The sequence below is a fragment of the Pedobacter sp. GR22-6 genome (assembly GCF_037402555.1).
Classification (GTDB): Bacteria; Bacteroidota; Bacteroidia; order Sphingobacteriales; family Sphingobacteriaceae; genus Pedobacter.
This window is the reverse complement of record NZ_JBBEUC010000001.1, coordinates 288357-346027: the sequence shown is the minus strand read 5'-3', so window position 1 is coordinate 346027 and position 57671 is coordinate 288357. Positions and strand designations below refer to the sequence as shown.

The following is a 57671-nucleotide window of genomic DNA, read 5'->3' as shown; positions in this document are numbered from 1 at the left end:
CCATACCCTTGGTGTGGAACATTTGCTCAATTTCATTGACCCAAACTGTCTTGCTGCCATCTGCATGCTCCTCCATCTTATAATCAACAGGGTCAAAAGTGCTAGGTCGGTGGTGCTGCGGCCAATTGAACTCTATACCTCCGGAAATCCAGGGCCCCGTGAGTCCCACCAGCGCGGGCTTTATTACCTGATTATAATAGATAAAATGTCTCTCTTTCATCTTATCATAGGCCATCTGGATCCTTCCGCCCAATTCGGGCAGGATCATGATCTTCAGGTATTCGTTTTCCAGAAAAAGTGCACGGTAAGTTTTATCCTGCTTTTCGTCGTAAATTTTTTCAATGACAGGATTTGGATAAACCACCCCACTACTGCCCTGGTAAATCCGCTTTTCAAAAAACATCGGATTCTTATCTGGGCGACCTACTGCATAGGTCGGTATATTCACTTGTTCTTCCCAAACATTTACGTATGCTGTATTCATAGTATGATTTTTATTATTTCGAGCAGTTTGCTATTAGTGTCTGATTAAATTATCTTCCAATTCTTCCAAGGTCTGCCCCTTGGTCTCTTTTACCTTTTTCATCACAAATAAGAAGCCCAGGAAACAGATTCCTGCATATAAGTAGAAGGGTCCATAAGCACCCAGCTTTTTAGCGAGGATAGGAAATGTAAAAACGAGGATGAAATAGGCTCCCCAAAGTGAAACAATAGCCACCGAAGAGGCCACTCCCCTGATCTTATTGGGGAAAATCTCAGAAATCAGCACCCAGGTTACAGGCGCCAGAGAGATGGCATACATGCTGATCGCCAACAGGACAAATATAGATACCATGCCCGCAGGATATTGATTTTGGAGCATAAACGCCAGGATGATGTAAACTATCGACAAACCCAAGGATCCAATCAGCATCAATGGTCTGCGGCCGAGCTTATCCACCTGCCACATGGCCAGTAGGGTGAAAACCAAATTGACAATACCGATAGCTACCGTCTCAAACAACTGCCTGTCCAGGTTGGCACCTACCGACTCGAATATGGTCGATGTATAATTGAATACCACATTGATTCCGCAAAACTGTTGGAACACTGCCAATGTAATGCCCACAGCCACAGCCGGTCTCACGCTTTTCTCAAATACCGCTTTATAAGACTGCGGCTTGTTACCCGCAAGGGATTTACGGATAGCATCCACTGTAGTTTCCGCAAATTCTGCTGAGCCAATTTTGTTCAATACAGCTTTTGCTTTCTCCTCCTGTCCGTCTTTAAGCAGCCATCTCGGACTTTCAGGAAGCCAGAGCACACCGATTAAAAAGATCACAGAAGGAACCGTGCCTAATCCAAACATCCAGCGCCAGGCATCGGGACCATTGTCTGCCAGAAAATAATTGACCAGGTTGGTCACCAGGATCCCGATCACAACAGTTAACTGATTGATCGCGACATTACGTCCCCTCACTTTTGCCGGTGATACTTCTGCAATGTACATGGGACATAACATAGAGGCCATTCCCACTCCGATTCCTGCTGCAAAACGCATCACTACAAAAGAGGTCAGCCCATTAGAAAAGGCAATACCTACAGAAGATAAAGCAAAGATCAGCGCAGCCAGCAGCAAGCCGGGCTTTCTGCCGTATTTATCCGCCAGTTTTCCTGCCAGCAGGCAGCCTACAATGCAGCCAAGTGCCAGGGAACCGGTGAGAAAGCCTTCCCACCAGGCGTCAAGCATGAACTGCGCTCTCAAAAAAGGTAATGCACCGGAGATGACAGCAAAGTCAAATCCAAACAGGTATCCGCCTAAAGCAGAGATGAACGAAATGCCTATGATATAGGTGCTATTGAATGTTGTGTTGTCTTCAGTCATGTGGTAATTTGGTTATTTAAAGTTGGTTTTTTAGGGCCGGTTCAACAATGGATTTATCAGTTCAAAACATGGACTATTCAATCATTACAAATCCAGGTATGCAGCAGCTCCCCCACCCTTGGCAAGGGGCAATACGATCTTACTCTCGCTGTTTACACTGATCTGTTTAAATGTATAGTTCGAAGCATGCTCATCAGCATCAGCTGCGTCAAGATAAAGCTTTAATTGATACGTCTTTCCTGCCGGAAGAAAGGAAAAATCCAGTTCCAGTGTCCTCCGCTCCCAATTGCTCATTGCACCAATATACCATCGCCCTTGATTTCGCTTTGCCATTAAAATATAGTCTCCGATCTTTGCATCCAGCACTTTCGTTTCTTCAAAAACGGTAGGCACTACAGATAAGAACTGGAGGATATCGGGATATTTCATATACTCATCAGGTGAGTCGCAGAGCATTGCGAGTGGCTGATTGAAAACCACAAACATAGCCAGCTCGTGGCACCTGGTTCCCTGGCTGGAAGGCAATCCCGGGTCTATCGGTTTAAATTTATCCTTTGATGCATTCCGCATAGAACCAGGAGTATAATCCATAGGTCCTGCCAGCATACGGATGAAGGGTATGAGCAAGTGGTGCTCAGGCCCCACGCTGTAGTCCCATTTCGAACATTCGGCACCTCTTACAGCTTCATAATTAACAATATTAGGGTAAGTTTTTTCGAGACCGGTAGGCTTGCTGCAGCCATGAAAGTTCACCATCAGTTTACGTTTCGCTGCAGCTTTAGCAATCTGCTCAAACCAACGGATAGCCAGCTGGTCGTCGCGGTCTATAAAATCTACCTTGATCCCCGCAGCACCCAAAGACTGGATGAAATCAAGTTGCCCATCCAGGTCTTTCAGCAAGGTACTCGCCACGCACCATAAAAATACCCCTACTTTTTTAGACGCTGCACGACTGATGACTGTTTGTACATCCAGTTTAGGATTCACCTTTCGCAGGTCATAATTATTAGACCATCCCGCATCAATCATCAGGTATTCCATTTGATGCTCCGCGGCAAAATCTACGTAATAGTTGTACAGCGCTGTATTTCTGTTTCCCATTCCCGAAGGGATTTCCCCCCCTGTAAGAATGGCATCATGCCACCATTCCCAACTTGCCTTACCAGGTTTGATCCATTTGATGTCCCTGATCAGCGAAGGTTCCGCAAGTTTTGTCACTAAATGATTCGTCAATAAATCTTTATCCTGATCGGTAATGATCACGATCCGCCATGGATAGCTTCTTTTTCCGCTCGTCTCCACAAGGAAAGTTGCCCTTTCCTTCACCACAGAAACAAAATTGCCCCAACTGCCCATTTCTGATTTAACTGGGTAAGCAGCCCATTGCCCGCTAAATTGTCCTTCCTTTTTCTGTATATACATTCCTGGGTAATCGCGGAGGTCCGACTCCGCAATCACCACCTTAAGCGGCTGTTGGCTATAATCAAACAATGCAGGTGTCGTTGCACGTACCCCATCTGCAATCAGGTTTTTCTGTTCAAATCTAACATATGATCCCTCCCAGGTGGTGTAGTTATCTGTTTTCTGAATAACAGCAGCAGGCTCACCAGTCAGGTTAAAATCTGCCTGCTCAGCAAGTACCCGGACATTTCCATCAAAAGTAGTGATGAACCGATACGCCACACCCTCATTGTATGCCCTGAATACCACTGCAAACGAATTTGTAAAATTGATAGTCAGTTCATTAAACCCTGAGTTGCTACGGATCTTTGTAGACTTTACAACCGCTTCCTTTCCCAGTATAGCTTTATCCAGGCTGAGGGAAATGGATGAAGGCAGTAAAACAGTTTTGTTATTGAACGACACCGAGTAGCTGATTTCTTTCGTTACTGCAATATCGACAAGCACCCTCGCATTCGGGGATTTCAACTTTAGCTGTTGATTGGCAAAGACCCCGAAGGTTCCACAGAATAATAAAGCGATAAAAAGGAGTAACTTGTTGATTTGCATTGTAAATATTGAATTTTAAAAATGGAAAGGCCTGTCTACCATAATTCCTGAGTGGTTACAGCATATTGCTCTGCAGCCACTCAGGAAAGATTTTTAATGCTGCCGATGCGGCATGAATAATTATCGAACAGTCATGGAATCTTTTTTAATCTCTTTTAAAGAAGGACAATTCTGAAAAATGTACGTAAGTTGCAGCACCCCAAGTCTCCAATACTTTAAAACGGACATATTGTACCGGAGCTAAGCCTGTAGGGAAAGTAAATTTCTCTCCGGCCCTTGCAAAAGCATAGTCCGCATCACTGTTTTGTCCCCGAGGCTGCCCGGATGGCTTCACCGAAGTAAAAGTCGCAAGCTTTGTCCAGCTGTTGTCGAAGCTCCCATTTGGATTGGGACTATTGCTTCCCCATATTTCAAACACTTTTAAATTTGCGACATTGTACAGTGCATTTTCTCTTTGCCATAATTTGAGGTTGTCGAGCTGTGCCGACTGCCCCAAATTGATCGTAAATGATTGTGGCATACCAGTTCCGCCGGTATGGTATCCCTGGTCTTGCCCAGTGATGTTGTCCCATGTGCGCGACAAGACCCATCCGTATTCATCCGGTGAATCGGTCGGCAACCTGAACTCGCGGAAAAGAGATTTATCCAACTGACTGACTTTAATGATCGTTGGGAAATCGGTAAACTGAGTGACGTTAAATACATCATATGAATTAAGTTCAGGCTGATAAGAAGACCTGTATTTAATTGCCGTACCCAGCTTATAGTCAGAGATAACCAGTGTGTTCACATCCGGCCCCAACTCTTTTGTAGCGGCCACACCAGTTGTATTGGTATAGCTCACCGTGGTAGACACATTCATCGTATCTCTTTTATTAAAATTCAACTGTAGGTTCCCGTTTGCCAGAAACTCGTATGGGTTTGACGTATTATAACTTCTGTTCAGCAAGGTTGCAGTATAAGTTGCGCCGTATACCCTTACGTTATTAACCTCCTTTTTCACAGAACTATTGCCATCACGGTCATAGGAGACTATGGTGAAGGAATATACATATTCATTGAGGTTCGGAATCACTACATTCACCTCATCTGCCGGATTGTGCGATGTAGCAGCAACTTCCTGTGTGCTGGTACCATTGTTCCAGGATACGACATATTTTGTAATGCTGGGATCGGGACTCGGATTCCAGTAAAGTTGTGTCCGAAGATTTCCTGCTCTGTAACGCGGGCTCTTGATCACACCGGGGTAAACGACCTCTTTGTTCTCCAGATAATCCTTATAATTATCGGCATATTTTTCACAGCTCATCAGGAATATGCTGCTGAAGCAGCAAGTGAGTACGATGTTCAATATATTTTTCATATTCTATCTTTTTAAATTGGCGGCAGCCCTTTACAAAGGATTACCATAAACACTGATTTCCATAGCATTCACATAGTTCAGGCCACCCCAGGTTTGTGTCACATGGAATCTTACATATTTAACCGGTGGTGCTGCCCTTGGCATGGTAAAATTCACCCCCTGTGCCACAAAAGCCATATCAGCGGCATTTGCCTGACTTGCCGGCAATCCGGAGGGCGGATTCGGAAATGTAAAATTCCCCAGGTTAGTCCAGTCTCCCACAACCGTACCTTCCGACGAAGTTTGCGGCATCTGCGCATCAGCTGGATTATCCTTATTGGTGCCCCATAAGGTAAACTGGCGGGTATTTTGGAAGCTGTAATAGTTGGAAGGCCTTTGCCAGACCACAATACGGCTCAGTTTTGCCGAAACCCCCATACCAAATGTACCTATAGAGCGGGTTACATTGGTATTGGTATGCCATCCGGTTCCGTCTATCCTTCCATCAAAAAAGTACTTAAAATCCCAACCGTACTGATCGGTAGCGGCATCGCTTGCCAGCTTGTACACGAAAAACTTGCTCTTGTCCAGTAAAGTTTCAAACAATGGGGTTACCGTTTTAAACAAGGTGTCAGAAGCATTGCCAAACCGGTCTGTGGTAAATATCCCAACCTTATGTGGTGTCGGCGGCAAGTTCCTCACAGAGATGTCTATCTTTTCAGTGTTCAGGTATACCGGCTCCTGTTCATCAAGGCGTTTGGTACTTTCGTTGTACACCAGCATGTGCATGGCCAGGGGCGCTCTGTTTGGGTTTAAGCCAGCGAAATTCGCTCCTCCAAAATCTGCTGTGATGTCTATAGCAGCATTCGCCAATATGTAATTAGGCGTTGCCGGATGAACTTTCACTGTGACCGGATCAGATTTCAAATTGGCACGGCTCACAGCGTATAAGGTCACTTCATAATCCTGTGACCGGGCAAAGCCGTCTACAAAGATGGTATCTGTATAGTAACTCGATTTTGTTTCCCTTACCCTGCTCGCATTGATCGGATAACTCGCCAGTACGTACAAGAGATTTTTTGAATCTGGAAGCCTGTAGGTGATCCTGGCAGCCCCATTCAGGTTTTCTACCTTAACGCCAGTCACTACACCTGGTTTTGTCATATCATTGGAGACAATGTCAACAGCATTTTCCATCTTTTTACAGCCAGTATAAAAGAGGGCAATAAGCACTGTTGCCAGGATTAAAAACAAAGGTGTCTTTTTATAATAAATTCTTTTCATAATGTTATGATTAATACTATGTACAATGATTCAATGCCTACCAGAAAGGAGCCTGCACCAGTTTATCGTTTATCACTACCTCAGAGTTACGGATCGGCCACAAATAATCTTTTACCCCAAAGAAAGGGATAGCCACCGTTACAGGGCGATAGTAGTTGATGGCACTGCTCTCGCCGATGCTCCATCCCTGGAGTGGCCTGCTCAACACATCCTGAATTTCTTTCCAGCGACGCAGGTCCCAACCGCTTTGCCCTTCAAAACACAATTCAATCCTTCTTTCCTGGTGAATGATCTGACGCCTTCCTTCTTTGCTATCAGGCTTAGCCGGATTTTTGGAATAGGCCTTCCAGGCAGCATCTACACCTGGTATACCGGCCCTTATACGTACCCTGTCTACCCAGCTCAGGACATCAGCTTTAGCAGCGGTCCCCTCTTCATTCAGCGCCTCCGCATACAAGAGGTATAAACCCGAAAGTCTTATAATTGGCATCCTGTAATTAGAAAAACTTGGAGAGGCCGTCCGCATTATGGAAAGATAGTTTACCAGCTTCTTAGGCCAGTACCCGGTGATGTTGGTCGCGTACTGACTCTTTGTACCTGCAGTTGAAAACGGACCCTTGGCCTGTACATAATCTGCATCTGTTTCTACGGTCTTGTCATTTCCAAACCAGATGCTGCCGTCAAAAGCTAAATCCGCATAATACCTCGGCTCACGGTTGAAGTTAGCTTTGGCGGTTTCATATCCTTGTTTGATGTAGAACCTATTTGCAGCATCACCTACCTGAGGGCTATTTCTGTTGGCATAATCAAAGATGCCGCTATTGTCTTCGCTTATCGGCACGCCATTCTTCGTGTAAAATAACTCTGTAGTACCAAGCGGTACCGACCAGTTAGAAGGGTGTGTATTGCCCGCACCAACTGCTTCAGTGGTCAGCTTGGGAAAAATAAAGCCTTGATAATCAAAAAAGTATTGCGACGCTAAGATCAACTCCGGATTCTGATCCCATCTTTCAGTAATTGCCACCTGCAGTTTCAGGACTTGTTTGACTTCATTAGAAACAGAATTATCCACTTTTTCAGTCGGTACCCTGTTGTACAACGCACCACCATTGGCTTCAAACTCGTCTATCGCTTCTTTGCAGGCTTTAGCTGCCAGAGTCCATTTACCCGGATCGGCAGTAGCAGCAAAAAGATTTCTCCCATCTTTGTTTTTAAAAGAAGCATAATCACTATTGCCGTTAAACAATGGACTGGCTGCAGTCACCAATGCCTCTGCTTTTACCGCCATGGCAATGGATTTAGTTGCCCTTCCCATTTGCTGCAGACGGTCTTCCACCACAGAAGGCAGATCAGGAATTGCTTCATTCAGCAGTTCCACGACATAAGCAAAAGATTCATCAACAGTTGAACGTGCTACTTTCGTTTCTTCGATCCCTGCATCAATAGGACGGTTTACTTTAGCCAATACAATTGGACCATACAGCCTGATCAGGTAATAATGGAAGTAGGCCTTTAAAAATTTTGTCTCTGCAATCCATTTTTTCCGTTCAGCCTCAGACAGATCATAGGGCTTATTGATGTTTTCCAGCATGATGTTGCATCTTCTGATCGCTTGGTAAATCGTTATGCCATTGTTTGCACCGTTCCAGTAATCCAGCACCGGACTCGACACATTCTGTACATTACCCCGGATCAGTTTAAAACCCGGGCCGGTAATTGTATTAAATATATTGTCGTCCAGGTTCGGATAAATGATCTCAGCAGAGGTCACAAAACCCACATTATCTACCACATTGCGGTTCAGGTTCTGATAAGTATTGTAGCAGCCAAACAGATAATTTTCAGTTTCATTCCTATTGGAAAAAGCATAGTCCAGTGTGCCCACGTTATTAGGGACTATATCCAAATATTTTTTACAGGACCCCATAATGCAAAGCATCAGCAGGCAGGTCAGTTTATAATAGAGTTTCATTCTTTCTTATTTCAGTTGATAATCGTTTCTTATAAATTCACATTCAGGCCAAAGTTGAATACCTTTTGGATTGGGTAAGAGAAGCCGTTTCCTCCCAGTTCCGGATCCCACATCTTAAACTTGCTCCAGGTAGCCAGATTCAGGCCATTAAAGTAAATGCGGCAGTTCGAAAGCCTCAACTTACTGGCAATTTTCTGTGGCAATGTATAACCGATCTCTACAGATTTCAACCTGATAAAACTGGCGTCTTTTAGCCACCATGAACTCGGTTGCAGGTTATTCGCCAAGAGTGCCGAGCTGGTTCCTAACCTTGGATAAGCGGCATATAGATTTTGATTTTCTTCAGACCAATGGCTATCCGCAAATTCCTTCAGCACCTGTGTACGGCCTTCTACATACATCACCTGACGGTCCAGAAAAGGACTCGTAGTCTTTGGATTTACAAAGAAAGATACCCTGGCCTGTCCCTGGAAAAACGCAGAGAAGTCAAACCCTTTATAACCGGTTGATAAACCAAAACCATACACCACCTCAGGTGTGGTGGGATAGCCCAGAAAAACCATATCCAAATCGTCTATTCTTCCATCACCGTTCATGTCCCGGTATTTGATATCACCCGCTCTTGGTGCTGCTCCGGTAATCGAATTGCCATACACGTCAGAAGTATTGAAAATCTGCGTCGGTGAATTGTTGACCTCCGCATCATCCACAAAAAGGCGCTCGGCAATGTAACCATAGCCGCGACTTATTGGCTGACCGATAAAATGCCTCCATGGCTCTGCATAATTGGGCTCTTCTATATAAGTATACTTGTTGGTAGAATAAGTAAAATTACCGCGCATAGAGGTCCAAAGTCCATTTTTGAAACTCTGTTTGTAATCTACAGACAAATCTATCCCCTTGGAATCCACGACTCCGAGATTGGTAAGTACTTTGGCCTCCAGGCCCTCGGTTGCAGGGATGTTTCTTTCACGAAGGATGTCATAACGGTGATTTTTATAAAACTCCGCGATCACACTAAAATTCTTAAATAAAGTAGCCTCCGTAGCAAAATTGGTCTGACGGGAAGTTTCCCAGGTAATATTGGGGTTTGGATAGCTCTGAATGGTCACACCATTCAACTGCTTTCCGTTATTAATTCCAAACTGCGCAAAATTTCCACCGTTCAGGTTTACCCTGGAAACATAAAAGAACCGGTCTGCACCAATGGCATCGTTACCTACCAAACCATGGCTCACGCGGAACTTTAAGCGGTTTACGATATCATTTTGTTTCCAGAAACCTTCGTTGGACACTACCCAGCCCGCACCAATGGTTGGGAAGAAACCATAACGGTTATTTTCTGAAAACCTTTCAGAACCGTTATAGCCAAAGTTAAATTCGGTAAAATACCGCCCTTTATACGAATAAGTTGCCCTGCCGGATAATCCAAGGTTTCTGAACGGCAATGAATTGTACAGGTTGTTACTGGCATAAAGACGTTGCTGGCCAGTACCGATGAGCGTAGAGCTCAGGGTATGATCTCCAAATGTCCTGTTGTAATCTATTGCACTTTGCAAATACACGAAAGACTCTGCCTCAGGCGTATTGGAACCATACATCAGATATTCCGTAGGTATGTTTGGCACGCCATTCAGATTCGTAGGGTTCAACCATGTTAGGGAATAGGTATTCGCTTCCCTGTTGTAGTTGTTGGCGCCGTAGAAATAAGGGTTGTAATAAAGCTGAGAAGCAAAGAACGAGCGTCTGTTGGTATTGAACATCGCCCTGAATTTGAGCCCCTCAGTAATGAATTTAAAATCCTGGTTCAACTCAAGCTGAGCAGACATACGGGATTCTGAAGAATTTTTATGCCCCTTCAGCAGTTGGGCATATGGATTTCCATTAGGATATATTACATCATTGCTGGCTGTCCCGTTTGGGCCACCTATATTTCCAAACAAGATGTGGTTCACACCTGCATTCTCCGCATTTACCGGATAATAAGCCGGGAACAACACCGGACTGGCATGAGAAGCGATCGCATACAGATCGGAGGCAAAATTGCCATCCAGGGTGATCGGTCCATTGTAATCACTGAAAGTTCCCGACAACCTGATCACGAGTTCGGTGGTCTTACTCAGGTTTACATTCACATTCGAACGCAACTGATAATTCTTAAAATTGACATTATTATCATTGTTGTTTCTCACATCGGTTTTTAATATCCCGTTGTCAATATTATAAGATCCGGCAATATAATATTTAGCAGTTTGTCCGCCCCCGCTGATGCTCAAATTGTTGCGCTGGGTAGTAGCTCTGTCTTTAAATAGCATATCTATCCAGTCTACTGCAGGAAAAACGTAGGGGTTGCTGCCTGGAGTACCTGCTATAGAGGCTTTGGTATTGTCTATTTTAGTTTGGGTAAAGGGTAAAGGTAGTGTAGGGTTACGGGTGAGTGAAGCTTCATTAAATAAGCTCATGTATTCGATTGGGTCTACCAGCTCTAAAGTTTGGGTAGATTGCGAAACTGAATATTCCGAACGGAAATTTATTTTAGCTTTTCCTTCTTTACCTTCTTTTGTATTGACCAAAATTACGCCATTGGCACCACGTGCTCCGTATAGTGCTGTAGCACTGGCATCCTTTAGGATCACAAAACTTGCAATATCATCCACATTGAGACGGGCGAGGTCATTCGGCGTCAGCTCTACGTTATCTATTAGGATCAGGGGATCTTGTTTATAGCCGAAGGTGGTCACACCACGGATAAAGAAAGATGCATTATCCTGACCTGGCTGCCCACTTCGCTGATAAGCAATAATACCAGCGGCCTGTCCTGCCAATGAAGCGGTAAGGTTACTCGCCGGGATCTTTAAATTCCCCGGGCTTATTGCCGTTACCGAGCCTACCAGGGCTTCCTTACGTTGCTTTTGTCCCATTGCAGTGATCACTACCTCTTCTCCGGTCAGGTTTTCTTCCTTTAGGACGATGTTTAAGGCCTTGTTATCAGCAGATACAGTTACACGTTGCTCCCTGAATCCCACATAGGAGATCTTCAGTACCGCTCCCGCTGTTACATCCAGCAGAAACCTGCCGTTATCATCCGTACGCGTGCCGATCTTTGTGTTTCCTTCCAGGACTACATTCACACCCGGGATCTTTGCCCCGAGCGTATCCGTTACCGTACCTGTTACAGTAACCCTGGCTGGAGTTTGTGAAAATGTCCGGTTCCATGCCATGCTCATTAAACAGACCAGGAGGAATACCGGAAGGTAATTAGTAGAAATTCTTTTCATACTTTATTTTGGTTTATAAATGGTAATGTAAACTTATCCGGATTCCAATGACTTTCAAATGGATAAATTTTTAAAAAAGATGGACAATATTACCATAGAGATCTTCCGGCAAGATTGGCTGTGTTTAATAAAATGCTTAGCTTAGTTTCTATAAATGAACACCAAATTTTCTTCCATTATGGATCAGCAAGGTACAGAACAGAAAAAGCGCGTTAAGGAGGGCTTTGTAGGACAGCGGATGATCGTGTTGCCCCCCAACATCAAGCGTAAGATCGTGACCAATACTATGATCAAAAATTTATACCTTACAGCCATCGGCCATTATCCGAAAGCCAGCAACCACGACAGGGAGCGAAAACATGGAAGCAGTCAGTACATCCTGCTCTATTGCCTGGAAGGGGGCGGCCACGTGTATTTGAATGGTATTCCTTACGAAATCTATCCCAATAGCTATTTCATTATCCCGCGAAACGTACCCCACCGGTACACCAGTACCGAAAACAATCCCTGGAGTATTTACTGGGTTCATTTTATGGGCGATATTGCCGACAGGTTATACGAGCGCTCCCTGGTCAATGACAGTCCACAGGTAATCGGTATTCCCTATGATGAAAACCGGATTCGCTTATTTGAACAACTCTACTATATTCTCGAACATAGCTTTAATGAAAAGGATATGGAGATCATCAATTTCAAGTTGCTGTATTTCATCTCCTCACTCATTTATTATAAAGAAGAGAACCCAGCCGTGTACAACACCGATTCCATCAGCAATTCTATTGCTTATATGAAGCAAAACATCAATGAGAAATTTGGCATAGAAGAATTGGCGGCCCAACAAAACATTTCTGTATCGCACTATTCCAGATCTTTCAAACAAAAGACAGGCTCCTCGCCCATCAATTATTTCAACCAGCTCAAAATCCAAAAATCCTGCCAGTACCTCTACTTTACCGATCGCAGCATCAAGGAAATCTGTACAGAACTGGGTTTCGAAGACCAATACTATTTCTCCAGGCTTTTTCGGAATGTAATTGGTAGTTCCCCCTCACAATATAAGAAGCGGCATAAAAAGTAGTAGGTTGATTATCAACGGTTGGCAAAAATGTCTTTCAGCATTGACATTAATTGTTGATATTTGTGATTTCTAAATATATAAATAAACTAAAGTTTTCTACCTGATCCATAACCGTATCAAAAACTAATGCTGAGCGGCTATGATCTAACGTTAGAAATTCTGTAATTTTGGAGCATGTATAACAAAAGTGATATCGAATTAAAAGTAGCTGAATTTTTATTACAAATAAAAGCAATAAAGTTACAACCAAACAACCCTTTTACCTGGGCCTCAGGTTGGAAATCGCCTATTTACTGTGACAACAGGGTCACACTTTCCCATCCTTCAGTTAGAACATACATCAGACAAAAACTTACCCAACTGATCCAGGAAGAATTCGGCTCTGTCGATCTGATTGCTGGAGTTGCTACAGCCGGTATCCCTCAGGGTGCATTGGTTGCTCAGGAACTCGGCCTGCCATTTGCGTATGTGAGGTCTAAAGCTAAAGAGCATGGTACAGGTAGTCTGATCGAAGGAGAAATTGTAGAAGGACAGCGTGTAGTAGTCATTGAAGATCTGATTTCCACAGGAAAAAGTAGTCTGCAGGCTGTAGATGCCCTAAGGAATGCCGGACTTTCAGTTGCTGGACTCGTAGCTATCTTCACCTATGGTTTTGACCAGGCCGAAGAAAACTTCAAAGAGGCAAAATGCCGCTATGCTACCCTATCTAACTACAATACCCTGATTGAGTACGCTGCAGAACACAGTTTCATCGCTCAAAACGACGTTGACCTGTTGACAAAATGGAGAAGAAACCCTTCAGAATGGGGTAAGGAACTGGAAAAATTAAGCTAAGATCAAATCATCATGACCATTATAGAAAGCAGTACTGAAATCAATCAGCCCGTAGAGAAAGTGTATACCTTTCTGGCGGACCTCAACAATCACCAGCAGTTGATGCCTGAAAACATCTACAACTGGTCTTCGACAGAAGATGAAGCAAGCTTCACCATCCAGAATATGGCTAAACTGGCCATCAGAATCTCCGACCGTGTTGAAAACCAGGAGTTAACTGCACTTCCTACTGAAAAACCTCCCTTTGATGTAGAATTGAAATGGAAAGTACAGGACAATGGTAAAGGCGGCACCACTGCGACACATCTCATCTCTGCCGACCTGAATATGATGATGAAAATGCTGGCTTCCGGCCCACTTCAAAAACTTGCAGATCACCAGACAACAAGACTTTCAGAAATACTGAAATAAACCTTAAATACTCATTACAAAGGGCGGTACCATCAAGGACACCGCCTTTTTTTATGCATCTACAAGCGCATTCGCTTCATTACAAAGAAAAAGCCGATGGCCGTCATCGTTAGGGCAGCGGTTGTGCCCCACCACAAGACTTCGAAACCAAAAGCCCCGGCAATTCTGGTACCCAGGAATGGAGAAAAGACATGACCTATGGAAAAAGACAAGGCATTCAATGCCATATAAGCCCCCCGCTTTTTTAAACTGGATCTTTTCAGTGTTATTGTAGCCATAAAAGGCATGGCCAAAATCTCTGCAAGACAGAGTACAAACATGGCGAAGTACAATACCGGAATACCCTTAGCCAGGTTGAGGATCAGAAAAGAAAAGGCGCAGAGCACAGTACCCGCTACAATGACTGTCCGCACGGTAAAATTGCGTTCAGCAATATGCACCATCAACATTTCCAATGAAAACACCACCACTCCACTGAACGCCAGGATAATGCCAATCTGGGTTTCAGATAACTGGTAAACTGTACGGTAATACAAAGGTAATGTACTCAACAATTGCAAAAAACAAATTGCAAACACACAGCAGAGCAGACTAAACAACACGTAAGGCAAGTCGCGATAAGGTGAGCGCCCGGCTTCGTCTGTCTGTTCTTCAGCAGGATTCTGTTTCGGCCCTGCATTACCCTTCAGGTTTCTAAAGTAAAAATAGAATAGTAAGCCTGAACCCAATGCAGCGATGGCATTACCGTAAAATAAAAAGCGATAAGAAATGGCTGCGAGAAAACCGCCAAGTGCCGGTCCGATAGAAAAGCCCAGGTTCATCGCCATCCTGTTCAGGGAGAAGGAACGAACCACATTATCAGGTTTGGAGTAGTACGCGACGGAGACCGAATTGGCAGGTCTGAACGTCTCAGAGATCAGGCTCAAGGTAAAAACACCAATTGCCAGTGGAAGCACAGCATCCAGCTGTGGCAACAAAACAAACATTGGAACGGTAAGGAAAAGACTGACGAGTTGCACTTTAAAATGGCCTGCCTTATCGCTCAGCCAGCCACCAAGGAAATTGCCGGATACAGCTCCCAGTCCGAAGCAACTCAGCACAGTACCTGTATCCTGCAGGGAAAAATGGAGGTGATTGACCATGTAAACCCCCAGAAATGGGATGACCATGGCACCACTACGGTTGATGAGCATCACGAGTGCCAACATCCATGCAGGTGTAGACAATCCGCGATAGGCCTCGAGGTATAAACGTATAAAATCTTTCAATTAGATCACTACACTGAACTGAATTTCTTCAGGTGGAGTACACTGGTGATCGTCGCAGGCGCCAAACTCCAGTTTGCCTTTCACCGCTACTTTTCCCGCTGATTTGAGTGTTACCTTTTGTTGAAAAACGACTGTTTTCTCAAAATAACCGATATTCATGTTGAACATCTTATCGAAGTGACTTACAGGTTTTGGTTCTATGGTTTTTCCGTTCAGCACAAAATCTTTAGAAGGCTGAAAGGTAAACACCGTTCTTGTTGGCCCATCAGCAGCAATATTTTGCGAATAAATGTGCCAGCCGTTATTGATGGTCGCCTTCAGGAATACAATGCCTTCCTTGGCATTAAGCCTTTTTGCAGCGTAACTCCATTTGACTGGTTTCAATATTTGCGCATTGGCAAACTGGACCAATGTACAAAAAGCGAGTAAAAGGAAAAGTTTCTTCATGGTGCTCCTATTTTTATTTGAACGTATGGATGTAAATCTAGCATTTTACACCATTTGCCGATCTAAATTCTCTGAAATAGTAAAGTAACATTTCAGATTGAAAAATCAGGTATTGGTGGTCAGGGTGCTGAGCAATTTACAATGATCACATCTAAAATCATAGAATCCCAGCCATTTTTCAGCGAGTAGCCATTCTCCATCACAGGATGGACATTTACATTGTTTATCCTTTTCCAGAGAAATATTTTTGTAATTGAACAGATAGTAGTAGTAGCTGGGTACCCCGGTCCGTTTTGTGATTCTGCTGCAAACATCAATTCCAAATTTTGAAAGCTGAGATTTCCAATCAGACATTTGCTTGATTGCCCATTCTTCTCCCACATGACAGCCCATATTCAAGCTGTCACAGGCTGCATAATCCTCAGCCCAGCACTTTATATCGGCCCTGTCACTACTGGTCAATTCTTCCAATTGGTATACAGGAACCGGGCAACCACAGTTCCCGCAATCGATCACAGCACCTTCGTTAGCATAGGCAGTAAACAAAACATAAGTATGCCTGTTTCCACATTTACAAACTTCCTTGTATGCAGGGATGTGCTGGCCAGCTACCATTGTGATCAATGGCGCATTGCACCAAGTTTCCAGATTTTTGACGCTGGCTGCCACCCATTCATCATAATATTTTGCATCCAAAGCATCTTTCTCCAAAGTAGTCTGATAAGAGATCAGTTCATTTTCACTGACATAAGGAGAAGCTATACCACCCACAACCTGACCTGTCCTCGAGAAACTGGTCATCAACATCATAAATTCATCAAACAGTTTTTCTTTGTCGTAATCGGAATTGATGGCTATTGAGATCTTTTGCTTGTACATGATCGTATTTTTTAGATATTGAATCTAAAAAATATTTTCCAGAAATCACATAGCTGCAATCGCACGGCACAGCAGTTCTATTTCTTCTTCCGTATTGTAATAATGTACCGACGCTCGGACTACTGTTGAAAGCTGATTCTTTTCCATATAGATCGGTGTGGCCTGGGCTCCGCCTACAGATACATTGATACCGGCCGCAGCCAGCTTTATCTTCAGCTCCAAACTCTCTGTTCCATCGAGGGTAAACGTGACAATACCACTTTTATGGTCACCAAAATCATGAACCCTCAGTCCGGGAATCTCAGCCAGCGCACTGCGCATTATGCCCGATAAATATTCAATTCTCGCCCAAATGCGGTCCAGACCGATGCCTAGCGCATACTCTACTGCCTTCCCCAATCCAAGTGTGAGCGCCCTGTTTTTTTCATACAGTTCAAAACGGCGTGCATCTTGTCTTATGGTATAGCCGGACAGAGATACGTTACCTGCGGAGAGAAAGTCCATTAAAACAGGCTTCAATTTATCCAGACTGCTTTTCTTTACAAATAAGAACCCCGTTCCCCTGGGCGCCCTCAAATACTTCCTGCCCGTAACGGAAAGCATATCGCATTTGATCTTCTGTACATCAAGCGGCATTTGCCCCACACTCTGGCAAGCATCTACGAGGTAAAGTATTCCTCTGCTTTCTGCAACTTTACCAATCTCTTCTATGGGTAGAATGCTTCCTCCAGAAGAGGAAACATGTGTCACCGCGATCAACTTGGTCTGAGGTGTAACGGACTGCTCGAAATCAGACATAGAAAAATTGCCATGTTCATCATTGGGAATTACTTTTACCTTTACTCCACCTAGCTGCTGCGTGTCTGCCAGACCGATCAGGTTGGTCACATACTCCATTTCACTGGTAATGATCTCATCGCCTTCCTGAAAAGACAATCCTTTAAATGCAGTACCCCAGGCCGCGCTGGCATTTTCAAACAAGGCTATTTCATCGCGTTCAGCGTTAATCAGGGTCGCAATACGATCATATACCGCATCGATCTGAGGCTGATATTTCGCTTCAGTCTCGTATCCGCCTGCCATCGCCTCCTCCCTTAAATAGTCTATCACAGTATCCACCACCACATCGGCAGGCAGGGATGAACCCGCATTGTTAAAATGTACGACCTGGGCTACCCCTCTGGTCTGACTACGTAATTCCTGAACTTCTTTATGTGCTATCATTGTATCATTTTGGTAAGACAATAATACCCATCATTTTTTTAAAAAAACACTATTCTACATACACTTTTCTACCTTCTATTCTGAATTGAAGGCCCATAGCTGCATTAATCAGATGTAGTGCCTCCGACAGCTTTTTAGTCCGGCTGAATTGTCCCGTAAGTAAACCGCCCGCGCTTCGTTTCTCATTGACATAGACGACTTCAACGTCATACCAATAGGCAATCTTATTCATCACCTCCAGAATATTTTCATTTTCAAAATAAAAATCACCCGCTTTCCATGCCAGAACGACTTTCTCATCAACCTTTAAAAGCCGTTGAAATTCTTTATTCAGCACAAACTGCTGACCGGCCTTCAGGACAAGGGCTTTATGATCTCCACTTTTCTTTGCTGCACTGGCCTGATCAATGAATTTCGGAACCGGGTTTACCTGCACACTTCCCTCCAGTAATGAAGTCACTGCCGAGGCCTGACCGCCATAATCGCTGAGGTTAAATCGTGTTCCCAGCACTTCTATTTGCTGACTCGGACTTTGCACAATAAAAGGATGTCTCTGATCTGGACTTACCTCAAAATATCCTTCTCCTGAAAATTTCACAGTCCGGGTACTGCTTCCATCAAAACTGGATGGAAAATCCAACTGCGAGCCTGCATTCAACCACACCTTCGTCCCGTCAGCCAATACCATTTGATAGGTCTGACCTTTGCCGGTACTGATCGACATCGGGAAAGCAATCATTCCAGTTGAAGCTTTGCTTTCAACAGGGAGTTCCTCCTGACGCTCCTGCTTTGCCACATCAAGACCAACCGCTGAGCCATCGCTATATTTCAAATCTTCACCAATAACAACTGCACTTTTTACCGCACTCAAAAAGATGCTGTCTCCACCTGTCAGTTTCAAGGTTGCCCCTTTGCCTCCTGCCGCCACATCATTTTTCCCGGGTATAGCTGCACTCGGCCCTGGGATGATTTCGGTCCGCATAGCGATGCCCCGATCAGCATCGAGCGTATGCCCTGATGAATAGTCCCTAAAGAACCACACGCCAAATATGACCGTTGCTACGGCCGCTGCTATCAAAATAATACGCGCCCAGGGGAATGGACCTGCTTCCACAGTTATGCCCGTGTCAATCCTCTGCTTTATTTGCAAGCCCAGCTGTGTTTTTTCTTCAGAATTCAGTAATGCAAGTACATCAGGATCCGCCATAAAAAAATCATAATAAGCATGTAGCAGGTTTTGCTCTCCATTACTGGATTCGCCATCGAGGTATCTTTGAAGCAGGTTTAGAAATTGGTTTTTGGTCATGGTTGTTATTTTTGTCTACCATTAAAGAGACCTCAACCTGAAAATCTCACATAAGGAATCAAAAAAAATATTTCGGTCACTGATGCTGACTGAGTAAGAACGCGATTGAAAGCAAAGAAGCCTTTAACATCGTTACCGCTCTCGTCAACTGGTTTTGGACAGTCCCCCTGGAAAGGTTAAGCATCTCAGCGATTTCCTGCGTTGAGTAGTCTTCATGGTAACGCATCCGGAAAATCTGTTGCTGTGCAGGAGGCATTGCATTCACAAAGCTCTCGTAATGTTTAAGAAACTCTTTCTCCAAAAGTACCGCATCTGCCTGTGGATATTGTGCCCGGGCCTCCAGGATCAGTTCATCGATGGGGATAAATCTTGATTCCTGCTTTAAAGTCCGAAACACATTGTTCCTGACTGCAGTAAAAAGGTAAGCGGGTAGATTTTCAATGGAATTGACCGCTCTATGCGACCAAAGGTGAATAAAAACATCCTGGGTGATGTCCTTTGACAACTCAGGGTCACGCAATTTTTTAAAGGATTGATTATAAACCCGTTCCCAATGTTTTTCATACAATTCATCAAAAGCAGACTTGTCCCCTTGACGCAGTTTAAAGAGCAGTTCGCGGTCAGAAAAAGTGCTTTGATTGTTCATAGAGCGACTAATATACAATTCTTGCAGTAAAATAGTAACTTGACCAGGCAACTATTGGCTGAGTTTAAAACTTAATATCAATCCAATGAAGAACCTGCTATCTTTACCCAATAAAGCAGCGAAATGTATTGGTACGAAAATGATGTCAAACAGCTTGAGAATAACCGACAGGACAATGCATACGATCTTGAGGTCATCTTTTATGGCAGCTCCTCCATTCGTTTATGGAATGATCTCCAACTGAATTTTCCGGGCAAAAAAGTGGCTAATCTTGGTTTCGGTGGCTCTACCCTTGCAGCCTGTGTTTGGTTCTTTGAAAGGATCATGACTGATTACCATCCGAAGGCGCTCGTTGTGTACGCCGGAGATAATGACCTTGGCGATGGAAGAAATCCCGAAGAGATCTTTATCTTTTTTCAGCAGTTAATGGTTAAAACAGAAATGCGCTTTGGCAGCATCCCTTGCTATTTCATCTCATTGAAACCGAGCCTCAGCCGCTGGCATATGGCCGATAAATTCATGTATACCAACAACCTGATCGAAGGTGAGATCATCAAAAAACAAAATAACTGGAAATTTATCAATGTATTTAAGCAGATGCTGGATAAATCAGGACAGCCCAACGCTGAATACTATTCCCAGGACGGCTTGCACCTAAGCGTTCAGGGTTACCGTTTATGGAAAGAAATCATCGGAAATGCAGTATTCTAATCATCATGCTCCCTTAATATCTACCTAACATCAAACCTGGATATTTCCCGCGAAATTTGATAGCGATGAACCGTGAATATCACAAGTGGTACAGCGAGCGACTGGAACGGGAGATGGAACTGCTGGTCTTTGGCCATACAGGACGGGCAGTATTATTTTTCCCCACTCGCATGGCCAGGTTTTATGACTACGAAAACTGGGGAATCGTGAATGCCTTAAAAGCAAGAATAGACAATGGTGAACTGCAGCTTTTTTGTGTAGACAGCATCGACAGGGAAAGCTTTTACAACCCGCAGGTTTTTCCCGCTGTCCGGATAGCCCGGCACCTGCAATATGAGAAGTACCTCATAGAGGAAGTCATTCCAATGATCAGACTGAAAAACAACAGTGGCTATATAGAAACTGCGGGCTGCAGCATGGGTGCTTACCATGCCGTAAACCTGGCCATGAAGTATCCCTGGTTATTCAAAAAATCCGTTGGCATTAGCGGCAGATACGACCTAACCAAGGGCCCTGGCGACTTCAAAGATCTGCTCGATGGTCATCATAATGAGACTGTATATTTCAACATGCCCGAACAGTATATCCCCAACCTGAATGACCATTTTCTGTTGAATGCGATCCGCAGTATGGAAGTCATTCTCGCCGTGGGAGAAACTGATCCCTTTCTCCCTGGAAATGAAGATTTCAGTAAAAAACTTTGGGAGAAAGGGATTGCGAATCAATTTCACATCTGGGAAAGTAATGCACACCGTCCCCATTACTGGCGAAAAATGCTTCCCATCTACCTCTGATCTACTCCTTCATATTGTTTTTCGCCTGTATACACCAAAGCAATTCATTCATAAAAGCAGTCGCTCTTTTATCCGTACCGGCCTGGTCAGCAGGCTTTCCTGATTCATCAAAAGCATCCTGAACTTTCGGGACGGGAAACATGGCAGGTACCACCCAGGCGCCTATTTTCCATAAAGTAAATAGTAAAGAGGTAATAACCTGACTTCCGGCAAATGGCCCCGCTGAATTGGTAGAAATGGCGATCGGCTTCCTCTTCCACTCATCATACAAAAGATCTGTCACATTTTTCAAACTTGCAGGATAACCCCCATTATATTCCGGCGTAACGATCAGAATTCCGTCCGCAGCTTTCACCTTATCTGCAAAATCCAGCATCGCTGCCGTAGGTTGATCAAAGAATCGCAGGCGCTCTTCGAAAATGGGAAAATCATATTCCTGGAGATCAAGGATTTCGACGGTCGCAAGCCTCTTTTCTGTGATAAAATTTTGGAAATACAAGGCAGTGCGGTGACTGTTTCTTCCTTTTCTGACGCTTGCAGAAATGATCGCTATATGTGGCATATGTTTTAGAATAATTATAAAATTGAATGTCTAAAGATAGATTTTTTTACCAGTCCTCGCTGCCAGGTAAATGGCATCAATGATCTTCAGGTCCTTTAACCCCTCTTCTCCATCAACAGGGACAACCGGTGTTCTGCCATTGAGGATGATCTCCGACATCTCTTCCATTTGCACAGTCTGGTGCGTGAAATGTGGCTGGGTAAGTTCGCCTTTATGGGTCCTGCCTTTAATAGGTCCATAACCAGTAGAAGGCTGCATTTCCACGAAACCTTTGTCGCCGGTCATGAAAAAACGATCTAAGTTGTTCATGGCATAGGTCGACAAGCAGGAAGCAACTGCTCCTCCGGGGAAACCGAGCTGAAACTGTATGGTCTCGTCTACTCCTTCTTTGAAACGTTCAGGCTGGGTCTTGGTTTCCTGTGCAGTCACCCAGACCGGTTCCTCTCCAACCATATACCTGGCACCATTGAGCGCATAAATGCCTATATCCATCATGGCACCTCCACCAGCCAGTTGTTTATTGAGCCGCCATTGCTTAGGATCACCGATATTAAAACCGCAGTTTCCCTGAAAGAACCTGATCTTACCGAATTCGCCGCTGTTCCGCATACGAATAACTTCCAGCGTCTTTGGCTCAAAGTGCATGCGGTAACCTACCAGTAGTTTTACACCCGCTTTTTTACAGGCTGCTACCATCTCAGCTCCTTCTTTAGCATTCAAGGCCATAGGTTTTTCACAGATCACATGTTTGCCGCTACGGGCAATACCGATCACCTGGTCATGGTGCAGCGCATTTGGAGTAGTCACGTACACGGCATCGATATCCGGATTGTCTTTGAGCTGTTCATAAGTCTGGTAATTGTAACAGTTCTTCTGGTCGATCCCATACTTTGCCTGCCAGTCTTTCAATTTGGCCGGCGTGCCGCTTATAAGACCAGTCAACCTGGCTTTCTGACAATCCTTCATGGCTTCCGCAACACGATTGGCATAACCGCCAAGGCCCATCAATGCAACCCGCAATACAGGGCCATCATAAACTTCTTCAACAACCTTTGTTTTGGCGGCCAGACCGGACAAGGGTATAAAAGGCAAGGTAACGGCAGAGGCAGCGAGCAGTTGGAGGAAATCACGACGTGTATTCATGGTCTATTTTTTTTAATTCATAACAATTTAGTGAAGTCCTGGTTTAAAAAACAAGTCCAATAGGTCATTTTTTCAGTACAAAGCATTATTTTTCAGCAATTTAGTCAGCCCAAATCCAAATCACGCGACAAAAATTCAGGTATTCTACAAAAAACTACGATGGCATTTGCTTTGTTTAACCTGAGCCATGAACTTCAACAACTTTACGATAAAAGCCCAGGAAGCAATTCAACAGGCTTCCGCAATAGCCCAGGGCAATCAGCAACAGGCTATTGAGACAGCACACCTGCTCAAAGGTTTGCTCACTGTTGATGAGAACGTAGTATCCTACGTTCTGAAAAAATTGAATGTCAACCTGAATGTGCTCAACCAGCATTTGGATACACAGATTGAGCAGTTCCCGAAAGTAACGGGCAGTAGTCCATACCTGACTTCAGGAAGCAATTCGGCACTACAAAAAGCGCAGGCTTACCTGAAAGAATTCAAAGATGAATTTGTCTCCGTAGAGCACCTTTTATTGGGCATTCTCTCTGTGAGCGACAATACCTCGAAACTGCTTAAAGATCAGGGTGTAAATGAGAAAGACCTCAAGACAGCAATCATCGCATTGAGGGGCGATAGCCGGGTGACTGACCAGAATGCAGAAGCCACCTATAACGCGCTGAATAAATACGCAAGGAACTTAAATGAATACGCTGAGTCAGGAAAACTGGATCCGGTAATAGGACGCGACGAAGAGATCAGGAGGGTGATCCAGATCCTGTCCAGGCGTACCAAAAACAATCCGATACTGATCGGTGAACCTGGAGTAGGTAAAACTGCCATCGCCGAAGGCATCGCCTTCAGGATCATCAAGGGAGACGTACCCACCAACCTGAAAACCAAGACGGTATATTCACTGGATATGGGTGCCCTCATCGCAGGTGCAAAGTACAAAGGCGAATTTGAAGAACGCTTGAAAGCTGTAGTGAAAGAGGTGACCCAAAGTGATGGCGACATCATCCTGTTCATCGATGAGATTCATACCCTGGTCGGTGCGGGTGGTGGTGAAGGGGCTATGGATGCTGCAAACATCCTGAAACCAGCCCTGGCCCGTGGAGAACTGCGCGCTATTGGTGCCACTACCCTGGATGAGTACCAAAAATACCTCGAAAAAGACAAAGCCCTGGAACGCCGATTCCAAAAGGTAATCGTCGACGAACCCGATACCCAGGATGCCATCTCTATCCTCCGTGGACTGAAAGAGCGCTATGAAACCCACCATAAGGTGCGGATCAAAGATGAGGCGATCATTGCAGCTGTTGAAATGTCGCAACGCTATATTGCCGATCGTTTCCTGCCCGATAAAGCCATTGATTTGATGGACGAGGCAGCTTCTAAACTGCGTTTGGAGATGGACAGTGTACCGGAGAAAGTGGATGAACTTAACCGTAAGATCATGCAGTTGGAAATTGAGCGGGAAGCGATCAAAAGGGAAAATGACACCCGAAAGGTGAAATCCCTGGCTGAAGAGATCGCAAACCTCTCCGCTGAACGCGATGAGATCAAAGCGAAATGGCAAGGTGAAAAGGATTTGGTAGACAACATCAACAACGAACTGGAGCAGGTTGAAAATTACAAACTCGAGGCCGACCAGGCTGAACGTGCAGGTGATTATGGAAAGGTAGCAGAAATCCGCTATGGCAAGATCAAAGAATCACAGGATAAAGTGGAGCAACTGAAGGCGGAACTGGAAGGTTTGCAAAGCGAAAGCCGTATGCTAAAAGAAGAGGTCACCGCAGATGATATCGCCGGTGTAGTGGGTAGGTGGACAGGCATTCCGGTTACCAAACTGGTATCCAGTGAGCGGGAAAAACTGTTGAACCTGGAAAATGAACTGCACCAGCGTGTAGCCGGTCAGCATGAAGCTATTGAAGCCATCTCTGATGCCATCAGGCGATCAAGGGCTGGCCTACAGGACAAACGCAAACCCATCGGATCCTTCATCTTTCTCGGTACTACCGGTGTGGGTAAAACCGAACTGGCCAAAGCGCTCGCAGAATTCCTGTTCAATGATGAGAACGCCATGACCCGCATCGACATGAGTGAATACCAGGAGCGCCATGCCGTATCCCGTTTAATCGGCGCGCCTCCGGGATATGTAGGTTACGACGAAGGCGGACAGTTAACAGAAGCAGTCCGCAGGAAACCTTATTCTGTAGTATTACTCGACGAAATTGAGAAAGCGCATCCGGACGTCTTCAATATCCTCCTGCAGGTGCTGGACGATGGCAGACTGACCGACAACAAAGGACGTGTGGTGAATTTCAAGAATACGATCATCATCATGACTTCCAATATCGGCTCACACCTGATACAGGATAACTTCAAGGCACTCGACGATGACAACCGCGATGAAGTGATCGCTAAAACCAAAAATGAACTGTTTGAATTGTTGAAACAAACGATCAGGCCCGAATTCCTTAACCGTATCGATGAGTTGATCATGTTCACACCGCTGAACAGAAATGAGTTAAGGGACATTGTAAACCTGCAGTTCAGGCATGTACAGGACACACTTGCAGAAATGGGCATCCAGATTGAAGCGTCTGTAGAGGCACTGGACTGGTTGGCCGAACTGGGTTACGACCCTCAGTTTGGTGCGCGCCCACTTAAACGGGTGATCCAAAAACGCATATTGAATGAACTGTCTAAAGAGATCCTGGCTGGAAAAATCGATAAAGACAGCAAGATCAAACTGGACATGTTCGATCACCAGTTTGTCTTTCTAAATGCAAAAGAAGCAGAATAATAATCGCCCGTCATCTCCCTTAGTTCATCAAGGGAGATGACGGGCGTTTATGTTCTATTTCTTTCTGTTTTCAATATTTGGCAAAAATGCGGTCAGCAGACCTATCAAGGGCAAAAATGAACAAACCTGGTAGACATACCTGATACTGGTATCGTCCGCCAGCTTACCCAATAAAGCTGAACCTATTCCACCCATACCAAAAGCAAAACCAAAGAACAAGCCCGCAACTAGTCCTACTTTACCCGGGATCAGCTCCTGGGCATACACCAAAATCGCCGAAAAAGCGGAAGCCAGGATCATTCCTATCGGCACAATCAGCACGCCTGTCCAGAACAAACTGGCGTAAGGCAGCAACAAGGCAAATGGCGCAGTACCCAATATCGAAAACCAGATCACGTATTTACGTCCGAAGCGATCTCCCACAGGTCCCCCTACTAAAGTACCTGCAGCTACTGAGACCAGGAACATGAATAGGTAGAGCTGCGAGCTCTGTACCGAAACATGGAATTTATCGATCACATAGAAAGTGAAATAACTCGTCAGACTGGCCATGTAAAAATATTTAGAGAAAATGAGCACCAGCAGGATGATTACAGAAAACACGACCCTTCTCCTGGAAAAGTGATTCACTACAACGTTGGCTTTTGCACCTTGCCTGGACTTTAGCTTAAGCATATAGCCCTTATACCAATTGCCTACCCTGCTCAGGATCAAAATGGCCAGCAATGCAATTACCGAAAACCAAAGCACACTGCCCTGCCCGTAAGGCACAATGATCCAGGCAGCGAGAAGCGGACCTATAGAACTACCGGCATTGCCCCCCAACTGGAAGATCGACTGCGCCAGTCCGCGCCGCCCGCCTGATGCCGCATGGGCCATACGCGAAGCTTCGGGATGAAATATAGAAGAACCCGTACCGATCAGCGCCACGGAGATCAGCATATAGTAAAACCCCGTGGATTGAGACAGCGTCACCAGGCCAATCAGGGTAAAGCCCATACCAATGGCCAGTGAATAAGGCTGTGGTTTTTTATCGGTGTACAGACCTACAAAAGGCTGGAACAGAGAAGCCGCCATCTGGAAGGTCAGCGTGATGAGGCCGATCTGCGAAAAACTCAGGTTGTAAGTCTTTTTCACCACTGGATAAATTGCAGGAATTAGCGACTGAATCGTATCATTCAGTAAATGCGAAAAACTAATGGCAAAAAGAATCGGGAATACCGTTTTTTCAACAGCATTAGAGGTGGTATCGGCAGAATTCATAGGCTCGTATTAACAAAACGCAAATATAAAGAATTCTTAATCCGGGTTATTGTCATTATTAAACCACATATTGCGTGGAAACCCCATTCTGTTTAAGAATCTCTTCGCTTTCATCAATAAAACACCAACCATCAGAACATTATTGTTAAGAGATTGTTATCCCATTAAAATAATTATATACCAAATGAAAATCGCTTATATTTCCTCGTATCCACCCCGTGAATGTGGTATTGCTACATTTAATCAGAACCTACTTAAAGCAATTGGTTATAATAAAGACACTATTTCCGAAGAAAGTTTCGTGGTAGCAATGAATGATTCCGATAACCTCGACGAATATGAATATCCTAAGGAAGTGAAATACATCGTGAGGCAGGAAAATCAAAAAGACTACATCCGCGCAGCGGATTACATCAATACCAGTCTGGCAGATGCCTGTATACTGGAACATGAATACGGTATCTATGGTGGCGAAAGCGGGGTATATATCCTTCCTTTCATTGCCAGGTTGCAAAAGCCCCTCATCACGATCTTCCACACCATTCTGAAAGACCCGAATTACATGCAATTAACTGTACTCCGGGAAATCGCAAGATACTCTTCCCGAATTGTGGTCATGAGCCATCGTGCAGTGGGTTTTCTAACCAGCATTTATGGGATCCCCTTTGAAAAGATCCAGTTGATAGAGCACGGTGTACCAGATCTGGAACCTAAGAGCGAAAACCCTGTAAAGCAGTCCCTGGCTTTTAAAGGCAAAAAAGTGCTCTTTACTTTTGGACTGATCAGCAGGAACAAAGGCCTGGAAACGGTGATTGAAGCCCTGCCTGAAATCGTGGCCAAAAATCCGGATGTAATGTACGTCATCCTGGGAACCACACACCCTGGTGTCATCCGGAATTCCGGCGAAGAATACCGCGACAGCCTGAAGCGCCTTGCAAAAAAACTGAATGTAGAAGATCACCTGACTTTCATCAATAAATTTGTTTCCGAAGAAGAACTGCATGATTACCTCACGGCATGCGACATGTACATCACCCCTTACCTGAATGAAGCACAGATCACCAGTGGAACGCTTTCCTATGCGGTAGGGGCTGGCGCAGCTGTCGTCTCCACACCCTACTGGCACGCGCAGGAACTACTGGCAGACAATCGCGGGCGACTTTTTGATTTTAAAGACAGCGGCAAATTGGCGGAGATCGTAAACGAACTGTTTGCCGACCATACACAACTTGCCAGCATGAAGTCCAACGCTTTCGAATATGGGTTGCACCTGCGCTGGCCGAGTACCGGAGAGGTGTTTATAGATGTATTGGATGAAGCCGTAGCTAAATTCCTTTCGGAAAGGGAGATCGGCAATAAACCGATCATTGATCCCGATATGATGCCCGCATTCAGCCTGGCACACATCCAGCGACTGACAGATGATACCGGGATTGTGCAGCATGCCAAATATGGTATCCCCAACTTAAAAGAAGGCTATTGCCTGGATGACAATGCCAGGGCATTGATCCTGACCATATTGGCATACCAACAGAACAAAAGCAAAGCGGCACTGGAACTATTGCCCATCTACCTCAGCTACATCCAGTACATGCAGCTTGACGACGGAAATTTCAGGAATTTTCTCAGCTTCAAACGCGAATACCTGGATGAAGTAGGTTCTGAAGATTCCTTTGGAAGGACCATTTGGTCCCTGGGCTACCTCATCAACAATGCTCCCAACAATTCATACCGGGAGTTTGCCAAGGACCTTTTCCTGAAATCGGTGCCCCATTTTGGTCAATTGAAACACTTGCGCGGCATCGCCAATACCATGATCGGCCTCTCCCATTTCATGGCGGCACATCCCTACGATGAGCACATCCGCGAACAGCTCTGTTTACTGGCAGTCCCCTTGAAAGCAGCCTATAAGGCCAATAAACAGGGGCACTGGAACTGGTTTGAAGAAAAAATGACTTACGACAATGCCATTTTACCGCTCGCATTGCTTTGTCACTACGAAGTCTGCCAGGATCAGGAATCTATGGACATTGCTTTAGAAAGCATGGAATACCTCACCCAGAAAACCTTGATCAAGGGCTATTTAAATCCTGTGGGCAATGATGGATGGCTATACCGCGACAATGGCGGCGAAATGGCCATCTATGATCAGCAGGCCATAGAAACCATGGCCATGGTGCTCATGTATTTCAAAGCTTACGAAATTACCGGCGACCTGATCTACATCAAACAGATGTACCTCAGCTACCAATGGTTCCTGGGTGAGAACAGCCTGAGACTTCCGCTCTTTGATTACGAGACCAAAGGTTGTGGAGATGGATTACAGGAGTTTGGCATCAATAGAAACCAGGGCGCGGAAAGTACCCTGGCTTACTGGATCTCCCACCTGATCGTACTAAAAGCCCTGGAATCAGAATACCAGTTCATCCAAAGCAGCGACCTTACTGCGGCACAAAAACAGGCCTTTTAGCCTATGAAGATCGCAGTATTGGCGCCAGTCGCCTGGAGAACGCCCCCGCGTCATTATGGTCCATGGGAACAAATGGCATCCAACCTGACCGAAGAACTGTTGAAGGCGGGAATTCAGGTGAGCTTATTTGCAACTGGAGATTCGCGCACAGCCGGCAAACTGGATGCGGTGATTCCCATCGGCTATGAAGAGGACAGGAATGTAGATGCCAAGGTGGCAGAATGCCTGCACATCAGCAACCTGATGGAAAAGGCAGGAAGTTTTGACGTGATACACAATCACTTTGACTTCCTGCCACTCAGTTATTCCGGCCTGATTGACACACCCATGATCACCACGATCCACGGCTTTTCCTCGGAAAAAATCATCCCTGTCTATCAGAAATACAATGCCGGTACACATTTTGCATCCATCAGCAATTCCGATAGGCATCCTCCATTGAAATACCTGGCTACAGTATACAATGGGATCCGCATGGAAGATTTTGATTTCGTAGCCAATCCGGGCGACTACCTTTTGTTTTTCGGACGCATTCACCCCGACAAAGGCACCGCAGAGGCCATAGAAATTGCCATGAAAACGGGTAAGAAATTGCTGATTGCAGGAATCATACAGGATGAACGCTATTACATAGACCGGATAGAACCTTTTTTAGGAAAATCAGTAGAGTTTCTTGGTGCAGCAGGACCAGAGGAGCGAAAAGAACTATTGGGCAATGCAGCAGCCCTGCTGCATCCCATCAATTTCGACGAACCTTTCGGGCTCAGCGTAGCCGAAGCCATGGCCTGTGGCACTCCTGTAGTGGCTTTCAACAGAGGTTCGATGCCAGAACTGATTGTTGATGAAAAAACCGGCTTCCTCGTCAGTAATGTACAGGAAGCTGTAGAAGCAGTAAGAATGCTTCCGGCCATCAAAAGGAAAAGATGCAGGGAACACGCAATTGCTAATTTTTCGGCAAAAAAAATGGCAGAAGACTATATCGCCCTCTACCAAAAAATACTTAGTGGCAACTAATTGCCCTTACGCTTCCGAATTCTTCAGTTTATTCAATAACAGCTCCAGATTTACTGTAGCGAAAGAAGAGCAGTAGTCAGATAAGCCATAAGGGATTACCAGCAAGCCATTGTGGATGATTGCCCCGCAGGAGTACAATACATTGGGTACATATCCTTCCCTTTCATCTGTATTAGGGATAACCAGGGGTTCACTCAGCCGGCCGATTTCTATAGATGGATCTTCCAGGTCAAATAAACTGGCCCCCAGGCAATAACGGCGCATCGGCCCCACGCCATGGGTGATCATCAGCCAGCCAGCTTCAGTCTCAATAGGCGAGCCGCAGTTGCCGATCTGGATAAATTCCCAGGGAAATTTAGGTTCCTGCAATTTTACGGGATTGTCCCATACCGTCAACTTATCAGAATACATTAAATAGTTATTGAAACCGTCGATACGTGACATCATCACATATTTACCGCCTATTTTACGTGGAAACAAGGCCAGGTTCTTATTTTGTGCACCTACACCATGCAACGGACTAATTTTAAAATCGTAAAAATCTGTGGTCTGCAAAAGCTTCGGCATAATCATCGCCCCATCAAATGCCGTATAGGTGGCGTAATAGATAATAGAACCATCTTCTTTTACAAACTTCACAAAACGTGCATCCTCAATACCTTTGCGCTCAAATTCTGAAATGGGAAAGATTACCCGGTCAGAAATATCGGTATCCCTGGAAAAGCTGATCTCATGATAGGTGTCGGAAAGCCAAAGGATCTTATCATATTCCAGCTTCCTGAGGTCGTCTTCCTGCAGGTTCTTCCCATCCAGGATGATCTTTCTCAAAGTCGCGTAATCAAATTTGTCTTCCAGCTTGATCCCCACCTCATCCAGTACCTCAATGTCTATCTTGGAATCTGCTGCCTTTTTAAGAAAAAGCTTTTTATTGTATACCGCATTCTTGATCACCTCGGCCTCGTCAATGTAATTCCCTGCAGGAATTACGGTAATCTCATTGTGCCGGTCTATAAGTGCACGTCTGAACACCACAGAGGAAATATGTCCTTCCCCTACCGCACGAAAACTGATGATCAGGCGTCTTTCCCCCTCTACCAGGTCGGACTGGTCGGGATCTTCTACAATAGAAGGATTGAAGAAGGCTGCCGATTCGATGGAGTACTCATGTGTAAAATACGAGCCCAGGAGCAGCCTGCGGTATTTCTCGATTTCTTCAAAATCGAAGCCCGCCTGTTCGATATATTGCTTTATTTTCTTACAATGCCTGTTCAGGATCTTAGTGATGTTCCGGTGCCTTTTGGAATATTCCTGCAATAAAGGCGAGACCAGACCAAAAACCTCCTTTTCGGAGAGGTTCATGACATGCTTGACCACTTCAACTGCGCGCTGATCTCCATTGAAAAAAAATCTGGCAATTACCCGCTTGGGGTCGGGATATACTTTAACTGGTTTTCGTTCTATTGATAGTCTCATAAGCTTATAACGTATGAGTAGGTCATAACGTTTTTTGAATATAATATTTTTTGACGGTAATGTCGTCATACCTGACAATTCTGACACAAAACGAACTGACAAATAAACAAAAATAGTCAGAATGACTGTAAATTCAGATGTGATTAAAATGACAAAATAAAAGATTTTGTCATCCCAAAATAATAAGGGATTTTCTGATTTTTTTTATTTCACTATCCATTAAGCTTTTATGAAATAACTGCGAATGGCTAGCGCTGGTTAACTTTTCATTTGGCACAGACATTGACTATATGACGTAAATGGTCAGGAATTAAAACAAGAGACTGGCCCGATATAAATTAAAAAACAATAAAATGAAAAAGTTATTATTATCATTAGTTGCAGTTGCTGCATTCGCGTTTAGTACTCAGGCACAAACTGAAAAAGGTAAAGTGATGTTAGGTGGTAATGTTGGTTTCAGCACTTCAAAAGTTGACGGAGCAAACAAATCTGATTTCAATTTCCGCGCAATCCCTAGTGTAGGTTATTTTGTAAGTGACAACATCGCCATCGGTACCGGCGTAGGTTACTCCTATGATAAAGCAGTGAGCAAGGGAAATCTGAACCAGGCTTTTGAAGTAGCTCCTTTCGGCCGCTACTATGTAGGCCTTTCAGATCAGTTCAAATTCTTCGGACAACTGTCTGTGCCAATGGCATTCGGTAACAACAAAGCGGTAGATGCTGATGGAAACACCGGCGATAAAACTGCTTCTACAACTAGTATTGGTGCATATGTATCTCCTGGTTTTGCCTTCTTCCCTACCAAAAGAGTAGGTATCGAAGTTTCAGTAAACGGTTTGGGTTACAACAACTATCAGGTGAAAAACGAACTGACTGGCAACAAAGTAAAAACCAATTCATTTGGTTTGGATGCAAATACAGCAGATATCAACCTGGGTGTTCAGTTCCATTTCTAAGAACCTTACATCTACTTAAAAAAAAGGAGCCCGGACAATTTGTCCGGGCTCCTTTTTTTTGAGAAAAAATTGATGCTATCTCTTTTGCTCTATTTCTTTGTCCATCTCCACAATATTGACACTCTGGGGACTGGAGAAATCTCCGATCAGGTATTTATTGAAATGGTCGGCCAGTTTCCAGAATGCATATTCTGTCAGATCACCGAAAGCGTGGCGCTGCCCTGGTACAATCACAAACTCAAAGCGTTTCCCTGCTTTCATCAGCGCATTCGCCACCCGGATCGTATTGGCAGGATGCACGTTATTGTCCACGTCGCCCGTCATCAGCATCAGGTTACCTTTCAGGTTTTTGGCCAGATCCGGATTTTTATCGATGCTGTACGTAAAGGTCGTATCGCCTTTGGCGGTTACCACTTCCTTCACCCCGTGATGCTTTTCGCTCCACCAGCGGTTGTAAATGCTATTGTCGTGGTTTCCTGCATTAGATACTGCAGCTTTAAAGAAGTCTGGATAAACCAGCATCGCTGCTGTCGACATAAAGCCACCGCCGGAGTGACCGGTAATACCCACCCTACTCGCATCAATGAAAGCATAACGGTCTGCCAATTGCTCCACCGCAGCTTTTTTATCGGCCAGTCCATAATCCCTCAGGTTACCGTAACCATAGGTATGGTACCATTTTGAACGTGCCGGATTGCCTCCGCGGTTACCTACTGTGATCACGATATAACCAAATTGCGCCAGACGGTCCGTACGGTCCATGCTCTTGCTGAAGGCTTTATTGACGGCTTCTGTCTGCGGACCAGGGTATACATATTCAATGATCGGATATTTCTTATTCGGATCGAAATCGAAAGGCTTGTACATCACACCGTAGATATCTGTAATCCCGTCATCAGCTTTTACTTTGAAAGGCTCTGGAAATTTATAACCCGTGGCCATCAGCAAAGAAAGGTCAGTAGTCTCCAGGTTCATCAGCACTTTACCAGTATTGTCCATCAGCGTAGATTTAGGCGCAGTGTTTACCCTCGAAAAATTGTTGACAAAGTATTTATTCTGATCGTCCATACTCACCGAATGGTCAAAATCGCCAGGATTCAGTAACTTCAGTCCCGATCCATCAAAATTGATGCGGTACAAGTGCAGATAATAAGGATCTTCTTTCAGCTCCCTGCCGTTCGCAGTAAAATAAAGCACACGGTTTTTCTCGTCAATGTTCACGATGCTTTCACAGTGGAAAGCGCCTCTAGTGATCTGGTTTTTGAGTTTACCATTGCCATCAAACAAATAGAAATGTGCCCAGCCGTCGCGCTCTGACCAGTGGATGATTTCCTTGCCGTCGTTGACCAGACCGGGACGGTTGATCTCCACATAGGTATTGAAGCGCTCATCGATCAGCGAGGCTACTGCACCTGTATTGATGTCTATCGTACAGACATCCACACGTTTCAGGTCACGGCTGGTCCGCTGAAAATAGATCTTGCTGTTGTTACCCAACCAGATCGAAGGTCTGAACTCATTGTCGCGGTCCTTGTTCAGCATGGGTGCTCCCCAAACGGAAACCGTCTGGTCTTTAAACGCATTCGTATTGAGTTTTTTATAGCTCTTCGCTGCAAAATTGAATAATAAGATTTCAGTAAGCGGCGATTCCTTTTCGCCGGGCATCTGGTATTTGTAAGTTTCCAGTGTCGGACGACCAGGCGCCACATTATTGATTACCCAAAGGTCTTTCACCTTACGTGAATCCGTTCTGTTCAGCACAAAATATTTAGCATCCGGAGACCACATTACCCATGCCCCTCTCCTTTTTTTGCTGTTCTTTTCAAATTCCTCATTGTTTTCCCCATCACCATTGGCTCCATAAGCATAGAACTTCTCCCCGTCTTTGGTCAGCTGATGTTCCACAATAGTGCTGTCTTCTTCATTCTTCACTGCTTTCTTATAGTTCTCCTTGTCCATCCAGTAGAGGTTATAGTTCCTGGAAAAGATGATGGCCGAAGAATCCGGCGCTACAGAACCCCATGAGGGCTTGGCCTTAGGTTTACTGTAGTTGGGTACTTCCGTCAGCTTTTGCGTAGCGATTACATAATTGAACAAAAACACCTTCTTCTGCATCGAATCTGCAGCTTTCTTGTCTTTTCTGTCTTTTTTTAATTCATCAACTGTACTCCTTACTTCAAAGGTGATGTTCTTTTCATCAGCGGCGAACTTTAGGTTTTCCAATGGCAAATGCTGGGCATCAAAAGGATCCCGGATGATGTTTGTGATCTCCGCAGCCAGTTTTGCATTGTCAAATATTTTGTTCTTGCTTTTCGAAGCCGGGTCCACCAGGTACCATTCCTTGCCGTTTGGCGTTTCGTACTCGTACCAGAAGCGGTTACTGAGTTTCAGCCAGTGCGGATCTACCGCCGTGGAGTAGACCATCTTCCTCAGCTTGGCCGGGGAAAAGCGGGATGCCGCCTGGTAATTGGCTTTTGGCGAAGCAGCCACACTTTCGGTGATCGTGTAAGTTTTAGTTTGAGAAATTGCGTTTGATACCGCAAAAATCATCAATACGCAGGGAATGTAGAGTTTATTCATTCAGGTTTCCATTAAAGCGACTAAATTATTGATTAATACGGCCGCAAGCTGCTTTTTATTTGTAAAAAATAGGATAGTTAATGCCACAAAATATCAATGTTCTTTTTAGTTTTGCATGAAATACATAACCATGAAACGACATTTCCTTCCCTTACTGACGGCAGCAGTAATTTTTACTGCGGGTTGTCAGTCCAAATCCCAGACCAATAGCGATCAGGCAGCAGCAACAGACACTGTAAGCCAGGAAAGCAACACCGCATCGACTGCCCCGGCAGAAAAAATTGATGTCAGCAACATCAAAGTTGCCGACCCTAAGACAATTCTTGCCAGAAAACAGGTTCCTATCCTGTGTTACCATCAGGTGCGCAACTGGACTGCTAAAGACGGAAAAGTGGGTAAGGACTACATTGTAGAGATCGAAAACTTCAAGGCACAGATCAAGATGCTTGCAGATAGTGGTTACCATTCGATCCTTCCGGATCAATTGTATGCCTACCTGAATACAGGAGCAGCATTGCCCAGCAAACCGATCATGTTTACTTTTGACGATACAGATATGGACCAGTATACGATCGCTGCCCCTACCTTGAAGAAATATGGTTTCAAGGCGGTCTATTTCATCATGACGGTTTCCATCGGCAGAAAAGGAAAATTTGTCGACTACATGACCAAAGAGCAGATCAAATCTCTTTCAGATGCGGGCAATGTCATCGGCAGCCATACCTACGACCACAAGAACTTCAAGAAATATGAAGGCAAGGACTGGGAAGAACAACTGGATAAACCGACAAAGAAACTGGAAGAGATCACCGGCAAGAAAATGACTGAATTTGCTTACCCATTTGGATTATGGAATGCACAGGGCATCCCTCAATTAAAGAAACGCGGTTTCAGAATGGCATTTTCACTGGCCGACAAACGCGACGAAAAAGATCCTTTGTTCACCATCCGCAGGATCATTGCCAGCGGTTACTGGAGTCCAAAAACACTCCATACCAGCATTATCAGAAGCTTTTAACCACTGTTGACGTACAGCGCTAAGCATTGACAGTTTTAAATGCGAAAGCCTGAACCGGGATTAACCCCAAAAAAGAAGCAATCTCCTCCTGAAGAGATTGCTTCTTTTTTTTGCGGTAAAGAAAATTCAGGAAGCTCAGGGCTTAACCCGCAACTGCTAAAAAAGTATTCAGGCGCGTAACCATATCATGAAGGTCAAAAGGTTTGGCAATAAAATCGTCCGCCACCGGATCTGCTTCATCCTCACGAAGATGAGCCGACATCATCACCACTGGAATATTCTTAGCCATGCAGTCTTGTTTGATTCCTTTGCATACTTCAAACCCATCCCCGTCTGGCAGCCTCACATCCATTAAAAACAGATCAGGCAGGCAATTGTGCCACTTTGCTTCAATGGCACTGACGGTGGGAAATACTTCCACCTGGAAACCTTCGGAACTGAGGAATAAGTTGAGGACAAATCCAATATCTGGATCATCTTCTAAAATAAAAATATGTCTGGGTCTGGGCATGATTTCTGAAACTCGTTTCTTAGCCAACAAGCCATCACCTGTTCTGGTTTTATTTTTCTATAAAAATGCTCATTCCAGACCCTCAATCTGATACTCCTTACCGTTGAAACTGAAGGCATCCCCTTTTTTCCGATCCAGTAACAGCTTGCCGATCGGTGAGGCGGGTGAAATGGCAAATACATCCTTGCCTTCAGCCACCAGGTGGCCGGCACTTACACTGATGTAAAACCAACCTTGATCCGTAGCGACCAGGCTGCCATGTTTTACACGGTCAGATTTTTCTGTATTGATCTCCACCGCCTTCAAAATCCTCATGTTCTCCTGAGCATCCATCAACAGGCGCTTGTTGCGGTCAATGTCCTGCTGCATCATTTCGCGGCTGGTTTCGTATTTATCACCGGCACTGCTCTTGGTATCATCATTACTGGCCTCACGTGCCTGTTCCAGCGCGGTTTCCGCAGTCTGGATCCGTTGTTCAATGAATTCCAGGCAAAGCTGGTATAGTGTTTCTTTAATTTTCTGCATAAACTAATCTATCCATTTGATCTTATCTGCTATCGGGCTTCGAACCGCATCTCTCGGTTCTTCATTATGGTACCCCATATAAAACAGGCCAAAACATTTTTCATGTTCCCCTAAGTTAAGATAAGTATTCAAATCTGCAATCATTCCCGGTGAACTCCAGTAAGCGCCCACTTTTAAGGCCTCAGCTGTAAGGGCCATATTTTGCACCGCACAGGCCAGTGCTGCCAGTTCTTCCCATTCAGGTACTTTATCACTGTGAAGCTCCAGGTTGAGCGCAATGATACAGCTCGACTGTTGGGCTTTCTCTATAATGCTATCGTGTTTTTTTTGCAAAAACTGATGAGCAGGTACCGTTTCCTGATACAATCTGGCAAGCTCGGCTGCCAGTTTCAATTTACCTTCTCCCCGGAAGACCATGAAGCGCCAGGGTTGCGTCAATTTGTGCGTAGGTGCATAGTTTGCACTTTCCAGAATTTGTTCAATCACCTCCACAGGAATGGGTTCCTGTGTATAACTGACTGGAAATATACTGCGGCGACGTTTAATGATGCGGGTTAATATCGCGATTTCTGTACTCATGTGATTTTCTTTAATTGTTTTCTAACCTGTTTGGACCTTGCAAAGAAAGCGATACTTTCGATGTCTGCCAAGTAGTCCATTGTAGCCAGAAGGTCATCTTTGATCCAATCATATCGGGGAGCCAGATTGGCCAGGGCTTGCATGCAGTGTACTTTGGTGGCCACGAGCACCTCCGGCTCTACCAGCCAGGTAAAAAGTACTGCTATAGTTGCCTCAAAATCCCATTCCTTGGAAAACTGCTGGAAGAGCGGCACTGCTCTACGATCAGTAAGCATAGCGATGATCTTCGTGTAATGGCGCATGGCAGAAGGGTTTTTCTGGGCCGGAAGCAGTTCAAGCAACTTGGGCACATGAGCTGCAAAAACAGCAGGTCTATGGGTCATGATGTACTCCAGCATCCACGCCGCCCGAAAAGCAACTTCCTTTTTTTTATGGAAACTGATGTCAAACAGGTCATTCAGCTCGAGGTCAAAATGCTCCACTAAAGCGACACAATTGGCCACCATCCCGGTTTTTACGGGCACATCTATTCTTCCAATGAGTTCTTCTTTATCCACAGCATTAAAATCTAATCCTCAAAACTAGTGAATCAGCCGCTAAGCATTTTATAAATTATGCCTACCTTTGCAACTTATTTTTCAGCAATATGATTTCAGTATCCAATCTATCACTCCGCTACGGAAAGCGCACCTTATTCGAAGATGTCAACTTAAAATTCACCCAGGGCAATTGCTATGGGGTAATTGGCGCCAACGGAGCGGGAAAATCAACTTTTCTAAAAATCCTTTCAGGAGAAGTGAGCCAAACTACAGGTAGCGTGGCTTTTACCCCTGGTGAGCGCATGGCGGTGTTGAAACAAAACCACTATGAGTTCGATGATTTTACAGTAATCGAAACAGTGATGATGGGACACTCGGAACTGTATGCCATCATGAAAGAAAAAGATGCCATTTACCTGAAAGAGGATTTTACAGATAAAGACGGCGAACGTGCAGGTGAACTGGAAAACAGGTTTGCTGAAATGGACGGCTGGAACATGGAAAGCAATGCCGCAACCATGCTCAGCAACTTAGGCATCAAAGAAGAACACCATTACAAACAATTGAAAGAGTTGGATGGTAACCAAAAAGTACGTGTCTTATTGGCACAGGCCCTTTTCGGAAACCCCGACATCCTGCTCCTGGATGAGCCAACCAACGATTTGGACATAGATACCATTGCCTGGCTGGAAAACTTCCTGGCCGATTACCAAAACATCGTATTGGTAGTATCTCACGACAGGCACTTTCTGGACGCGGTGTGTACGCACATTGTCGACATAGATTTCAGTAAAATGAACATCTACTCCGGTAACTATACCTTCTGGTATGAGTCCAGTCAGCTGGCGCTGAAACAACGCAGCGATCAGAACAAGAAACTGGAAGAAAAAGTGAAGGAGCTGCAGGAGTTCATTCAGCGCTTCAGCGCCAATGCCTCTAAGTCCAAACAGGCTACTTCACGTAAAAAAGCCCTGGATAAGATCGATATTTCTGAAATCAAGGCCTCCAGCAGAAAATACCCCGCTATTCTTTTCAACAATCTTGGCCGCGAAGCCGGTGATCAGATCCTGCAGGTAGAAAACCTGTCCTGCACGCTCAACGGTGAAGTGATGTTCAAAAACATCAGCTTTATGGTCAACAAGGGCGATAAGATCGCTGTACTTTCACAAAACAGTTTGGCTACCACGGCATTTTACAATGTACTAACGGGTCGTGAAAAAAATTATACCGGCGAATTCAAATTCGGTGTCACGATCAATACGGCAGATATCCCTAACGACAACACGCCTTATTTTGAAGGAAAAGATGAAAATCTGGTAGATTGGTTGCGTGAATATTCAGGTACAGATCAGGATGAACAGTTTGTCAGGAGTTTCCTTGGAAGAATGTTGTTCTCAGGTGAAGAGGTCTTGAAAAACGTAAAAGTCCTTTCAGGAGGTGAAAAAATGCGTTGCATGTTCTCTCAAATGATGTTGAGACACGCCAATTTATTGCTTTTTGATGAACCAACCAATCACTTGGATCTGGAATCTATTACCGCATTAAACAATGGTATGAAGGACTTCAGGGGCACACTATTGTTCACTTCACGAGATCATGCGCTTACCGAATCTGTTGCGACAAGGATCATTGAACTGACGCCAAACGGTACGATCGATAAAATGATGACCTATGACGAGTACATCTCCAGTGCTGATGTGGCACAACTCAGGGCATCTATGTATAAATAACCCCATTTAGTTTTTTTGTTAGAAAAGCTGATCATTGTCATGATCAGCTTTTTTTTGTGGCGAAATATTTACACAAGCACATGCAATTGCAACAGAATTGCCTTTATATTTGCAACTCAGTTACATTTATATACATGAAAAGACTCATCCGTGCCGCAAAACTGGATCAACTGGGCATGACTGCTTCCATTGCCTGCGCCATACACTGCGCAGCATTACCTTTCCTGATCACCACACTTCCCCTATGGGGACTTAGCTTCCTGGCAAACAGCTGGGTAGAAATCACCATGATCTGTTTATCCTTGATCATCGGAATCTGGTCGCTCACCAGCTCCTATCCTAAGCACCGCAGGTTGCTCCCTATCCTGGTCCTTACCGCCGGTTTTGCCATGATCGGATCTGGGCATTACCTCTTCCACGAACTGGAGGCCATCCTGATTCCCCTGGGTGGATTCACAATCGCCGCTGCACACCTGATCAATTGGAAATACAGCCGAAGCTGTGTGCATTGATCCTGATTATGCCGCAGTAGCAAATACTTTACACTAGCTTTAACTGCAATTTAATTGCATATCCTATTTTTGCATGACACACATGAAGAACAAAAAACTGATATTTGGTACCTTCTTATTGATGATCAGCATGATCCACCCGGGTTGCCGGCATGAAAAGCTGGACGGCAAACAGCTTTACATCAAATATTTGAAGAGCCGTATCAAAACTTAAAAGAAAAATATGATTTCCTTAAACTCTGTCAACCACAGCTATAATGGAAGCGCTCAGATCAGTTTCAAAGACTGGCAGATCAGTGATGGCGATCAATGGTTGCTGTTGGGTGCATCAGGAAGTGGAAAAACCACTTTGCTGCACATCCTGACCGGCATCCTGAAACCCTCCAATGGCAGCGTACGGATCGGGGACACCTCCATTTATGAGCTTCCGGCCAGGGAACTGGACCAGTTCAGGGGCAGAAATATAGGGATCATTTTCCAAAGGCCACACCTGATCCGCAGCCTGAGCATCGCTGAAAATCTGCGCATGGCGCAAAGCTTCGCTAAATTACCTGAAGACGACAAGCGGATTGATGAAGTCCTTGGCTCGCTCGGAATCCAGCATAAAAAGAACGCTTACCCCAACGAATTGAGTCAGGGACAACTGCAAAGGGTTTCCATTGCCCGGGCAGTGATCAATAAACCGGCACTACTGATCGCAGACGAACCCACCTCAAGCCTCGACGATCAGAATGCCATGGCAGTTTTGCAATTGCTGTTGGAGCAGTCGGGCCTCAACCAGGCTACGCTCATCGTAGCTACCCACGATAAACGAGTTAAGGATGCATTTACCAATACTTACGAATTAGCATGAGCCCATTAAAGATCAGCTGGAAAAGCCTGCGGTCCAAACCGCTTTCCTCGGCATTGAACATGATGCTCATTGCTTTCGGTACGGGTATCCTGACCATTTTACTACTGGCATCCACCCAGATCAGCGACAAGCTGGAAAACAATTCCAAAGACATCGACCTTGTCGTGGGTGCAAAAGGAAGTCCGCTTCAATTGATCCTGAGCAGTATTTATTACATTGATTTCCCAACCGGGAATATCCCGATGAAGGCAGCAATGGAACTGGCACATAGCCCCTTTGTAAAAAAGGCAGTCCCCCTGGCACTCGGCGACAACTACAATGGCGTTCGCATTGTGGGTACCGACAGCAATTTTGTAGGCCTTTATAAGTTACAGTTGCAAAGCGGAAAGTTCTGGCAGGCAGATTTTGAAACGACCATTGGTGCAACTGTAGCAGAAACACAGAAACTTAAAGTAGGCGATACCTTTTATGGTGCTCATGGACTTACAGGCAGTACTGACGTCCACAAAAGCCATCCCTATAAAATCAGCGGCATCCTCGCCCCACAGGGCAATGTAACGGACAACCTGATCCTTACGAATGTAGCCAGTGTCTGGAAAATGCATGATGAGCATGAAGAACATGATCACGATGATCATGAGGGACACGAACATGCGGACGCTGAAACTCATGAGCACCATCAGCATGAAACAAAAGATGCCGACCGCGAACTGACTTCCCTGCTGATCCAGTACCGCTCCCCAATGTCGGTAGTGATGTTCCCCCGCATGGTCAATGAATCGACCAATATGCAGGCAGCCTCCCCCGCCCAGGAAAGCACCAGGTTGTTTTCTTTGATCGGTGTTGGTGTAGATACATTACAGTGGTTTGCCGTACTCATCATGCTCATTGCTGCAATCAGCGTATTCGTGAACCTCTACAATTCCTTAAAAGAGCGGAGCTACGATCTTGCCATCATGCGCACATTAGGCGCGTCGAGGGGAAAACTCTTCCTGATCGTCATTACAGAAGGCATATTACTCACACTTGCCGGCACCCTGATCGGAATAGCACTGGGGCACCTTGCACTGGAGTTCATTGGCAGTAACCAGGAAAGCAGCCAGGCCCGCCTGAGCGGCTTCGTTTTACTTTGGGATGAAATATACCTGTTTGTTGCGGGCCTTGGGATTGGTATATTTGCAGCTGTAATCCCTGCAATACAGGCCTATCAGGCCAACATTTCTAAAATATTGGCTAAGAATTAAAATAAACGACCCGGAATCGGGTTATAGATAAAAAGAAAATGAAGAAACTAATGCTTGCCCTCCTGCTACTGACCGGCTTTACCGTAAAGGCCCAGCACAATCCTGACGATCAGGTCATGTCAGACAACTGGGACATCATCGGAAGCGTGGATTTTAAGATCGTAAAAGATTCTGAGATGTATGCCGTATACAACACCAACATCAAGAAACTGGCCAACAAGCCCTTTGAACTGGAAGGGTACATCGTGCCGATTAAGGACGGGATGAAACAGACCAAGTTTATGCTCTCTACCCTGCCGATCAACCAGTGTTTTTATTGCGGTAAGAATGGAGTACCCATTATGGTCATGGTAGAAATGGCAGAGCCGATCAAATTTACGTACCAGACCATCAAGGTGAAAGGCACTTTGAAATTAAACACCGGCAATGCGATGGACAACCCACCGATTGCACTCAGCGCAGCCAAACCGATATAAGATGAAAGATCCTGTTAATATTTTAAAAGAACATGACCTTAAACACACGAAGCAACGTGTGCGTGTGCTGGAAGAGATCGCCCTGGACCATGTAGCCATTTCCCAACCTGAACTGGAGAAGAAACTGGGCAAAGAGATTGACCGCGTAACCCTTTATCGCATTTTGAATACTTATGAGGATAAAGGCATCCTGCACCGGATCATGGACATGAACGGCACCGCCAACTATGCGATCTGCTCTTCCTCCTGTTCCGAGCACCACCATCACGATGAGCATGTGCATTTCAACTGCACCAGCTGCTTTAAGATCTACTGCCTGGAAGTCAACATCCCAAAAATGAAGATGCCGGCAGGTTTTACAGCAAAAACGATGAATACTACAGCATATGGGATCTGTGAAAAATGTAATGGCAATCCCAATTAACACCACTGAACTGTTCGCGTCATCCTGGCGGTTCGCGTCATTCTGAACGCTACACGTCGTTCTGAACTTGATTCAGAATCTCAAATGCAAAAAAAAAGCTCTGCCATTATACATTGGCAGAGCTTTTTTATTATAAAAACAGATACTTAGTGACCTGAATGGCCATCAGCACCGTGTGCATGGCCATGTGCCAGTTCATCCTGAGTAGCCTCACGGACAGTCAATATCTTACCCGCAAAGATCAGGTTCTTACCAGCCATAGGATGGTTTAGATCTACAGCAACCGTATCTTCATGAACGGCAGTTACGCCAGCTCTGAAGTGGTTACCCTGGTTGTCCTGCAAAGGGATCACATCTCCTACAGCAGGAAGGTCTACGTCCTTAAACATGTCTTTAGGCAAATCTGCAAATGCTCCCGGATCAATCTCTCCGTAGCCATCAGCAGCAGTCAATTCAAAACTGTATTCATCACCTACATTTAAACCGCTTAAATGCTCTTCAAATTTTGGCAACATCATTCCTGTACCATAAAGAAATACGAGTGCATTTTGCTCATCTGCTTTCTCTACAAAAACTTGTTGTCCTTCTTCATTAGTCGTATGCAATTCGTACGTTAATGATACTACTGTATTGGGTTTAATACTCATTGTGATGTTTTTTAATTTATCAATTTTAATGCTTCATCAACAGTAGCTACTGGCAACTGGCATACTTTATTTCGGCAAATATAGATTTTTGTTTCAATGCTTTGCTTATCTTTTAACAATGGAAGTTTAGAATTTGTTCCTGCCAGTATGATTTTGTTTGGAATATAATGTGTGTCCAGCAGGCCTTTTACTTCGCTGCTATCGGCTCCTGCCAGGGCAATCTCATTGATCCCAAATACTTCGTTCAGCAATTGTATGGCCCAGTTGGAGTAAGCAGAACCGTAGGTTTTGATCTGTGGCTGTACCGCTGCCAGCATGGCTGAAGCCTTTTCCAGATAGCTTTCTTCATCGAACAATAAACCCAGATGCTGCAGGTTCTGGGCCATCACAGAATTAGAGGCAGGGATCACATTGTCCATAATTTCATGCTTGCGGGCAATAAGCTTTTCTCCATCTGCAGCAGTATAAAACAACATCGGGCTGTCCAGATCCCTAAAATGACGCAGTACATAAGCGGTCAGCCTGCTTGCTTCTGCAAGCCATTGCTCATCAAAATCTGCCTGGTACAATGCAATCAGTGCTTCAATGAAAAAGGCATAGTCATCCAGAAATCCCGGGATGCTGGCCTTCCCGTTTTTATAATTGCGGTAGAGGCCGCCATCTTCAGTGGCCAGACTTCCCAGAATTAACCTGGCAGTAATCCTGGCCCGATCCAGGTAATCCGGCCGCTTCAGGATCGCCGATGCCTCTGCCAATCCTTTGATCGCCATCGCATTCCAGGCCGTGATGCATTTATCGTCCAGTCCGGGCCTCACTCTTTTACTCCTTTCTTCCAGCAATTTCCCTTTCGCCCGTGCCAGCTTTTCCTGTAACTCCAGTACCGTAATGCCTTTTACGGCAGCATACTCTTCCTGGGAAAATTTATTGAGCAGGATATTGGTTTCCTCTTCCTCCCAATTGCCTGCGGAAGTGACGTGGAAATAGTCCGACAGCAATGCGGCATCTGCACCTATCGCTGCATCAAACGCTGCTTTATCCCAGACATAAAACTTGCCCTCTACCCCCTCGCTATCCGCATCCAGCGCGGAATAGAACAAACCTTCAGGCGAAGACATTTCCCTTTCCAGCCAGTTTACCGTATCTTCCACCACTTCTTTAAACAGCGGCAGATGGGAATATTGAAAAGCTTCGGCATACAGACTGATCAACTGGCCATTATCGTACAGCATTTTCTCAAAATGAGGCACATGCCATTTTCCATCTACAGAATAACGGGCAAAACCTCCGCCGATCTGATCGTAAATCCCACCCATAGCCATTTTCTCCAGGGTCAGCAGGGCGGAAACATGCGTAGCATCATCCTTCATCAAACGGCTATAGCGCAGCATAAACTGCCAGTTATTGGGTAAGGGAAATTTAGGCGCACGGTTGTAGCCACCTTCTGCCATATCGAAATACCGTTTCCAGGGCTCTATAATTGCATTAAGATCTTCCAAAGTATAGGCTTCCTGTTTTACATTCGGAATGATCTTCTCCGCATTGCGGATGCCATCCGTAAGGCGGTCGGCATATTGGCGCGCTTTATCGGGGTCATTTTTCCAGAGATCAGCCACACTGAGCAGTACATTGATCCAGTCTTCTTTCTTGAAATATGTCCCGCCGTAAATGGGCCGCTGGTCTGGCAGGCAGATGCAATTGAGCGGCCAGCCCCCGCTTCCGGTCATGAGCTGTATGGCCAGCATATAGATCTGATCAATATCAGGCCGTTCTTCCCGGTCCACTTTAATGCATATAAAATGTTGGTTCATCACCTCCGCTACCTCATGGTTTTCGAAGCTCTCGCGTTCCATCACATGGCACCAGTGACAGGCAGAGTAGCCGATACTGACAAGGATCAGCTTATTTTCTGCTTTGGCTTTTTCGAGGGCATCGGGTCCCCATTCATACCAATGCACGGGATTATAGGCATGTTGCAACAAATAAGGCGAAGAGGCATTGATGAGTGAGTTGGGTTCATGATTCATACAATAAAGGTAAATATTAATTGTATTTTTACAGTAAAGCCCAACGATGAGAATCAGCCACACCGAAATCTACCGCTTCAGCATCCCCACTGAACCCTTTGTCATTGCCACCGGCACCATGCACTACGCCCAGAATGTACTCATCCGGATACATACCGACAATGGCATTTATGGCGTCGGTGAATGTTCGGCCTTTCCCATGATCGTTGGCGAAAGTCAGGAGACCTGCCTGGCCATGGCCAAAGAATTTGCGAAGATTCTGATCGGCAAAGATCCATTGGATATACCTGAGCGCATGAATGACCTGCTTGGCTATGCCGCCCACAACAATACGATCAAGAGCGCGTTCGACATGGCTTTGTTCGACATCGCGGCAAAAGCGGCAGGACAACCGCTGTACGCCTTTCTGGGTGGAGAAAAACGGACCATAGAAACAGACATGACGATCGGCATTGACAGTCCCGGGGCCATGGCCAAAACTGCCGCGGAACTCAGAGAAAAAGGCTGCAACATCATCAAGATCAAACTGGGCAAGGAAGTCCATGAAGATATCGAAAGGGTAAAACAAATCAGGGAAGCTGTAGGAGCAGATATCCTGCTCCGCCTGGATGCCAACCAGGGATGGGGGTTTGATGAGGCTTTATTCGCATTAGGTGCATTGGAGCAGTACAACATCCAATTCTGCGAACAACCCATGCGTACCTGGTACGATGACCGCCTTCCCGAACTGAAGGCAAATTCACCCATTCCGATCATGGCCGACGAAAGTGTGTATAACCATCACGACGCCAGGAAACTCATACAGAGTGCTTCGGTGGATTACCTCAACATCAAATTCAGCAAATCAGGAGGTATCCTGGAAGCCCAGAAAATCCATGAGATCGCCCTGCAGACCGGCACCAAATGTATGATCGGCGGTATGCTGGAAAGCCGGATCGCCCTCAGTGCCAATCTGCATTTTGCATTGGCCAGTCCGAATGTGGTATTTTTCGACATGGATTCCTGCCTGCTGGGACACCTGATCGATCCGGTGGTCGGCGGACTCCAGTATACAGGCTATTTCGTAGACGCTCCGGATACACTGGGAATTGGTGCAGATGCAGACCCAAAATTCCTGGAAAGCTGCGAAAAATGGCTGGTCTAGGTTGGCCTTTTAAGAATGGTTTTGTATTTTACGAGAATTGTACTTACTTATTAACCGTTAATCGAGCCGACACCTCATGGAATTATATTACTCCTTTTCTGTACTCATTGTACTCGCTTCTTTTTTTGCTTACCTGAATTTACGTTACCTCAAACTGCCCTCTACCATTGGCATCATGATCATCGCCATGATCAGTTCCATCGTCCTGGTTGTTACCGGTAACCTCTTCCCAAAAATATTCGGCCATTTTTCCACCCTGCTGCAGGATGTAGATTTTACAGAAGTACTAATGGGTGCCATGCTGAATTTCCTGCTTTTTGCCGGGGCCATCCACATCAACCTCAAAGACCTGCGTGAACAACGTGGCCCTGTGATCATCTTCTCCACGGTCAGTGTGATCATCTCTGCTTTCGCTGTAGGCTTTATCCTGTTCCATGTCGCCCCCTTACTGGGCGTAGAAATACCCTTTATATTTTGCCTGCTCTTTGGTGCCCTCATCTCGCCTACGGATCCCATCGCAGTCATGGGTGTACTCAAAGAAGCTAAGGTCAGGAAATCACTGGAAACCAAAGTGGCAGGGGAATCCCTGTTCAATGACGGAGTTGCCGTAGTGATCTTTGCAGTCATCCTGCAACTGGCCCAGGGTTCAGAGATCGACATCTCTTTCGGCAACATTTCCTGGCTGCTCATCAAAGAAGCCATTGGCGGTTTCCTATTGGGCACACTGCTGGGGCTGGGTTCTTCCAATGCCATGCGCAAGATCGATGACTATAAAGTCTCGGTCCTGATTACACTCTCTGTAGTGATGGGTGGTTACCTGATCGCCCATGCGATGCACATTTCCGGTCCCCTGACCATGGTGGCCGCCGGTATTGTGATCGGTAACTACGGCAAGAGAACGGCGATGTCGGCCACCACAAAGGACTACCTGAACAAGTTTTGGGAACTGATCGACGAAATCCTGAACGCGATTTTGTTCCTGTTCATCGGCTTCGAACTCCTCATCATCAAAAACATTACAAGTTATTGGCAGATCGGGCTCATCAGCATCGCGATCGTACTGTTCGCACGTTTCATTTCCATATACATCCCGGTAAAACTCATTCCCTTCAAAAACAAGTTCAGCTCAGGAACCATTAAAGTCCTGGTTTGGGGTGGTCTGCGCGGCGGCGTATCCATCGCCCTGGTACTGTCCATGGACGAGGGGCCCTATAAACCGGTACTGGTGGCAGTCACCTATTTCGTGGTCGTATTTTCCATCATTGTACAAGGGCTTACCGTGGGTAAAGTGGCCAGCCGTGTACTATCTCAGGAAGAAATCTAATGCAACCCGACTGGCTCCTCATCGGCGAAATTGCTTACCTGCTCATACTGGGTCTTGTCTGCCTGCGCATCATCTACGACACCAGGAGCACCACCAAGACCCTGGCCTATTTACTTTTTGCCGTGTTTGTTCCGGTTTTTGGAATGGTCTTTTACTTCTTCTTCGGCATCAACTACCGGCACCGGAAGATGTACAGCAAGAAGCTGTATGAAAATGATGAGCTCGCAACCCAGTTCCGGAACGATCTCCTCAACTATTCCCAACAAACCTTAATAGAGAACAATGAGATCATTCTGAGCAATAAAGAACTCGCGTTCATGCTGCTGAAGGATTCGATGAGTCCGCTGACGGCCGACAATAAAGTGAAGCTGCTCCTCAATGGTGAAGAGAAATTCCCGGAGGTACTCAGGGCAATCGCCGCCGCCAGGCACCACATCCACATAGAATATTACATCTTTGAAGATGAAGAAATAGGCAGAACCCTTGCCGATGCCCTCATGAAGAAGGCTCAGGAAGGGGTAAAGGTGAGGTTCATATACGACGATTTTGGCAGCAGGGACATCCGGAAAAAGCTGGTCCCCAAAATGAAGGAGGCCGGTGTAGAGGCTTTCCCTTTTTTGAAGATTCATTTTATCCTGCTCGCCAACCGCCTCAATTACCGGAACCACAGGAAAATCATCGTGATTGATGGCACCACTTCCTTTGTGGGTGGCATCAATGTGAGCGACCGCTACATCAACAGCAGCAGCCGTCCAAAAAATATTTACTGGCGCGACACGCACCTTAGGATCGATGGGCCTGGCACGCAGTACCTGCAATATTTGTTTTTGTGCGACTGGAACTTCTGCTCCGAAAACTCGGTGGCACCTGAGGAATGCTTTTTCCCGAAACCATTGGAACAGCCGGGCTCAGAAAATACCGTAGTGCAGATTGCGGCGAGTGGTCCCGATTCAGAGAGTCCGACCATCTTGTTCTCCATCCTGCAGGCCATCAACCTGGCTACAGAAGAAATCCTGATCACCAGTCCATACTTCATTCCCGGTGAGAGTTTGCTCGACGCACTCACGATCGCCTCTTTGAGCGGCCTTTCCGTGAAACTCCTGGTTCCCGGCAAATCGGACTCGATACTCGTCAACTCTGCTGCCCGCTCCTATTACAACGACCTCTTAGCTGCAGGCGTAGAAATTTACCAATATCAAAAAGGCTTTGTACATGCAAAGACCCTGGTGGCAGATCGTAAACTGGCCATCGTAGGCACGGCCAATATGGATTTCCGCAGCTTTGACCTGAATTTTGAAGTGAATGCCATTGTTTACGACACAGGCATTGCCAATCAGCTTGCTTCGGTATTTTACGACGATCTGAAAGATGCAGAAAAGATAGACGCCACGGTATGGGCAGCGCGTCCCTGGTACAAACAGTTGCTGGAAAAAGCGGCCAGGCTTTTGTCGCCCCTGCTGTGATTATTTGATCAGGAGCCGGTCAAAAGCCAGGCTATCTCCATTAAAAGCATTGAAATCCACCACATGGTTGATGCCGGAAATCCTGGCTTTATCAGAGTGTTGCCAGAAATGCCACAATGATTTATCCAGCTGCAATTTCGCTTTGTGGTAATGCGCAACCCATAAGGGGTATTCGTCAAAATAGCCCCTCAGGTAATCGTTATAAAAAGACAATCCTGTATAAATGATCGGTTTAACCCCTGTTTTTTTCTCTATATGACTCAGGAAAACCTGCAACTCAATGCGCATTTTTGATGCCGCTACCCCATTCAATTCCTCTATATCTACCACCGGTGGCAAATCGCCGGCCTCAAACTTGACGGTTTGCAGGAAAAACTTGGCCTGCCACTCCCCGGATTTCTGCGGCCGGAAGAAATGATAAGCGCCACAAACAACCCCTGCCTTAGGTGCTTCACGCCAGTTGCGCTGAAAATAAGGGTCTACTTTAAACAGCCCTTCCGTAGCCTTGATGAAGGCAAAATCTACTTTTACATCGTCCTCTTCCATCATTTTCACCCGCTTCCAATCAATCTTCCCCTGGTAATAGGACACATCTATTCCATGAATACGGTGTCCTTTCGGGATTTTAATGTCAAAACTGCTGTAAGTGCGGTAGTTGGGATCCTCCCCGATGTCACGGATCCAGCGCCAGGTAGAACTGAAGCCCCTCAGGACGTAACCGTAGTAGAGGGGCGACAACAAAACCAGGATCAGCATGGCGATCAGCAACTTGATTTCCATAGGCCATGGCTTTTTCTTCGCCGTTTTTTTCCGCGAAACAGGCTTTTTTTTCGGCCGTCCGGAAGCATCCGACTCGTAAGCTTGACGGAAGGTAGGTTTTCGTGGACTCGTTGTTTTTCTAGGTGCTGCTGGCATGAGACCTCAAAAATACAATTTTGAAGACATTTCTAAGTAAAAAGCGGCAAATACACACTATCACTTACCTGGTTCTTCCCTTCTGATATAAAGGACATATAAATCCGCATCTCCCGGGCCAGTGCCTCTGCTGAAAGCGGGATCAGGACTGTTCCGGCCAGGCGATGTGCCGCATTCAGAAAATAAATGGCATCATGCTGCTCCGGAAAGCAGATCAATAACATCGCAGAATCATATCTGGCCTGGTAGTCCATTGCATCCACTTCCCAGCTGAACCGCAGGCCCTCCACTGTTTTTTCTACCACTGGATTCAGCGGGGCCAAGAGCTCACCTTTCGAAACCAGGATATTTTCATAATCAATGACCAGATCCGGGTACTCGCCTTGTATTCCCCCTTCCAAATTGTATTTTACAGCAGCATTGTAGGGAAACATTGCAGTACCTGCCACCGCCTCTGCAAAACCCAGCTTCAGATAAGCCTTGATGGGCTTAAAGAAATCGCCCAATACCTTCATTTTTTGCCGTACATGCAACTGCTTATGACTGGCTGGATTTTCATTCCGCCCGATTTTCCGCACCACTGTTTTGCCCCTCAATTGGTAATACACCTGATTCCCAATCCTGCCGCTCAGCCTCCCGAAAAGGCCTCCTTCTAATTTTCCCATATTTTTTTTAGCTATTTGTTTAATTAATAATATTGATTTTTGATCATCTCCTCACATCACCCTAAATCACCACGTCATCCTGAGTTCATCTCAGGACCTCGCGCAGCCACTGCCGTCATTGCAACGCAGCCACTGCCGTCATTGCAACGCAGCCACTGCCGTCATTGCGAGGCAACCCTCGGCCGTCATTGCGAGGCACGAAGCAATCTCACTAGCGCAAGTCTTCAGACTTGCGCATCTCCCCCCTACAACCAGTCCGCATAACAATGGATCGTCCGCTTATGCCTCATCTTGCGCCATACCCCCTGCCCCTCACGCTGCCCTGTGAATCCCGTATTTCCCTCCACGGTGACAACCCAGTCACCCCTCAGGGAACAAACTATCCCACAATGTCCAACCCTTCCTAAAGACACGTAATATAATCCCATCACCATTCCTCGTCCTGCTGCTTTAACCTTCCTCTTGGCAGGAAAGAGCGATGGACACCAGGCCGTCCTCGGCGCTGCATAACCTGCTTCCCGAAATACCCAAGAAACGAAAGCAGCACACTTTCAATATAGATATCGATTCGATATCATTTGAATTGATAAAGCCCAAAGCTGACATTTCACCTCCATTTTGCCTTGCACTTCCCTCATCTCTCGTAGCTCCGCTGTAACTAGGAATATTATTTCTAAAAGGCACCCCATCTATAACAATTAACGGTTCCGTCATTTGCCCATTTATACTATTTTGTCCTCTTAATTGCAATTTAACGGGAGCATTAGGAGTTCCAGAAGTAGGCATAACCATTAAGCCAGGAACACGTCCTTGCAGAGCGTATAGGGGGTTATCAACAGGTTGCCTACCTAGATCTTCTGAAGAAATTGTAGCAATATTGCCGGTACTGATTCTTCTAGATGTCTTTCCATAAGCCATTACTTGAATTTCATCAAGTTTTGAAGTACTTTGTTGTAATCCAATATACATAAACTCCTTATTGGCAACAACTTCCTTTGTAACATACCCCAAGTAGCTAATTACTAAAACCGCTTCATCTTCTATGTTCTTTAAATAGAAATTGCCATTTGGTAAAGTAGTTGTGCCGCTTTTTGTTCCTTTCACACTCACCGTCGCCCCCGGCAAACCATTTCCTAAGGAATCCAAAACTCTGCCCTGGACATCAATCGCCTGAAATCGGTCTATCACCGTCTCTAAATAAGATTTCTCCTTCGGCTTCAGCCCTATATTTTTTTCATTAAACGAATAGCTCAAATCCTGGCTCTTGCTGATCACATCCAGGACATCTGTCAAATCCGTATTCTTAAAGTAGACATCCATTTTGGTCTGTTTGTCTACCTTATCTTCTGCATATACTACAAAATAGCCCGTTTGTTTACGGATCTCAGTAAAGATCTGCTCCAGCGTTGCGCCTTTCTTAGCATATGTAATTTTCTGCGCAAAACCCGCAGCACTCACCTGCATCAGGAAAGTGGTCATTAAGACTATGATTAGCTTCATAATCAATAGCAGTTTTTTGGGCGGCCACATGACTGACAGCCCATGGTTAAAAGTAATTTTTTCCATACTTTTACGTGGGTTTGAGTTAATACATGAATTCGGTTCACCAATTGTTTTCAAGGGTTTGACTCAGGCTCATTGCCAGTCCCGATTCCAGTCGGGATTGGCTGCCTTTTATCCGCCTTGTTTCTTTCTTGTTTAACTTCGCTGTCGTAGAAAATGTCTCATCTTGTTTTTTGTTTAGTTTGTTGATTCTGTTGATTACTACAGGGACGATCAGTATCCTATAGCGGCTGGTTAGGCCATTATTTCACAATTATCTTTTTATCCGCTATTTCAAATTTTACCACACCCGTACTCTCCAGTGTTTTCAGAATTACGGACAGGTTTCCACTCCGCAAAGCGCTTCCACCCAGCATTCTGAGCCTGGCATCCGGATCTGCATATTCCACCTTTATATTATACCACCTGGATATCTGCCGCATAACGGCATCTAACCTGGTCCGGTCAAATACGAAGTAGCCTTCCCGCCAGGCTATCGCCTGCTCGGGATCAACGGTTTTTACACTCAGTTTCCCATTGTACAGGCTGGCCTGCTGGTTGGGATTTATCAGGACACCAGTCCGAAGACTGGTGCCGGTATACACCCCAGCTGATCCCTCTACCAATGTAGTTTTTATACTCAGCTCATCGGCATACGCATTGATGTTGAACTCGGTTCCTATATCTTCTACCACCTGGCTTCGGCCATCAGCAGCTTTGCTCTCCACACGGAAAGGCTGCTTTTCGTTATGCTTTACAACAAAGTACGCCTCTCCTTCGAGCAAAATTTTGCGTTCTTTACCAGAAAATTGTTGAGGAAAAATGATTTTTGAATCTGCGTTCAGGAATACATGAGAGCCATCAGACAGCGTAAACTCGTAGGTCTGCCCTTTTGTTGTGGCGGCGGTGAGCATTTGCACGTTGCTACTAACACGGCCGTCATCCTGACGCAGGTCAGGACCCCGCCCGCCACCACGCTCGTCATTGCGAGGTTGCGCAGCTTCAGAAGCAATCTCACTACCATCATCATAGGTTAATGATGTAGGGTCTATGATTACCCCTTTCTTCGCTTCGCTCAGCTGAATCACCTCACCATTGGCCAGCGTGATGGTCGCGCCACTTTTTCCTGGCGCTACATCATTTACCGCCACGTCATCCTGAACTTGTTTCAGGACCTCTCGATCGCCTGTGAAAAACCATACCCCAAATACAATGGTAGCTACAGCTGCAGCGATCATTTGCCATCTTCTGTATAATGGAATTACTTTTCTTGTTGTGTTTGCTCCTGTTTGCTCCTGCCCGATCTTTATTTTGATCTTTTCATTCAGACTGGTTTCCATTGCCGCCACCTCTTCAATATTCAATTGCTCAAGCGCATCTGGCGCCTCGCTAAATAACTGATAATATTTTTCCAGCACAATAACTTCCTCAGCATCAGCAAGCCCATTGAGGTATTTCTCTACCAATTCCAAAAAAGCCGTTCTCTGCGCTGGTGTCATTACTCCTTTATTTTACGTTTTTAACATCCCATTTTATATACAGTATATTAAATGAAGGCAATCTCCTATGCGAACTGAAAATATTTTTTTTAAGGCAGCTTCATTGCAGCCACAATGGCTACCAAAGCAATTCCATCACCCAGTTTAGCTTTAAGCTGTGCAGTTGCCGTAATCAATTGATTTTGTACCGTCTTTTGTGAAATCCCCAGTAATTCACTAATCTCTTTCGTAGAAAGTTCCTCCATATACCTGAGCTTAAAAATTTCCCGGCGCTTTTCAGGTTGCATGGCCAGCCAGGCATTGATGCTGGCTTTCAATTCCTGAAGTTCAAACCCGGAATCGGCTTGCAGGTAAGACGCTGCCATATGTTCCAATGGTTCTTCAAATACCGGCAGGCGACTCCCCTTTTTATATTCCACAAACACCTGATTACGCGTAGCCGTATATACATATGCCCACAGATTTTCAATATCTGCCAACTCCCGCTTCAACCAGATTCCGGCAAAGATATCCTGAATCAGTTCTTCACAGATCTCAGCATTCCGCAGCCGCTTGTAAGCTTCGTTGAATGCTTTCTTCCAGTACCGTTTATAGATTTCATCAAAGGCATGAAGATCCCCCTGCTTCAACAAAGCAACAAGCTCCTGATCCGTATGTATACTGTAAGCGTTCATTCGGTTAGCAATCCTAAACTAAAATACTGAAAATATTTCGTCAAAAAAACGGGCATTTGTCTGTAAAGACAAAATACCCGCCATAAATTAACGCTCTCGTTGACGAAAGTATGTAATATCCGGGCAGACCACCAAATTTTGATGGAAAAAAATGCAAGTTTTAGGTAGAGGACAAAACTCAGAATGACCTTAAGGGCTGTCGGACCTAGACACCCTTATGACTAGTTGATTTACATGGACATGGGCTGGATGGAGTCCCGATAAAGGTAAATGTTCCGTCTTAAGTCTCGAAGGTACGTGTCCCGTCTTAAGTCGCGATAAGGTACGTGTTCCGTCATTCTGAGTTCATCTCAGAATCTTAATGCGATCGCTATACACCCTGTTCAGACTCAGCATGACATAGTGTTCACAATATTCTGGACCAGTTTCCAAAACTCTGTTAAATATTTCAAAATACTGTTTTACAGATATTTACAAAAATAAATATGTGAATTCTGTTGGTTCCTTTTTTGTAATCCGACTATATTCGTCGGTATGAATTACTCTACCTACATACCCTATACCCCGACACCTCCGGGGCTCTGGTCAGCCGGAGCCGGCCTGCTTGCAGAGCCGGAACCGGAATACAAGAAACCGCCAAAAGAAACAAAGCCCTATAAACGAGACGACCTCTTGTATAAAGGAATTATTGAAAGTCCGCAATCCGTCATTCTGAGTTTATCTCAGAATCTCTCGAAAGAAAAGACACAAAATGGATAGAGGAGGTTGCGTTTACATCCTTACAAACAAAAGCCACACGGTACTCTACATCGGTGTTACTGCTGATCTATACTCCAGAACCATTGAACATAAGATGAAGATCAATCCAAAGTCTTTCTCAGCAAAGTATCTCTGCAACGAATTGATTTACTATAAGCAGTTCAGCTCAATAGAAGAAGCGATTGATAGAGAAAAACAGTTGAAAAATTGGAAAAGAGTCTGGAAGGTCAATTTGATCAATGGCTTCAATCCAAGCTGGAAAGATCTGTTAAATGAAATAACGGAATAATTAGTGCGAGATTCTGAGATAAACTCAGAATGACGGTGCAAAATACAGCATATGCCCAAAGAAAAAATTAGGCACCTAATGAATTTTTTAAGGTATTATACCGTATTTAAAAATGAATCCAATAAATTTGCTTTTGAACAGGAACTTAATCATATCACTAATAATCACACTACTATGGGAATTGAAGAACTAATCATACACCGTGCAGAACAACGTGGAAAAATTGAAGGCAAAGCTGAAGGCGAGAAAAATATGCTGCGTGAAACAGCGAAAGCTATGAAAACGTATAATTACCCAATAACCGAAATCATCAAAATCACCAAACTTTCTGCCGAAGAAGTAGAAAAACTTTAAATCATGGGTCACAATATCTCAGCTTTCTGAGCGTATAATATATTGAGAGCGTTAATTTAGATGGCGGTCAATGGTCGGAAGGACTGTTGACCGCTTTTTTATGATCCGGTATGATTCCGAAAACTGTACTCAGTGACGCTTCGCTTAACACTGAGCCAAATTATGGCTTAACACTGAGCTGAATTATACCTCAGTCCCAGATGCGCCCCCGTCATTCTGAGTTTATCTCAGAATCTCTCGAAAGAAAGGATACAAATGGATAGAGGTAGTTGTGCTCTACATCAGTGTTACTGCTGATCTACACTCCAGAATCATTGAACATAAGATGAAGATCAATCCAAAGTCTTTCTCAGCAAAGTAT

53 protein-coding genes (2 of these 53 cut by a window edge) are annotated in these 57671 nt (G+C 45.2%); 24 read left to right on the top strand and 29 right to left on the bottom strand.

The window, feature by feature from the left end; genetic code table 11:
• From WAE59_RS01485 to WAE59_RS01455, 7 genes are all read right to left on the bottom strand, one after another.
• On the bottom strand, positions 1-484 hold the 5' portion of the coding sequence (locus WAE59_RS01485; RefSeq protein WP_337854152.1) for a DUF5107 domain-containing protein. It extends 2852 nt beyond the left edge of the window; only the first 484 of its 3336 coding nucleotides appear in the window; its start codon is at positions 482-484; its stop codon lies off the left edge, out of view.
• A 33-nt stretch (positions 485-517) separates the two neighbouring features.
• Positions 518-1864 (bottom strand): sugar porter family MFS transporter, encoded by a 1347-nt coding sequence (locus tag WAE59_RS01480; RefSeq protein WP_337854151.1) that lies wholly within the window; start codon positions 1862-1864, stop codon positions 518-520.
• Positions 1865-1948: 84 nt separating this feature from the next.
• Complete coding sequence (locus tag WAE59_RS01475) at positions 1949-3874, bottom strand: glycoside hydrolase family 97 protein (protein WP_337854150.1); 1926 nt, start codon at positions 3872-3874, stop codon at positions 1949-1951.
• A gap of 145 nt (positions 3875-4019) precedes the next feature.
• Positions 4020-5237 (bottom strand): DUF4998 domain-containing protein, encoded by a 1218-nt coding sequence (locus WAE59_RS01470; RefSeq protein ID WP_337854149.1) that lies wholly within the window; start codon positions 5235-5237, stop codon positions 4020-4022.
• A 30-nt stretch (positions 5238-5267) separates the two neighbouring features.
• Positions 5268-6500 (bottom strand): DUF4959 domain-containing protein, encoded by a 1233-nt coding sequence (locus tag WAE59_RS01465; protein ID WP_337854148.1) that lies wholly within the window; start codon positions 6498-6500, stop codon positions 5268-5270.
• 37 nt (positions 6501-6537) lie between these two features.
• On the bottom strand, positions 6538-8472 hold the full coding sequence (locus WAE59_RS01460) for a RagB/SusD family nutrient uptake outer membrane protein (RefSeq protein WP_337854147.1): 1935 nt from the start codon (positions 8470-8472) through the stop codon (positions 6538-6540).
• 29 nt (positions 8473-8501) lie between these two features.
• A complete protein-coding gene (locus tag WAE59_RS01455) occupies positions 8502-11750 on the bottom strand; it encodes a SusC/RagA family TonB-linked outer membrane protein (RefSeq protein WP_337854146.1) in 3249 nt (1082 codons plus the stop codon).
• Positions 11751-11904: 154 nt separating this feature from the next.
• Between WAE59_RS01455 and WAE59_RS01450 the strand changes: the two genes are divergently transcribed.
• From WAE59_RS01450 to WAE59_RS01440, 3 genes are all read left to right on the top strand, one after another.
• The gene (locus WAE59_RS01450) at positions 11905-12828 is read left to right on the top strand and encodes a helix-turn-helix domain-containing protein (protein WP_337854145.1); all 924 of its coding nucleotides are present in this window, start codon (positions 11905-11907) and stop codon (positions 12826-12828) included.
• 174 nt (positions 12829-13002) lie between these two features.
• A complete protein-coding gene (gene pyrE / locus WAE59_RS01445) occupies positions 13003-13662 on the top strand; it encodes an orotate phosphoribosyltransferase (RefSeq protein ID WP_337854144.1) in 660 nt (219 codons plus the stop codon).
• 12 nt (positions 13663-13674) lie between these two features.
• Positions 13675-14073 (top strand): SRPBCC family protein, encoded by a 399-nt coding sequence (locus WAE59_RS01440; protein WP_337854143.1) that lies wholly within the window; start codon positions 13675-13677, stop codon positions 14071-14073.
• A gap of 59 nt (positions 14074-14132) precedes the next feature.
• Here the strand turns inward: WAE59_RS01440 and WAE59_RS01435 are convergent, their stop codons facing one another.
• The 6 genes from WAE59_RS01435 to WAE59_RS01410 form a co-directional block, all read right to left on the bottom strand.
• Complete coding sequence (locus WAE59_RS01435) at positions 14133-15341, bottom strand: MFS transporter (protein ID WP_337854142.1); 1209 nt, start codon at positions 15339-15341, stop codon at positions 14133-14135.
• Positions 15342-15788: a protein-disulfide reductase DsbD N-terminal domain-containing protein gene (locus tag WAE59_RS01430; protein WP_337854141.1), complete on the bottom strand. Its 447-nt coding sequence runs from the start codon at positions 15786-15788 to the stop codon at positions 15342-15344. It lies immediately after the preceding gene.
• A 105-nt stretch (positions 15789-15893) separates the two neighbouring features.
• A complete protein-coding gene (locus WAE59_RS01425) occupies positions 15894-16667 on the bottom strand; it encodes a DUF2310 family Zn-ribbon-containing protein (protein WP_337854140.1) in 774 nt (257 codons plus the stop codon).
• Between the two features lie 45 nt (positions 16668-16712).
• On the bottom strand, positions 16713-17891 hold the full coding sequence (locus WAE59_RS01420; RefSeq protein ID WP_337854139.1) for an aminotransferase class V-fold PLP-dependent enzyme: 1179 nt from the start codon (positions 17889-17891) through the stop codon (positions 16713-16715).
• Positions 17892-17940: 49 nt separating this feature from the next.
• Positions 17941-19197 (bottom strand): FecR family protein, encoded by a 1257-nt coding sequence (locus WAE59_RS01415; RefSeq protein WP_337854138.1) that lies wholly within the window; start codon positions 19195-19197, stop codon positions 17941-17943.
• A 76-nt stretch (positions 19198-19273) separates the two neighbouring features.
• Positions 19274-19843, bottom strand: a complete 570-nt coding sequence (locus tag WAE59_RS01410) for an RNA polymerase sigma factor (protein WP_337854137.1) — start codon at positions 19841-19843, stop codon at positions 19274-19276.
• Positions 19844-19966: 123 nt separating this feature from the next.
• Between WAE59_RS01410 and WAE59_RS01405 the strand changes: the two genes are divergently transcribed.
• Both WAE59_RS01405 and WAE59_RS01400 read left to right on the top strand, forming a co-directional pair.
• Complete coding sequence (locus WAE59_RS01405) at positions 19967-20554, top strand: GDSL-type esterase/lipase family protein (protein ID WP_337854136.1); 588 nt, start codon at positions 19967-19969, stop codon at positions 20552-20554.
• A gap of 65 nt (positions 20555-20619) precedes the next feature.
• Positions 20620-21348, top strand: a complete 729-nt coding sequence (locus WAE59_RS01400) for an esterase family protein (RefSeq protein WP_337854135.1) — start codon at positions 20620-20622, stop codon at positions 21346-21348.
• A 1-nt stretch (position 21349) separates the two neighbouring features.
• On the opposite strand, the gene WAE59_RS01395 is transcribed toward WAE59_RS01400, so the two are convergent.
• Positions 21350-21910: an NADPH-dependent FMN reductase gene (locus WAE59_RS01395; protein WP_337854134.1), complete on the bottom strand. Its 561-nt coding sequence runs from the start codon at positions 21908-21910 to the stop codon at positions 21350-21352.
• Between the two features lie 30 nt (positions 21911-21940).
• A complete protein-coding gene (locus WAE59_RS01390) occupies positions 21941-23053 on the bottom strand; it encodes a Gfo/Idh/MocA family protein (protein WP_337854133.1) in 1113 nt (370 codons plus the stop codon).
• A gap of 187 nt (positions 23054-23240) precedes the next feature.
• Between WAE59_RS01390 and clpB the strand changes: the two genes are divergently transcribed.
• The gene (clpB, locus tag WAE59_RS01385; RefSeq protein ID WP_337854132.1) at positions 23241-25844 is read left to right on the top strand and encodes an ATP-dependent chaperone ClpB; all 2604 of its coding nucleotides are present in this window, start codon (positions 23241-23243) and stop codon (positions 25842-25844) included.
• Positions 25845-25898: 54 nt separating this feature from the next.
• On the opposite strand, the gene WAE59_RS01380 is transcribed toward clpB, so the two are convergent.
• The gene (locus WAE59_RS01380) at positions 25899-27107 is read right to left on the bottom strand and encodes an MFS transporter (RefSeq protein WP_337854131.1); all 1209 of its coding nucleotides are present in this window, start codon (positions 27105-27107) and stop codon (positions 25899-25901) included.
• 184 nt (positions 27108-27291) lie between these two features.
• On the opposite strand from WAE59_RS01380, the gene WAE59_RS01375 reads away from it, so the two are divergent.
• Together WAE59_RS01375 and WAE59_RS01370 are read left to right on the top strand one after the other, a co-directional pair.
• On the top strand, positions 27292-29577 hold the full coding sequence (locus WAE59_RS01375; protein WP_337854130.1) for a glycosyltransferase family 4 protein: 2286 nt from the start codon (positions 27292-27294) through the stop codon (positions 29575-29577).
• Positions 29578-29580: 3 nt separating this feature from the next.
• Complete coding sequence (locus tag WAE59_RS01370; RefSeq protein ID WP_337854129.1) at positions 29581-30591, top strand: glycosyltransferase family 4 protein; 1011 nt, start codon at positions 29581-29583, stop codon at positions 30589-30591.
• Between the two features lie 6 nt (positions 30592-30597).
• Here the strand turns inward: WAE59_RS01370 and WAE59_RS01365 are convergent, their stop codons facing one another.
• Positions 30598-32064 (bottom strand): glycoside hydrolase family 130 protein, encoded by a 1467-nt coding sequence (locus tag WAE59_RS01365; protein ID WP_337854128.1) that lies wholly within the window; start codon positions 32062-32064, stop codon positions 30598-30600.
• 353 nt (positions 32065-32417) lie between these two features.
• On the opposite strand from WAE59_RS01365, the gene WAE59_RS01360 reads away from it, so the two are divergent.
• Positions 32418-33020, top strand: coding sequence for an outer membrane beta-barrel protein (locus tag WAE59_RS01360; RefSeq protein WP_337854127.1), 603 nt, complete (start codon positions 32418-32420; stop codon positions 33018-33020).
• A gap of 75 nt (positions 33021-33095) precedes the next feature.
• On the opposite strand, the gene WAE59_RS01355 is transcribed toward WAE59_RS01360, so the two are convergent.
• Positions 33096-35600 (bottom strand): S9 family peptidase, encoded by a 2505-nt coding sequence (locus WAE59_RS01355; RefSeq protein WP_337854126.1) that lies wholly within the window; start codon positions 35598-35600, stop codon positions 33096-33098.
• Between the two features lie 130 nt (positions 35601-35730).
• Between WAE59_RS01355 and WAE59_RS01350 the strand changes: the two genes are divergently transcribed.
• Entirely contained in the window at positions 35731-36618 is an 888-nt protein-coding gene (locus WAE59_RS01350; protein ID WP_337854125.1) for a polysaccharide deacetylase family protein, read from the top strand.
• Positions 36619-36760: 142 nt separating this feature from the next.
• Here WAE59_RS01350 and WAE59_RS01345 read toward each other — a convergent pair whose 3' ends face one another.
• From WAE59_RS01345 to WAE59_RS01330, 4 genes are all read right to left on the bottom strand, one after another.
• The gene (locus WAE59_RS01345) at positions 36761-37129 is read right to left on the bottom strand and encodes a response regulator transcription factor (protein ID WP_337854124.1); all 369 of its coding nucleotides are present in this window, start codon (positions 37127-37129) and stop codon (positions 36761-36763) included.
• A 69-nt stretch (positions 37130-37198) separates the two neighbouring features.
• A complete protein-coding gene (locus WAE59_RS01340; protein ID WP_337854123.1) occupies positions 37199-37654 on the bottom strand; it encodes a 3-oxoacyl-ACP synthase in 456 nt (151 codons plus the stop codon).
• A gap of 3 nt (positions 37655-37657) precedes the next feature.
• Positions 37658-38233 carry a nitroreductase family protein gene (locus WAE59_RS01335; protein ID WP_337854122.1) on the bottom strand — a complete coding sequence of 192 codons (576 nt, stop codon included), beginning with the start codon at positions 38231-38233 and terminating at the stop codon, positions 37658-37660.
• The gene (locus WAE59_RS01330) at positions 38230-38790 is read right to left on the bottom strand and encodes a hypothetical protein (RefSeq protein WP_337854121.1); all 561 of its coding nucleotides are present in this window, start codon (positions 38788-38790) and stop codon (positions 38230-38232) included. The genes WAE59_RS01335 and WAE59_RS01330 overlap by 4 nt, the downstream gene beginning before the upstream one ends.
• Before the next feature lie 89 nt (positions 38791-38879).
• Here WAE59_RS01330 and WAE59_RS01325 point away from each other — a divergent pair, with 89 nt between their 5' ends.
• From WAE59_RS01325 to WAE59_RS01295, 7 genes are all read left to right on the top strand, one after another.
• Positions 38880-40502: an ABC-F family ATP-binding cassette domain-containing protein gene (locus tag WAE59_RS01325; RefSeq protein WP_337854120.1), complete on the top strand. Its 1623-nt coding sequence runs from the start codon at positions 38880-38882 to the stop codon at positions 40500-40502.
• A gap of 134 nt (positions 40503-40636) precedes the next feature.
• A complete protein-coding gene (locus tag WAE59_RS01320; RefSeq protein ID WP_337854119.1) occupies positions 40637-41014 on the top strand; it encodes a MerC domain-containing protein in 378 nt (125 codons plus the stop codon).
• Between the two features lie 82 nt (positions 41015-41096).
• Positions 41097-41228 carry a hypothetical protein gene (locus WAE59_RS01315; protein ID WP_337854118.1) on the top strand — a complete coding sequence of 44 codons (132 nt, stop codon included), beginning with the start codon at positions 41097-41099 and terminating at the stop codon, positions 41226-41228.
• Between the two features lie 9 nt (positions 41229-41237).
• Entirely contained in the window at positions 41238-41867 is a 630-nt protein-coding gene (locus tag WAE59_RS01310; protein ID WP_337854117.1) for an ABC transporter ATP-binding protein, read from the top strand.
• The gene (locus WAE59_RS01305) at positions 41864-43111 is read left to right on the top strand and encodes an ABC transporter permease (protein ID WP_337854116.1); all 1248 of its coding nucleotides are present in this window, start codon (positions 41864-41866) and stop codon (positions 43109-43111) included. Before WAE59_RS01310 ends, WAE59_RS01305 begins: the two co-directional genes overlap by 4 nt.
• 38 nt (positions 43112-43149) lie before the next feature.
• Entirely contained in the window at positions 43150-43587 is a 438-nt protein-coding gene (locus WAE59_RS01300) for a hypothetical protein (protein WP_337854115.1), read from the top strand.
• 1 nt (position 43588) lies between these two features.
• Complete coding sequence (locus WAE59_RS01295) at positions 43589-44011, top strand: Fur family transcriptional regulator (protein ID WP_337854114.1); 423 nt, start codon at positions 43589-43591, stop codon at positions 44009-44011.
• Between the two features lie 146 nt (positions 44012-44157).
• Here the strand turns inward: WAE59_RS01295 and WAE59_RS01290 are convergent, their stop codons facing one another.
• Together WAE59_RS01290 and WAE59_RS01285 are read right to left on the bottom strand one after the other, a co-directional pair.
• Positions 44158-44658 (bottom strand): FKBP-type peptidyl-prolyl cis-trans isomerase, encoded by a 501-nt coding sequence (locus WAE59_RS01290; protein ID WP_337854113.1) that lies wholly within the window; start codon positions 44656-44658, stop codon positions 44158-44160.
• An 11-nt stretch (positions 44659-44669) separates the two neighbouring features.
• Complete coding sequence (locus tag WAE59_RS01285) at positions 44670-46682, bottom strand: thioredoxin domain-containing protein (RefSeq protein ID WP_337854112.1); 2013 nt, start codon at positions 46680-46682, stop codon at positions 44670-44672.
• Between the two features lie 46 nt (positions 46683-46728).
• Here WAE59_RS01285 and WAE59_RS01280 point away from each other — a divergent pair, with 46 nt between their 5' ends.
• From WAE59_RS01280 to cls, 3 genes are all read left to right on the top strand, one after another.
• Positions 46729-47826, top strand: a complete 1098-nt coding sequence (locus WAE59_RS01280; protein WP_337854111.1) for a mandelate racemase/muconate lactonizing enzyme family protein — start codon at positions 46729-46731, stop codon at positions 47824-47826.
• Between the two features lie 76 nt (positions 47827-47902).
• Positions 47903-49150 (top strand): cation:proton antiporter, encoded by a 1248-nt coding sequence (locus tag WAE59_RS01275; protein ID WP_337854110.1) that lies wholly within the window; start codon positions 47903-47905, stop codon positions 49148-49150.
• Positions 49150-50613 carry a cardiolipin synthase gene (gene cls, locus WAE59_RS01270; protein WP_337854109.1) on the top strand — a complete coding sequence of 488 codons (1464 nt, stop codon included), beginning with the start codon at positions 49150-49152 and terminating at the stop codon, positions 50611-50613. Before WAE59_RS01275 ends, cls begins: the two co-directional genes overlap by 1 nt.
• On the opposite strand, the gene WAE59_RS01265 is transcribed toward cls, so the two are convergent.
• The 5 genes from WAE59_RS01265 to WAE59_RS01245 form a co-directional block, all read right to left on the bottom strand.
• A complete protein-coding gene (locus WAE59_RS01265; RefSeq protein ID WP_337854108.1) occupies positions 50614-51393 on the bottom strand; it encodes a glycoside hydrolase family 25 protein in 780 nt (259 codons plus the stop codon).
• Between the two features lie 167 nt (positions 51394-51560).
• The gene (locus tag WAE59_RS01260) at positions 51561-52193 is read right to left on the bottom strand and encodes a DUF6266 family protein (RefSeq protein WP_337854107.1); all 633 of its coding nucleotides are present in this window, start codon (positions 52191-52193) and stop codon (positions 51561-51563) included.
• Between the two features lie 450 nt (positions 52194-52643).
• A complete protein-coding gene (locus WAE59_RS01255) occupies positions 52644-53759 on the bottom strand; it encodes an STN domain-containing protein (protein ID WP_337854106.1) in 1116 nt (371 codons plus the stop codon).
• Between the two features lie 239 nt (positions 53760-53998).
• Entirely contained in the window at positions 53999-55234 is a 1236-nt protein-coding gene (locus tag WAE59_RS01250) for a FecR family protein (RefSeq protein ID WP_337854105.1), read from the bottom strand.
• Between the two features lie 89 nt (positions 55235-55323).
• Positions 55324-55908 carry an RNA polymerase sigma factor gene (locus WAE59_RS01245; protein WP_337854104.1) on the bottom strand — a complete coding sequence of 195 codons (585 nt, stop codon included), beginning with the start codon at positions 55906-55908 and terminating at the stop codon, positions 55324-55326.
• Between the two features lie 534 nt (positions 55909-56442).
• Between WAE59_RS01245 and WAE59_RS01240 the strand changes: the two genes are divergently transcribed.
• The 4 genes from WAE59_RS01240 to WAE59_RS01225 form a co-directional block, all read left to right on the top strand.
• A complete protein-coding gene (locus tag WAE59_RS01240; RefSeq protein ID WP_337854103.1) occupies positions 56443-56667 on the top strand; it encodes a hypothetical protein in 225 nt (74 codons plus the stop codon).
• Positions 56660-56956 (top strand): GIY-YIG nuclease family protein, encoded by a 297-nt coding sequence (locus tag WAE59_RS01235; protein WP_337854102.1) that lies wholly within the window; start codon positions 56660-56662, stop codon positions 56954-56956. The genes WAE59_RS01240 and WAE59_RS01235 overlap by 8 nt, the downstream gene beginning before the upstream one ends.
• Positions 56957-57007: 51 nt before the next feature.
• Positions 57008-57310, top strand: coding sequence for a hypothetical protein (locus WAE59_RS01230; protein ID WP_337854101.1), 303 nt, complete (start codon positions 57008-57010; stop codon positions 57308-57310).
• Positions 57311-57581: 271 nt separating this feature from the next.
• Positions 57582-57671: the 5' portion of a GIY-YIG nuclease family protein gene (locus tag WAE59_RS01225; RefSeq protein WP_337854100.1), read on the top strand. It continues 159 nt past the right edge of the window; the window shows 90 of its 249 coding nt (coding positions 1-90); its start codon is at positions 57582-57584; its stop codon lies beyond the right edge, outside the window.

Coding starts and splice junctions, on each gene's coding strand:
- WAE59_RS01260 (WP_337854107.1), bottom strand. CDS start 52,193: ATGGGAAAATTAGAAGGAGGCCTTTTCGGGAGGCTGAGCGGCAGGATT.
- WAE59_RS01285 (WP_337854112.1), bottom strand. CDS start 46,682: ATGAATCATGAACCCAACTCACTCATCAATGCCTCTTCGCCTTATTTG.
- cls (WP_337854109.1), top strand. CDS start 49,150: ATGCAACCCGACTGGCTCCTCATCGGCGAAATTGCTTACCTGCTCATA.
- WAE59_RS01305 (WP_337854116.1), top strand. CDS start 41,864: ATGAGCCCATTAAAGATCAGCTGGAAAAGCCTGCGGTCCAAACCGCTT.
- WAE59_RS01335 (WP_337854122.1), bottom strand. CDS start 38,233: ATGAGTACAGAAATCGCGATATTAACCCGCATCATTAAACGTCGCCGC.
- WAE59_RS01400 (WP_337854135.1), top strand. CDS start 20,620: ATGAACCGTGAATATCACAAGTGGTACAGCGAGCGACTGGAACGGGAG.
- WAE59_RS01315 (WP_337854118.1), top strand. CDS start 41,097: ATGAAGAACAAAAAACTGATATTTGGTACCTTCTTATTGATGATCAGC.
- WAE59_RS01255 (WP_337854106.1), bottom strand. CDS start 53,759: ATGGAAAAAATTACTTTTAACCATGGGCTGTCAGTCATGTGGCCGCCC.
- WAE59_RS01430 (WP_337854141.1), bottom strand. CDS start 15,788: ATGAAGAAACTTTTCCTTTTACTCGCTTTTTGTACATTGGTCCAGTTT.
- WAE59_RS01415 (WP_337854138.1), bottom strand. CDS start 19,197: ATGACCAAAAACCAATTTCTAAACCTGCTTCAAAGATACCTCGATGGC.
- WAE59_RS01455 (WP_337854146.1), bottom strand. CDS start 11,750: ATGAAAAGAATTTCTACTAATTACCTTCCGGTATTCCTCCTGGTCTGT.
- WAE59_RS01450 (WP_337854145.1), top strand. CDS start 11,905: ATGAACACCAAATTTTCTTCCATTATGGATCAGCAAGGTACAGAACAG.
- WAE59_RS01460 (WP_337854147.1), bottom strand. CDS start 8,472: ATGAAACTCTATTATAAACTGACCTGCCTGCTGATGCTTTGCATTATG.
- WAE59_RS01440 (WP_337854143.1), top strand. CDS start 13,675: ATGACCATTATAGAAAGCAGTACTGAAATCAATCAGCCCGTAGAGAAA.
- WAE59_RS01275 (WP_337854110.1), top strand. CDS start 47,903: ATGGAATTATATTACTCCTTTTCTGTACTCATTGTACTCGCTTCTTTT.
- WAE59_RS01265 (WP_337854108.1), bottom strand. CDS start 51,393: ATGGAAATCAAGTTGCTGATCGCCATGCTGATCCTGGTTTTGTTGTCG.
- WAE59_RS01470 (WP_337854149.1), bottom strand. CDS start 5,237: ATGAAAAATATATTGAACATCGTACTCACTTGCTGCTTCAGCAGCATA.
- WAE59_RS01395 (WP_337854134.1), bottom strand. CDS start 21,910: ATGCCACATATAGCGATCATTTCTGCAAGCGTCAGAAAAGGAAGAAAC.
- WAE59_RS01230 (WP_337854101.1), top strand. CDS start 57,008: ATGCCCAAAGAAAAAATTAGGCACCTAATGAATTTTTTAAGGTATTAT.
- WAE59_RS01345 (WP_337854124.1), bottom strand. CDS start 37,129: ATGCCCAGACCCAGACATATTTTTATTTTAGAAGATGATCCAGATATT.
- WAE59_RS01245 (WP_337854104.1), bottom strand. CDS start 55,908: ATGAACGCTTACAGTATACATACGGATCAGGAGCTTGTTGCTTTGTTG.
- WAE59_RS01380 (WP_337854131.1), bottom strand. CDS start 27,107: ATGAATTCTGCCGATACCACCTCTAATGCTGTTGAAAAAACGGTATTC.
- WAE59_RS01350 (WP_337854125.1), top strand. CDS start 35,731: ATGAAACGACATTTCCTTCCCTTACTGACGGCAGCAGTAATTTTTACT.
- WAE59_RS01365 (WP_337854128.1), bottom strand. CDS start 32,064: ATGAGACTATCAATAGAACGAAAACCAGTTAAAGTATATCCCGACCCC.
- WAE59_RS01410 (WP_337854137.1), bottom strand. CDS start 19,843: ATGAACAATCAAAGCACTTTTTCTGACCGCGAACTGCTCTTTAAACTG.
- WAE59_RS01480 (WP_337854151.1), bottom strand. CDS start 1,864: ATGACTGAAGACAACACAACATTCAATAGCACCTATATCATAGGCATT.
- WAE59_RS01310 (WP_337854117.1), top strand. CDS start 41,238: ATGATTTCCTTAAACTCTGTCAACCACAGCTATAATGGAAGCGCTCAG.
- WAE59_RS01360 (WP_337854127.1), top strand. CDS start 32,418: ATGAAAAAGTTATTATTATCATTAGTTGCAGTTGCTGCATTCGCGTTT.
- WAE59_RS01425 (WP_337854140.1), bottom strand. CDS start 16,667: ATGTACAAGCAAAAGATCTCAATAGCCATCAATTCCGATTACGACAAA.
- WAE59_RS01465 (WP_337854148.1), bottom strand. CDS start 6,500: ATGAAAAGAATTTATTATAAAAAGACACCTTTGTTTTTAATCCTGGCA.
- WAE59_RS01390 (WP_337854133.1), bottom strand. CDS start 23,053: ATGAATACACGTCGTGATTTCCTCCAACTGCTCGCTGCCTCTGCCGTT.
- clpB (WP_337854132.1), top strand. CDS start 23,241: ATGAACTTCAACAACTTTACGATAAAAGCCCAGGAAGCAATTCAACAG.
- WAE59_RS01280 (WP_337854111.1), top strand. CDS start 46,729: ATGAGAATCAGCCACACCGAAATCTACCGCTTCAGCATCCCCACTGAA.
- WAE59_RS01340 (WP_337854123.1), bottom strand. CDS start 37,654: ATGCAGAAAATTAAAGAAACACTATACCAGCTTTGCCTGGAATTCATT.
- WAE59_RS01300 (WP_337854115.1), top strand. CDS start 43,150: ATGAAGAAACTAATGCTTGCCCTCCTGCTACTGACCGGCTTTACCGTA.
- WAE59_RS01370 (WP_337854129.1), top strand. CDS start 29,581: ATGAAGATCGCAGTATTGGCGCCAGTCGCCTGGAGAACGCCCCCGCGT.
- pyrE (WP_337854144.1), top strand. CDS start 13,003: ATGTATAACAAAAGTGATATCGAATTAAAAGTAGCTGAATTTTTATTA.
- WAE59_RS01235 (WP_337854102.1), top strand. CDS start 56,660: ATGGATAGAGGAGGTTGCGTTTACATCCTTACAAACAAAAGCCACACG.
- WAE59_RS01325 (WP_337854120.1), top strand. CDS start 38,880: ATGATTTCAGTATCCAATCTATCACTCCGCTACGGAAAGCGCACCTTA.
- WAE59_RS01320 (WP_337854119.1), top strand. CDS start 40,637: ATGAAAAGACTCATCCGTGCCGCAAAACTGGATCAACTGGGCATGACT.
- WAE59_RS01240 (WP_337854103.1), top strand. CDS start 56,443: ATGAATTACTCTACCTACATACCCTATACCCCGACACCTCCGGGGCTC.
- WAE59_RS01295 (WP_337854114.1), top strand. CDS start 43,589: ATGAAAGATCCTGTTAATATTTTAAAAGAACATGACCTTAAACACACG.
- WAE59_RS01420 (WP_337854139.1), bottom strand. CDS start 17,891: ATGATAGCACATAAAGAAGTTCAGGAATTACGTAGTCAGACCAGAGGG.
- WAE59_RS01405 (WP_337854136.1), top strand. CDS start 19,967: ATGTATTGGTACGAAAATGATGTCAAACAGCTTGAGAATAACCGACAG.
- WAE59_RS01290 (WP_337854113.1), bottom strand. CDS start 44,658: ATGAGTATTAAACCCAATACAGTAGTATCATTAACGTACGAATTGCAT.
- WAE59_RS01475 (WP_337854150.1), bottom strand. CDS start 3,874: ATGCAAATCAACAAGTTACTCCTTTTTATCGCTTTATTATTCTGTGGA.
- WAE59_RS01355 (WP_337854126.1), bottom strand. CDS start 35,600: ATGAATAAACTCTACATTCCCTGCGTATTGATGATTTTTGCGGTATCA.
- WAE59_RS01250 (WP_337854105.1), bottom strand. CDS start 55,234: ATGACACCAGCGCAGAGAACGGCTTTTTTGGAATTGGTAGAGAAATAC.
- WAE59_RS01375 (WP_337854130.1), top strand. CDS start 27,292: ATGAAAATCGCTTATATTTCCTCGTATCCACCCCGTGAATGTGGTATT.